The sequence below is a fragment of the Salinibacter sp. 10B genome (genome assembly GCF_002954405.1).
Taxonomy (GTDB): domain Bacteria; phylum Bacteroidota; class Rhodothermia; order Rhodothermales; family Salinibacteraceae; genus Salinibacter.
Map to the genome: position 1 here is coordinate 2,739,252 of NZ_MQWC01000004.1, position 57,671 is coordinate 2,796,922.

Annotated in this window: 43 protein-coding genes and 1 tRNA gene (2 of these 44 cut by a window edge); 28 read left to right on the forward strand and 16 right to left on the reverse strand. The window is 61.6% G+C overall.

Features of this window, described 5'->3' with window-relative positions; genetic code table 11:
- A protein-coding gene (gene rlmD, locus BSZ35_RS11260; protein ID WP_105012528.1) for a 23S rRNA (uracil(1939)-C(5))-methyltransferase RlmD crosses the window boundary here: on the reverse strand, positions 1–936 show its 5' portion. 471 nt of this gene lie to the left of the window's left edge; the window shows 936 of its 1,407 coding nt (coding positions 1–936); the start codon lies at positions 934–936; its stop codon lies off the left edge, out of view.
- 592 nt (positions 937–1,528) lie between these two features.
- On the opposite strand from rlmD, the gene BSZ35_RS11265 reads away from it, so the two are divergent.
- On the forward strand, positions 1,529–2,548 hold the full coding sequence (locus BSZ35_RS11265) for a LacI family DNA-binding transcriptional regulator (RefSeq protein WP_146110062.1): 1,020 nt from the start codon (positions 1,529–1,531) through the stop codon (positions 2,546–2,548).
- Positions 2,549–2,573: 25 nt separating this feature from the next.
- On the opposite strand, the gene BSZ35_RS11270 is transcribed toward BSZ35_RS11265, so the two are convergent.
- Genes BSZ35_RS11270 through BSZ35_RS11280 form a run of 3 tightly spaced genes read right to left on the reverse strand, consistent with a single transcriptional unit; the run spans position 2,574 to position 7,083 of the window.
- A complete protein-coding gene (locus BSZ35_RS11270) occupies positions 2,574–5,348 on the reverse strand; it encodes a TonB-dependent receptor (protein WP_105012530.1) in 2,775 nt (924 codons plus the stop codon).
- Between the two features lie 42 nt (positions 5,349–5,390).
- Positions 5,391–6,377 carry a FecR family protein gene (locus BSZ35_RS11275; RefSeq protein WP_258096193.1) on the reverse strand — a complete coding sequence of 329 codons (987 nt, stop codon included), beginning with the start codon at positions 6,375–6,377 and terminating at the stop codon, positions 5,391–5,393.
- 58 nt (positions 6,378–6,435) lie between these two features.
- Positions 6,436–7,083, reverse strand: coding sequence for an RNA polymerase sigma-70 factor (locus BSZ35_RS11280; protein WP_105012532.1), 648 nt, complete (start codon positions 7,081–7,083; stop codon positions 6,436–6,438).
- A gap of 365 nt (positions 7,084–7,448) precedes the next feature.
- On the opposite strand from BSZ35_RS11280, the gene BSZ35_RS11285 reads away from it, so the two are divergent.
- Positions 7,449–8,900: a TrkH family potassium uptake protein gene (locus BSZ35_RS11285; RefSeq protein WP_105012533.1), complete on the forward strand. Its 1,452-nt coding sequence runs from the start codon at positions 7,449–7,451 to the stop codon at positions 8,898–8,900.
- 283 nt (positions 8,901–9,183) lie between these two features.
- Positions 9,184–12,105, forward strand: coding sequence for an excinuclease ABC subunit UvrA (gene uvrA / locus BSZ35_RS11290; protein WP_105012534.1), 2,922 nt, complete (start codon positions 9,184–9,186; stop codon positions 12,103–12,105).
- 562 nt (positions 12,106–12,667) lie between these two features.
- On the opposite strand, the gene BSZ35_RS11295 is transcribed toward uvrA, so the two are convergent.
- On the reverse strand, positions 12,668–13,705 hold the full coding sequence (locus BSZ35_RS11295; protein ID WP_105013714.1) for an IS110 family transposase: 1,038 nt from the start codon (positions 13,703–13,705) through the stop codon (positions 12,668–12,670).
- Between the two features lie 300 nt (positions 13,706–14,005).
- Here BSZ35_RS11295 and BSZ35_RS11300 point away from each other — a divergent pair, with 300 nt between their 5' ends.
- Positions 14,006–16,399 carry a zinc-dependent metalloprotease gene (locus BSZ35_RS11300; protein WP_258096194.1) on the forward strand — a complete coding sequence of 798 codons (2,394 nt, stop codon included), beginning with the start codon at positions 14,006–14,008 and terminating at the stop codon, positions 16,397–16,399.
- 250 nt (positions 16,400–16,649) lie between these two features.
- On the opposite strand, the gene BSZ35_RS19570 is transcribed toward BSZ35_RS11300, so the two are convergent.
- From BSZ35_RS19570 to BSZ35_RS11315, 3 genes are all read right to left on the reverse strand, one after another.
- Positions 16,650–16,919: a Uma2 family endonuclease gene (locus tag BSZ35_RS19570; protein WP_105012535.1), complete on the reverse strand. Its 270-nt coding sequence runs from the start codon at positions 16,917–16,919 to the stop codon at positions 16,650–16,652.
- A gap of 139 nt (positions 16,920–17,058) precedes the next feature.
- Positions 17,059–19,593 carry a M14 family zinc carboxypeptidase gene (locus BSZ35_RS11310; protein WP_258096195.1) on the reverse strand — a complete coding sequence of 845 codons (2,535 nt, stop codon included), beginning with the start codon at positions 19,591–19,593 and terminating at the stop codon, positions 17,059–17,061.
- Positions 19,594–19,657: 64 nt separating this feature from the next.
- Positions 19,658–20,977, reverse strand: coding sequence for a hypothetical protein (locus tag BSZ35_RS11315; protein WP_105012537.1), 1,320 nt, complete (start codon positions 20,975–20,977; stop codon positions 19,658–19,660).
- A gap of 338 nt (positions 20,978–21,315) precedes the next feature.
- Between BSZ35_RS11315 and BSZ35_RS11320 the strand changes: the two genes are divergently transcribed.
- Positions 21,316–21,597 carry a polyhydroxyalkanoic acid system family protein gene (locus tag BSZ35_RS11320; RefSeq protein ID WP_258096196.1) on the forward strand — a complete coding sequence of 94 codons (282 nt, stop codon included), beginning with the start codon at positions 21,316–21,318 and terminating at the stop codon, positions 21,595–21,597.
- Between the two features lie 109 nt (positions 21,598–21,706).
- Positions 21,707–22,390 carry a hypothetical protein gene (locus tag BSZ35_RS11325; RefSeq protein WP_105012539.1) on the forward strand — a complete coding sequence of 228 codons (684 nt, stop codon included), beginning with the start codon at positions 21,707–21,709 and terminating at the stop codon, positions 22,388–22,390.
- Positions 22,391–22,546: 156 nt separating this feature from the next.
- Here the strand turns inward: BSZ35_RS11325 and BSZ35_RS11330 are convergent, their stop codons facing one another.
- Together BSZ35_RS11330 and BSZ35_RS11335 are read right to left on the reverse strand one after the other, a co-directional pair.
- Positions 22,547–24,061, reverse strand: coding sequence for a DUF5050 domain-containing protein (locus BSZ35_RS11330; RefSeq protein WP_105012540.1), 1,515 nt, complete (start codon positions 24,059–24,061; stop codon positions 22,547–22,549).
- A gap of 122 nt (positions 24,062–24,183) precedes the next feature.
- Positions 24,184–25,200, reverse strand: coding sequence for a sulfite exporter TauE/SafE family protein (locus BSZ35_RS11335; RefSeq protein WP_219846632.1), 1,017 nt, complete (start codon positions 25,198–25,200; stop codon positions 24,184–24,186).
- Between the two features lie 167 nt (positions 25,201–25,367).
- On the opposite strand from BSZ35_RS11335, the gene BSZ35_RS11340 reads away from it, so the two are divergent.
- From BSZ35_RS11340 to BSZ35_RS11350, 3 genes are all read left to right on the forward strand, one after another.
- On the forward strand, positions 25,368–25,565 hold the full coding sequence (locus BSZ35_RS11340; protein WP_105012542.1) for a hypothetical protein: 198 nt from the start codon (positions 25,368–25,370) through the stop codon (positions 25,563–25,565).
- Positions 25,566–25,723: 158 nt separating this feature from the next.
- On the forward strand, positions 25,724–25,909 hold the full coding sequence (locus tag BSZ35_RS11345; RefSeq protein ID WP_105012543.1) for a hypothetical protein: 186 nt from the start codon (positions 25,724–25,726) through the stop codon (positions 25,907–25,909).
- Positions 25,910–25,982: 73 nt separating this feature from the next.
- Positions 25,983–27,164 carry a cupin domain-containing protein gene (locus tag BSZ35_RS11350; protein WP_105012544.1) on the forward strand — a complete coding sequence of 394 codons (1,182 nt, stop codon included), beginning with the start codon at positions 25,983–25,985 and terminating at the stop codon, positions 27,162–27,164.
- A 294-nt stretch (positions 27,165–27,458) separates the two neighbouring features.
- On the opposite strand, the gene BSZ35_RS11355 is transcribed toward BSZ35_RS11350, so the two are convergent.
- Positions 27,459–29,486 carry a PKD domain-containing protein gene (locus BSZ35_RS11355; RefSeq protein ID WP_105012545.1) on the reverse strand — a complete coding sequence of 676 codons (2,028 nt, stop codon included), beginning with the start codon at positions 29,484–29,486 and terminating at the stop codon, positions 27,459–27,461.
- Between the two features lie 585 nt (positions 29,487–30,071).
- On the opposite strand from BSZ35_RS11355, the gene BSZ35_RS11360 reads away from it, so the two are divergent.
- The gene (locus BSZ35_RS11360) at positions 30,072–30,503 is read left to right on the forward strand and encodes an STAS/SEC14 domain-containing protein (protein WP_105012546.1); all 432 of its coding nucleotides are present in this window, start codon (positions 30,072–30,074) and stop codon (positions 30,501–30,503) included.
- 5 nt (positions 30,504–30,508) lie between these two features.
- On the forward strand, positions 30,509–30,748 hold the full coding sequence (locus tag BSZ35_RS11365; protein WP_105012547.1) for an Lrp/AsnC family transcriptional regulator: 240 nt from the start codon (positions 30,509–30,511) through the stop codon (positions 30,746–30,748).
- Between the two features lie 61 nt (positions 30,749–30,809).
- Here BSZ35_RS11365 and BSZ35_RS11370 read toward each other — a convergent pair.
- A tRNA-Thr gene (locus BSZ35_RS11370) sits at positions 30,810–30,885 on the reverse strand.
- 272 nt (positions 30,886–31,157) lie between these two features.
- Between BSZ35_RS11370 and BSZ35_RS11375 the strand changes: the two genes are divergently transcribed.
- The 9 genes from BSZ35_RS11375 to BSZ35_RS11415 all read left to right on the forward strand — a co-directional run bounded on the left by BSZ35_RS11375 (position 31,158) and on the right by BSZ35_RS11415 (position 40,966).
- A complete protein-coding gene (locus BSZ35_RS11375) occupies positions 31,158–31,913 on the forward strand; it encodes an ABC transporter ATP-binding protein (protein ID WP_105012548.1) in 756 nt (251 codons plus the stop codon).
- 32 nt (positions 31,914–31,945) lie between these two features.
- Complete coding sequence (locus BSZ35_RS11380; RefSeq protein WP_105012549.1) at positions 31,946–33,457, forward strand: glycine betaine ABC transporter substrate-binding protein; 1,512 nt, start codon at positions 31,946–31,948, stop codon at positions 33,455–33,457.
- Positions 33,458–33,740: 283 nt separating this feature from the next.
- Positions 33,741–34,280, forward strand: a complete 540-nt coding sequence (locus BSZ35_RS11385; RefSeq protein WP_105012550.1) for a plastocyanin/azurin family copper-binding protein — start codon at positions 33,741–33,743, stop codon at positions 34,278–34,280.
- A 186-nt stretch (positions 34,281–34,466) separates the two neighbouring features.
- Complete coding sequence (locus BSZ35_RS11390) at positions 34,467–34,967, forward strand: plastocyanin/azurin family copper-binding protein (protein ID WP_105012551.1); 501 nt, start codon at positions 34,467–34,469, stop codon at positions 34,965–34,967.
- Positions 34,968–35,021: 54 nt separating this feature from the next.
- On the forward strand, positions 35,022–36,872 hold the full coding sequence (gene nosZ / locus BSZ35_RS11395; protein ID WP_258096197.1) for a Sec-dependent nitrous-oxide reductase: 1,851 nt from the start codon (positions 35,022–35,024) through the stop codon (positions 36,870–36,872).
- A 92-nt stretch (positions 36,873–36,964) separates the two neighbouring features.
- Entirely contained in the window at positions 36,965–37,624 is a 660-nt protein-coding gene (locus tag BSZ35_RS11400) for a hypothetical protein (protein WP_105012553.1), read from the forward strand.
- A 227-nt stretch (positions 37,625–37,851) separates the two neighbouring features.
- Positions 37,852–39,249 (forward strand): NosD domain-containing protein, encoded by a 1,398-nt coding sequence (locus BSZ35_RS11405; protein ID WP_105012554.1) that lies wholly within the window; start codon positions 37,852–37,854, stop codon positions 39,247–39,249.
- An 82-nt stretch (positions 39,250–39,331) separates the two neighbouring features.
- Positions 39,332–40,054, forward strand: a complete 723-nt coding sequence (locus tag BSZ35_RS11410; RefSeq protein ID WP_105012555.1) for an ABC transporter ATP-binding protein — start codon at positions 39,332–39,334, stop codon at positions 40,052–40,054.
- A 117-nt stretch (positions 40,055–40,171) separates the two neighbouring features.
- Complete coding sequence (locus tag BSZ35_RS11415) at positions 40,172–40,966, forward strand: ABC transporter permease subunit (protein ID WP_105012556.1); 795 nt, start codon at positions 40,172–40,174, stop codon at positions 40,964–40,966.
- Positions 40,967–41,102: 136 nt separating this feature from the next.
- On the opposite strand, the gene BSZ35_RS11420 is transcribed toward BSZ35_RS11415, so the two are convergent.
- A complete protein-coding gene (locus tag BSZ35_RS11420) occupies positions 41,103–41,831 on the reverse strand; it encodes a Crp/Fnr family transcriptional regulator (protein ID WP_146110064.1) in 729 nt (242 codons plus the stop codon).
- 89 nt (positions 41,832–41,920) lie between these two features.
- On the opposite strand from BSZ35_RS11420, the gene BSZ35_RS11425 reads away from it, so the two are divergent.
- On the forward strand, positions 41,921–42,169 hold the full coding sequence (locus tag BSZ35_RS11425; protein ID WP_105012558.1) for a DUF2249 domain-containing protein: 249 nt from the start codon (positions 41,921–41,923) through the stop codon (positions 42,167–42,169).
- A gap of 48 nt (positions 42,170–42,217) precedes the next feature.
- On the opposite strand, the gene BSZ35_RS11430 is transcribed toward BSZ35_RS11425, so the two are convergent.
- Together BSZ35_RS11430 and rpe are read right to left on the reverse strand one after the other, a co-directional pair.
- Positions 42,218–43,150 (reverse strand): SDR family oxidoreductase, encoded by a 933-nt coding sequence (locus tag BSZ35_RS11430; protein ID WP_105012559.1) that lies wholly within the window; start codon positions 43,148–43,150, stop codon positions 42,218–42,220.
- A gap of 68 nt (positions 43,151–43,218) precedes the next feature.
- Positions 43,219–43,893 carry a ribulose-phosphate 3-epimerase gene (gene rpe, locus BSZ35_RS11435; protein WP_105013818.1) on the reverse strand — a complete coding sequence of 225 codons (675 nt, stop codon included), beginning with the start codon at positions 43,891–43,893 and terminating at the stop codon, positions 43,219–43,221.
- Positions 43,894–44,468: 575 nt separating this feature from the next.
- On the opposite strand from rpe, the gene BSZ35_RS11440 reads away from it, so the two are divergent.
- From BSZ35_RS11440 to BSZ35_RS11470, 7 genes are all read left to right on the forward strand, one after another.
- Positions 44,469–46,280, forward strand: a complete 1,812-nt coding sequence (locus BSZ35_RS11440; protein ID WP_181149311.1) for a PAS domain S-box protein — start codon at positions 44,469–44,471, stop codon at positions 46,278–46,280.
- 485 nt (positions 46,281–46,765) lie between these two features.
- A complete protein-coding gene (locus BSZ35_RS11445) occupies positions 46,766–47,452 on the forward strand; it encodes a hypothetical protein (RefSeq protein ID WP_105012561.1) in 687 nt (228 codons plus the stop codon).
- Positions 47,453–47,741: 289 nt separating this feature from the next.
- The gene (locus BSZ35_RS11450) at positions 47,742–49,118 is read left to right on the forward strand and encodes an efflux transporter outer membrane subunit (protein WP_105012562.1); all 1,377 of its coding nucleotides are present in this window, start codon (positions 47,742–47,744) and stop codon (positions 49,116–49,118) included.
- A gap of 174 nt (positions 49,119–49,292) precedes the next feature.
- Positions 49,293–50,483, forward strand: coding sequence for an efflux RND transporter periplasmic adaptor subunit (locus BSZ35_RS11455; protein ID WP_105012563.1), 1,191 nt, complete (start codon positions 49,293–49,295; stop codon positions 50,481–50,483).
- A 61-nt stretch (positions 50,484–50,544) separates the two neighbouring features.
- Entirely contained in the window at positions 50,545–53,655 is a 3,111-nt protein-coding gene (locus BSZ35_RS11460) for an efflux RND transporter permease subunit (RefSeq protein ID WP_105012564.1), read from the forward strand.
- A 114-nt stretch (positions 53,656–53,769) separates the two neighbouring features.
- Entirely contained in the window at positions 53,770–54,690 is a 921-nt protein-coding gene (locus tag BSZ35_RS11465; protein WP_105012565.1) for a bile acid:sodium symporter family protein, read from the forward strand.
- A gap of 54 nt (positions 54,691–54,744) precedes the next feature.
- On the forward strand, positions 54,745–55,821 hold the full coding sequence (locus BSZ35_RS11470; protein ID WP_105012566.1) for a 1-acyl-sn-glycerol-3-phosphate acyltransferase: 1,077 nt from the start codon (positions 54,745–54,747) through the stop codon (positions 55,819–55,821).
- A 1,085-nt stretch (positions 55,822–56,906) separates the two neighbouring features.
- Here the strand turns inward: BSZ35_RS11470 and BSZ35_RS11475 are convergent.
- Positions 56,907–57,671, reverse strand: partial view of a hypothetical protein gene (locus BSZ35_RS11475; protein ID WP_146110065.1) — the 3' portion only. Its footprint extends 288 nt past the window's final position; the window shows 765 of its 1,053 coding nt (coding positions 289–1,053); its start codon lies off the right edge, out of view; its stop codon occupies positions 56,907–56,909.

The following is a 57,671-nucleotide window of genomic DNA, read 5'->3' on the forward strand; positions in this document are numbered from 1 at the left end:
CGCCACCTCGTAGAGCTGCTCCGCCTGGAGCGTGTTCGTTTGGAAAAAGGCACTGGGACTGATCTCAAACCGGTAGTCGCCAATCTCGTCGTAGATGACGCCCGGGCCAAAGACGACCTGTTCTTCCCCTTCCGGATTTTGCGACTTGCCGGTGTGGTTGGTGTGGATGAAGGTCGTCACCTCGGAGAAGTCTCTCTGCAAAAACGCCGCAAATGCCGAGATCCGATCGTCCGGCGCTCCGTACGTCACGAGGTTGACCATGCAGTCGCCCGTCTGCTCGCCGGTGCGAAGGACGAGGTGGCGCAGAAAGCCCTCCTGGTTGCGGATGTCCCACGGTGCCCAGCCCTGCTCCTTCACGAAGGTGCGGATGCCGTTCACGAGCCGCACGCTGAGCTCCGAGTGCAGATGGCACTCCTGTAGGTCGAGCACTTTGAAGAAGTTGCCAGGCACGTGAAGCCCCAGAGCAAAGTCGGTATCGAACTCTTTGCCCGTGTCGATCTCGTCGCGCGTAAGCCACCGGTCCGCGCTGAAGTCGAAGTCCATCTTGTTTCGGTAGAAGAACCGCTTCGGGGATCCGATCGTCGGGCGTACCTCCACGTCCGAGAAATCGGTCTGCTGCTCGAACGCTTCCCGGACGCTTTGCCGCTTCATGTCCAGCTGAGCCTCGTAGCGAACGTGTTGCCACTTGCAGCCGCCACACTCGTCGGCATAGCGACAGCGGGGCTCGGTGCGCAGGTCGCTGGGGGTCAGAAGGGTGTCGAGCTTGGCCTCCGCGTAGCTCGACTTCGGGTTGTGCACGTAGGCTCTCACGCGGTCACCCGGAACGGCCCCCTCCACGAAAATCACGTAGCCGTCCATACGGGCAAGGGATTTTCCCTTGTCGGCAAATTTTTCAATGTCGAGGTCAATCAGCTCACCTCGGGTAACAGGGGGCATGAGAGGCGTTCGTCAATGATGAGGGGCAGAACGTCCAGTAGAGGAGGTCCGGGGCCGACCGTCGGCCAGATGGGGGGCAGCAAAAGGAAGGACCCCGGAGGGAAAATACGGAATACGGCCGCTGCTGTTGTCTGCGGAGGACCAGGCTCTTGCTGGCGGCACCCCGCGTTCGCACCGACGATCCGGAATGGACTTTGATAATGTAAGGCCTGTACACAGAAGATGGGGCCGGATGAGGAGAAGAATCGTCGCGACCGTCGGTCCTGAGAGAAAACGGTAGGCGGTTGTCGGTGGGAAGATGAGGATCGCCGGGGGAATCCATGGGAATTCTTGTTCTCTTCTGGTAACATTTGTCTACCCGACTGTTTGTTTGTAGTACCCCTTCGACCGCGCACTGTGCACTTGAAGGCGTCAGCCAGAATGGAACGTCTGCCGCGAGATGCGTCTCGTGACAATTTCGTTCCGACATTCCCGCAGCAACGTACAGAATCATCCTCGGTATCCGGTATAGAAAGCGGCCAACCACTCCGTCTGGTCCGCTTCGGTTGAGTACGACCGGTTGTGCGACCCTCATTGACTCGCCCCCGTGTTCATGGTCACACTTAAGGACGTTGCTCGTGAAGCGGACGTGTCGATTTCAACCGTGTCGCGAGCCCTCAACAATTCCGAAAAAGTCCACCCCCAAACCAAGCAGCGTGTGCGAGAAGTAGCCGACGAGTTGGGCTACAAGCCGAGTCGAGTGGCCCGGCGCCTGCGGTTGGAAGAGGGGAAGGCCAGTCTTCTCGGGCTCGTGATTCCCGACATTCAGAACCCATTTTTTGCCGATGTCACGCGGGGGGTAGAGGACGTGGCCCAGGCCCACGACTACGGTCTCCTTCTCAGCAACTCCGATGAGGACCCGGAGAAGCAGCGCTTTGTGCTCGACATTCTCCAGACGGAGGAGGTTGATGGGGTCATTGTGCCGCCGGTTTGTGACGAGGACACGGCGATTGCGCAATTGCTGGAGACCAATATCGCGGTGGTGTGCGTCGATCGCCGGATGCAGAATGCACGCGTGGACACGATTCTCTCCGACAACCGAAAAGGGGCCTACGAGGCCGTGTCCCACCTCCTTGAACTCGGGCACAGGCGTATCGGCTTTATCGGGGGTATTCCGCGGATCTCGACCCTTACCGAGCGGCGACAGGGCTATGAGCAGGCCCTCTCCGATCACGGCCAGGCGGTCGATCCTGCGCTGATAAAAGAGACGGAGACCCGCCGAGAGCGGGGGAAGCTTTTGACCGAGGAACTATTGGCGTTGGCGGATCCGCCGACGGCCCTGTTTACGGGCAACAACCTCACCACACTCGAAGTCTTGTCTACGTTGCACGAGCGCGGTGTGGCGGTGCCGGAGGAGATGGCCGTGGTTGGGTACGACGACGTGCCGTGGCCGATGGCGCTGAATCCTCCGCCCACGGTCGTCGATCAGCCCGGGTATGAGATGGGACGCCGGGCCGCAGAGATCTTGTTGGAGCGCCTCCAGAATCCAGGTCGTTCGCCGACGACGGTCACCCTCCAGCCGCGTCTCATCGTTCGTCAGTCGTGCGGGGCCGGCGTGAAATCACCAGTCTAACGTTTTTTCCGGGCCGGCGGCTGTGTCAGTAGTGGAGGCCGAGGCGAACGAGGACGCGGCGGCCGGGAAGCGTCCGGGCGGTCGGGGCCGGGCGCGACGGAGTGATGCTCTGGTCGAAGGCATTCCGGCGATCGAAGACGTTGACGAGGCGCACCTGTGCCGTCAGGTGGACGTCCCCCATCGTGGTGTTGCCGTCGAGCCCCAGGTCGAGGCGCGAGTACGGAGACAGCGTCTGCCGGCCAGGATGAGAGAGGGCGTAGTTGCTGAGCACTTTGTTCTTGCCGGCAAGGGTGAGGTAATCGTAGTAGGCGCCTCGGAAGGCCCACGAGCGTCCCCAGATGCCGTGCCAGTGCGCCCGGGCGGTAAGACCGCCCGCCAGCGCCACGTCGAGCCCAGTGGTGATCCGGACCGGTTGCTCCCAGGGGGCAGGGACGTAGCGCCCGTCGAACCGATCGGGGTATCGGCGTTCGGCTCCACTCCATTCGATACTCGCACGGCCGGACACCCGCTCCCCGTCCCGCTGGAGATGGAGGGCCACACCGTACGCTCGGCCGCGCCCCGCCGCGACGAAGTCCGACTGTGTGTCGAATGAGCGCTGCGGGGGGGCGGTCGGCTGGGGCGATTGTACGAGCCCGGCGTAGTCGACCTCCAGCGTGCGCGGTTGCCACTTGTAGTACGTTTCGAGGCGAGTCGACCACGTGGCCGTGGGGGTCAGGAGTATGCTGCCGGTGGTGTGGTACGCCCGCGGAGGAGCGAGGGAGGCATCGAGGGGGAGCCAGAACTGGACGGACGGTACCACGGAGGTGGGGCCGGCGCTGCTAATCTCCGATTGGAGCACGTACTGCCGGTACAGCCCGCCCGCGACCCGTACGGCGAGTCCCCCTAGTGGCGTTGACGACTGGTCGTAGCGCAGGGAGAGCCGTGGCTCGGCGTACACGGAGGCTCGACTGCGAAGGTAGGTGAGGCGCGTGCCCACCGTGCCCGTAAGGTTGAGGCCGGGGGACACTTCCGCTTCTGCGTAGCTGCCGACCTGCCAGTCGCTCGATTCGTGCTCCAGAATGCCGAGGAACGGATTTCGGACGCGAAACTGGCCGTGCAGAAACTGCGGGGTTACGCCGACCCGAAGATGTGTGCGTGGGGACAGGCTCACGTCAACGTCAGCGTGCCCGCCCCACTCGCCGATTTGGTTCCCCTCGCCGGAGTGCGACGCCACGACGCGTTCGGACGGGGGAGAGAGAGCAGGGGAAGAGGCGTGCTGCAGCAGAGAGTCTTGACGGAAGCCGAAGAACGTATCGGAATCATGCCAGCTGCCCCGGAGCTGTATCGCCCCCGTCACCCGGCTACCGGCGAGCCACTCGTAACGGCCCTGCACGGCCGTGTTGGACCAGTTGTATCGGTCTTGTGAGAGCAGGAGGCGAGAGCCGTCACGCGTCGAGAGGAGACTCGCCACGTCGGTACCCAAGCGGGTGCGGCCCCGGTACCCCGATACGGCGATCTGCTGAAACGGGGTCAACTCCTGCCGCACCGCCGCGTGCACGTCCGAAAACTGCACGTGGGCCCTTCGGGTTTGCGTTGGATCGGCGTCTTTTGCTCCCACCGTGCCCATCCACGACGAGGCGAGAGCGCGGTCGAGCGTGGTACGGGTGTCGAGGAGAGAGTGCAGGGACGGGGCGCGGTAGGCATCCCACACGCTCGTTCGGACGGCCCCCATTGCCTGTCCTGTGGACGAAGAGGACGTCAGCCATTCAAGGTCAGCACGAGCATGTATACTGAGCGGGTCTATCTGTGCGGCGCCGTACTGGGCGTCCGAGCGCGAGAGGTCGTGCGTTGCGTCCATCACGCCAGCCGTGTAGCTTCCGTGTGCCGCTCCGAATCCCGCCTTGTGCACCGTGAGGCGTTCCAGCGCCTGAGGGCTGAAGGCACTGAGAAGGCCGCCCAGGCTCACCGGCTCGCGTACGGGCACCCCGTCAAGGCGCATCACGTGTTCGCCGCTGCTCCCGCCCTGCACGTTTACCTCGGCAAGCGGGCGATTCAGCGAGACTCCGATCCGTCGGCTTGCACTCCGCAACACGTCGGGCGTCCCGCGCCCGGACATCTGCTCAAGGGCGTCCGACGAGAGCGTGGTGCGCCCCAGCGACGCGGAGGGCAGTCGCTGCTGCAGCCCGTCTACCACGATCGGGGCCGTATCCACGACCCGGCGGCGGAGGGCCACGCGAATGGTATCGCGTCCGTTGGGGGGGACCCGAACGCTGTCGAGGGCCGAGCGGTAGCCCACGTACGTGACGACGAGGCGGTGCATTCCGGCAAGTACCGGCGCAACTGTGAACTGGCCGGCCGAATTGGTGGCTGTCCCCGTGCCGGCGTCGGCCAGCAGGACATTGGCGTTGGGGAGTGGCTCGCCTGTGGCAGCGTCTACCACCCGTCCGGCAATGCGTCCTGTCGAGGGCGAGGCCTCGGGCGAGGCGACAAGTAGATAGCTGCCGCTTGCTGTTCGGAGAAACTCCACGCCGGTTCCGTCCAGAATGCAGGACAGCAGTCCCTCAGCTGTTGCGCTACGGGCCCGACAGTAGACGGTCTTTCCCTCCACGAGCGTCGTGGAGTACGCGAGGTCAACGCTCGTGCGTGTCACAAGCGCCTGGAGGGCCTCATTGAGCGGGACGTTGCGCAGGGCCAGAGTGTAACGGTCGGTCTCGGTAGAATCGGGGACCTGAGCCTGAGCGGGGGCGGGGCCGAAGAGCAGAAGGCCGACCAGAAGCCACGACCAGACCGGAGGACGGAATCGGAGGGACGGCGTACACATGGCGGAAGGCCAAGTCGGCAAGGAAGGGCGGGGCCCGGACAATCATTTTGAGTCTCGTACGAGCTCGTAGCCTCGACTCGTTTTCCGGTATGAGAGGTCCTGGATCAGACAAATGTCGCGCAGTACGTTCGTTAAACGAGCATCGCGAGCGTAATGGAGCGTCATTGTATCGGTTGCGGCAGGAGGCACGGAAAGAGTCAGCGAAGAGCCGAATCGCCGCTCCAGTTCCCGAAGCACGTCCGGAAGGGGGGCCTCGGCCATTGCGAATCCGCCCTGTCGCCAGGCCTGTACGTACTTGAGATCGATCGGCCGGGGCGCGACCGGGGCGTTCTTCCCGCGTACGCGACTCATTTCACCGGGGGCATCCAGCACCACGGCTCCTGTTCCGGACGATGCATCCGTTCCGGTTACCTGCACGCGCCCCGTTTGCACCGTGACAGTTGTTTCCGACGTCTGTCGGCCCGGCTGGGTATGAACATTGAAGGTCGTGCCCAGCACCTCGATCTGGGCATTGGCGGTATGTACCCGGAACGGACGATTGCGAGCCACGATCGAGAAGAACGCCTCTCCGTTGAGGGTGACGCGCCGGGGCGGCGCGTCGCCCAGAATGGACGAGAGGCGGCGGGGATACGTGAGCGTCGTTGCGCCGTTTAGCTCAACGGTCGAGCCGTCCGGGAGGCCCACGGTCGTTTGCTCTCCGGGCGTTGTCGTTACGGTCACCGGTTGGCTCCACCACCATCCCCCAATTCCCACGAGCATAAGGACAAGAAGCGTGGCCGTGAGGGGATGCGTCCAGCGCCGTTTCGCGTGCTGGGCGGCCGGGGGCCGGTCCGGGGCCCGGCGCGTCTCGGCCTCGGTGGCAGAGGAGAGGTCGAGTCGGTCGGCCAGCCGGTCCCACTCCTCATCCACATCGAACGACGCCGCACGCTCGTCGTCGGATTTCTGAAGAAGGGACCAGATTCGCTCGTAGTCGGAGGCATTGTCTCCGTCGGTGAGTTCGTCGAAGTCGGAAGGCAGTGAAGGAGGCATATTCATCTCGCGGGCCGTGGGCGCAGGGCGAAGCGGCAGGGGGAACAGAGGGGAACGGTCAGGACGAACGGAGGTCGGGACGGTGATTGTAAAGGCGGCGGCGAAGACGCTTCATTGCACGCACGAGATGGTTGTTCACGGTTTTCGGGGAAATGTCCATCACCGCGGCAATTTCGTCGTGGCTAAGATTGTTTTGCCGACGCAGCAAGAGGGCCTCCCGCTGCCGTTTCGGGAGCTCGGCCACCCATTCGTCGAGCAAGTCCTGGAGCAGGCGGGCGTCGAGGGTGCGGTCCGGGGACGGGGGCGAGGCGTCGGGATGAAGCCGTTTCAGCTCTGCCTGGTTGTCGCGACGCACCTCCTCTGAGCGCTGTTGGTTGTATACGCGGTGGCGCGCCATCTGGAAGACGTACGCTCGAAGCGAGCCGATTGTGTTCAGACGGTCGCGAATGGACCACAGTTTGGCGAACGTGTCCTGCGTAAGGTCGTGGGCGAGTGCCTCGTCGTTCACCATGCCGCAGATGAAGCGGAAGACGGGCTCGGACAGCTGTCGAAAGAGGTGCTCGAAGGCGGTCTCGTCCCCATGGGCGAGCCGTTCCTGCAGGCCCTCGATGGACGGGGGATTCGAGGGCGCGGCCTCCGAGGAGGAGGGAGAAGGTCCGGACGCCGCGTCGACAGAGGTCGAATCGGGCAGGGAAGGGTCGTCCATCGGTCGGGGGCCGGCCAAGGGGGAAAAGAGCGGACGGGCAGGAACGAAGGGACGTCTGAGCAGGGTTCATCATGCGACGGGATCGTACACGAGACGATCACCTCTTTCGAGGGAAAGAACCATTTCATTACAACTGCGATGGCAAAAAGTAGACACGGAGTCGGAGGCGAACACCCAGTTTGAGAAAGGGAGATCCTGTGAAGGGTTTGAGAAGTTCTGGGGCCGGGTCCGCTTTTCGACAGAAGCCGGGGAGGGGCAGGGCAACAGGGGAACTGTGCTCACTGCGAAGCGCAAAACGGGAGGGATCACGAAGGGCGCAGGCGTACGTATGAGAAAGGCGATTTTCGAAGCCGTTCTCATACCGCATGTCTCTCCCGTCCTCGTCTCAGCCGTCCACGCGCTCAGTGGCCCCGTGGCGTCAAGATCCGCAGCACGACGGATCGCTCTGGAGTACATTCTGGCGAGCTCTCTCGCCCTCTCAACTCTTTGTCGGGTCCTTTCTGCTTATGATCGCGGCGGGAACCGTTGGGTTCAAGGTGCTGCCGGGGCTCTATACAGGGCCGCCCCTGAACTGGCTCGACGCGCTTTTTACCGCAACGAGCGCCATCTGCGTGACGGGACTCATTGTGGTGGATACGGCGACCTACTTCACCACCTGGGGACAGGCGTACGTCCTGCTCCTCATTCAGCTCGGCGGGCTCGGCATCATTGCATTCACGTCGCTCATTATCGTGGTGCTGGGACGACGCATGTCGCTTCGGCAGGAGACCTTGACGAGTGGGGCGGCGGGGATCGTGGAAGAGATTGACTATCGCGAACTGACGTGGGCCATTTTCCGATTCACGGTCCTCGCAGAGCTTCTCGGGGCGGTGCTGCTTTACGTTTGCTGGGGGCCGCAACTGGGGTGGACTGGCGCCGTGTGGCCATCGGTCTTTCATTCCATCAGCGCGTTTTGCAACGCGGGGTTCTCCACGTTCTCGACCTCGCTGATGGGCTTTCAGTCCAACCTACCGCTGCTGATGGTGGTGATGGCGCTCATTGTGGTGGGCGGGCTGGGCTTTCTCACGCTGGAGGAGCTCTACGTGTGGCGCCGTGTGTATCGAGAGAAGGAGCGTTTCCGGCTGTCAGTGCACTCGCAGCTCGTGCTTGGGACAACCGTCCTCCTCATCGTGGGCGGGTGGGTTGCATTCACGGCATTCGAGTGGGACAGTACGCTGGCGGGCATGTCGTGGGGAGAGCGCCTCGTGAACGGGCTCTTTGCGAGCATAACGCCCCGCACGGCGGGGTTCAACTCGATCGACTACGCGCAGATGGAGACGGAAACGAGTGTTCTGACGCTCATCTACATGATGATCGGCGGCTCGCCCGGCTCCACGGCCGGAGGGGTGAAAACCACCACGTTCGCCATTCTCGGACTTCTGGCGTGGTCGCGACTCCACGGCAAGCCCACGACGAGCATTTCCGGCCGCACCCTCCCTGAAAGCACGGTGCAGAAGGCCATGAGCCTGTTCATCGTGGCGATTAGCATCGTCGCGCTTGGCATTTTCGTTTTCAGTACCACGGAAATTCCGCACACGATGCCAGCCGCCGATGCTCCATTCCTCTCCTACGTTTTCGAGGCTGTGAGCGCCTTCAACACCGTGGGGTTATCAATGGGCGCAACCGGGGCGTTGACGGAGGCTGGGCGCATCACGACCATCCTGCTCATGTTCATCGGGCGCGTGGGGACGCTCACGTTCGTCGCGGCGATGGCACGCGAGCCCAAACGCATTGCCGGGGGCTTTCGGTATGCGCACGAGGACGTAGCGATTGGCTAAAATTCTTTCTCCCTGGCCTTGTGCTTTCTGTCAGCAGCTATAACCCGGGACGCATCCCTGTTCGGGTGAGAAATGTTGAAGGTAGGAAGGTTGCTGATGATTTCTCCTACACTTTGCTCCGATGCTCATTTTCGAAACAGAAGAGATCTCCATCGTTACGCAGTCCTCATTTTCCAGCGGGTCGGGCAAGCATCAAAGCCATGCTCTGAACGTAACAGGTACTCTCTCCTAGGTAAAACGCGCCCGGACGCCCACACTCCCAGACGCCCACACACTGGACGAGATGCCCACCGCCGAATCCCTTCCTACGCAGGACCCCGTCATCGCCAACGCGTCGGTCACCGCCCGCGAGTCGGCGCAGGACCACATCGTGATCCGCGGGGCGCGGCAGCACAACCTGAAGGACGTGGACCTCGACCTGCCGCGCAACGAGCTCATCGTCTTCACCGGCCCGTCCGGCTCCGGCAAATCGAGCCTCTGCTTCGACACCATCTACGCCGAGGGCCAGCGCCGCTACGTGGAGAGCCTGAGCGCCTACGCGCGGCAATTTCTGGAGCGGATGGACAAGCCGGAGGCCGACCTCATCACCGGCCTCGCCCCGGCCATCGCCATCGAGCAGAAAACGTCGGGCAACAATCCGCGCTCGACCGTTGCCACGCAGACGGAGATCTACGACCACCTGCGCCTCCTCTTCGCCCGCATCGGCACCACGTACTCGCCGGTGAGCGGAAAGCCCGTGAGCAAAGACACGCCGCACGGCGTGGCCCACGCGCTGGAGGACGAGATGGAGGATGGCAGCCGGTTCTACCTCTGCGCGCCCATCCCCGAGCATTCGGACATGGCCCTGCGCGACGAGCTCCGCAGCCTCCGCGAACGCGGCTTCTACCGGATCCTCCTGCTTCCCACCGAACGGCAGGCGGAGAAGGGCGAAACGCCGGAGACGATCGACCTCAACCAGCAGGACCCCAGCAGCGTCAACAGCTACGGGCGCGACCGGCTGCTCGTCCTCATCGACCGGCTGAAGGTGAAGGCAGGCGACGAAGACACGCGCTCCCGCATCGCCGAGTCTGTGGAGCAGGCGTTCGACGAGGGCGACGGCCGGTGCACGATTGTGCCCGCCCTGCGCGGTCGCGACGAACCGCCCGAAGACGGCGTCCCGACGTACGAGTTTAGCGCCCACTTTGAGCGGGACGGCATGCGGTTCAAGGAGCCGACGCCGCAGCTCTTCAGCTTCAACAGCCCGGTGGGCGCCTGTCCCACGTGCCAAGGCTTCGGGCGCGTGGCCGGGCTCGACGAGGATCTCATCATCCCTAACAAGGAGCTCTCGATCCGGGAGGGTGCTCTCGCGCCGTACCGCGGCGACAAGTGGAGCAAGCACTTCAAGGACCTGATCGCTGTGGCGGCGGACGTGGGCCTTAACATCGACTGCCCGTACCGCGAGCTGGAGGACTGGGAGAAAGAGCTCGTGTGGGAGGGCGAAGGCGACTACATCGGCCTTGAAGGTTTCTTCCGGTTCCTGGAGGAGAACTCCTACAAGCGGCACTACCGCATCTTCCGTGCCCGCTTCCGCGGCTACTCCGAATGCCCGGACTGCGAGGGCCACCGCCTGCGCGACGATGCCCTCTACGTGAAGGTGGGCGGCGACTCGGTTGAGAAGAAGCACATCGGCGAGGTCTGTGCGATGACGACGCGGGAGGCGCGCGACTACTTCGAAAACCTGGAGCTGACGGAGTACGAGCAGGAAGTGGCCGGGCGCGTGATGGAGGAACTCCGCAAGCGCAGCCGCTACTTGGTAGACGTGGGGCTCGACTACCTGACGCTCGACCGCCTCGCACAGACCCTCAGTGGCGGCGAGACGCAACGCATCAACCTGTCGACCTCGCTCGGCTCTTCGCTCGTTGGGTCCCTCTACGTGCTCGACGAGCCCACCGTGGGCCTGCACCCGCGCGACAACGAGCGCCTCATCGACATCCTCCAGCGCCTGCGCGACCTCGGCAACACGGTGCTCGTGGTGGAGCACGACCCGGTGACGATGGAGGCGGCCGATCAGATCGTAGACCTCGGCCCGCGCTCTGGCGCGTTCGGCGGCGAGGTCGTCTTTCAGGGCACGTACGAGGAGGTTCTAGAGGACGAGGACTCCCTCACGGGGCAGTACCTGAGCGGCCGGAAGAAAATCGACGTGCCCGACGAACGCCGTCCGGTGGACGAGGACGACGTGATTAGAATCGAGAATGCCCGGCAGCACAACCTCAAGAACGTCGACGTGACGATCCCACTGGGAATGATTACCTGCGTGACGGGCGTCAGCGGGTCCGGCAAGTCGACCCTCACCAACCAGACGCTCTTCGAGGGCCTGCACCGGCTCAAGGGCGGCAGCGGCGACGGCAAGGTGGGGGCGCACGACGCCATTCGCGGACACGAAAATGTGGATGCTGTGGAGATGGTGGACCAGTCGTCCATCGGGCGATCCCCGCGCTCCAACCCGGCGACCTATACCAACGCGTTCGACGGGATTCGCCGCCTCTTTGCCAAGACGCGGCAGGCCAACGTGCACGGCTACGACAAGGGGTTCTTTAGCTTCAACACCACGGGCGGGCGCTGCGAGGAGTGCGAGGGACAGGGTGTGGTGAAGGTGGAGATGCAATTCTTGGCCGACCTCTATCTGGAGTGCGAGGCCTGCAACGGGCGGCGCTACAAGAAGGAGGCCCTCGACGTGACGTATAACGGCAAGAACATCGCCGACGTGCTGGACATGACCGTTGACGAGGCCGCCGAGTTCTTCGAGGGAGAGCGCGCGGTCACCAACAAGCTGGAAACGCTGCAGGAGATCGGGCTCGGGTACCTCACGCTCGGCCAGCCGTCGACCACCCTTAGCGGCGGAGAGGCCCAGCGCATCAAGCTGGCCAGCCACCTCAACAGCCGCTCCTCGGACCGCACGCTCTACATCTTCGACGAGCCGACGACGGGCCTGCATTTCGACGACATCAAGCAGCTTCTTAATGCCTTCGAGCAGCTGGTCGACGACGGCCACTCGGTGATTATCATCGAGCACAATCTCGACGTGATCAAATACGCCGACCACGTGATCGACCTGGGGCCGGAAGGGGGCGATGCCGGCGGGGAGATCGTGGTGACGGGCACGCCCGAAGAGGTGGCGGCCTGCGAAGACAGTCACACGGGGCGATTCCTGCAGGACGTACTGTAAGCCTCCACGACGACCGTGTTCTTGTCTCCTCGTTCCCAGAGACGACCTCGGCCCACGTGCTGTAACAGCCCGGCGTGCGCATCCGTCTTGATGGCGGACCCCGTCGTTCTCCTGGTCCACAGGGGCGCGAACGGCAGGAACCGCACTCACCAGCAGTGCTTCCAAGGAACAAGGGCATTCCCTTCGCTTCCTCCTCTCAGAATCGCCGCTAGTGGTCAGTCAGGCTGAGACTGCCGGGTGCCGAATAGAACACGCGGTGTTGCATACGGCATTTTCTGGGTACAATCCACTGGCCATCATTCGACCCGAAATGGAAACGGGGCGCACCACTAGTCGGGCGACGACGATCGTTCTCCGGCGGCGGTTCCCCCTCTGATTCGTTCTACTGCACCAATGATGTTCACCATGCGATCCCGTACGTTTCTCTGGCTGCTCCCCCTCCTGTTGATTCTCGGCTGTACCAGCTCGGCACAAATGGCCGATACGTCGGCCGGCGCGAAGAAGGCGGAAGACGCTGGCGAGGACCAAGCCAACTTCGAAAAAGATGCTGTGTTGCTAAACGTCAAGTTCCAGGGTGAAGCGACGGGTCGAACGAGGACTGGTTCTTCAGCACGCCGTAGCAAATGTGGAGGAGCTTCCGCATCGCAGCACCGATGATCACCATCTTTTCTTTCCCCCGCTCGGCGAGCCGGTCTCCGAGCGCTTCGACGGCGGCGTTGCACCGAAGGGCTGCAATTGCTGGGAAGTACAGTGCTCTTCGGAGCCGAGAACTCCCAACTTTTGAAAGCCGAGGTTTTCGATGAACCGAGCTGCCCGATTCGTGATGCGAGGGCGTCAGGCCGGCATATGCAGCCGCCTGGCGGGCGCACTCAAAGCGCTCGTGATCCCCGAGCTCCGCAAGCACGAGCGCAGCGGTTGTCGATCCAACCCCCGGGATCGTTTCCAGCAAGTCTCGGTTGCGGGCGAGGGTATCGGTGCTCTCGACGTGCTCGTCGATCTGATCTTCAAGCCGGTCGATCTGCTCGTTTATGCTTTCGAGCACCGACTCAAGCGAGCCGGTAACCGTCGGGTTTTCCGACTGGCGGATCTGGTTTTTCAGACGGTCGTGCTCTTTTTTGAGTTGCTCAAGACCGCGGGTCATCTCCTTCAAGCTTTTTTGCTCCGAAGGTGTTGGTTCCCATAGACTTGGTTCCTCACGCTGGCAAAAGCGCGCGAGGAGACGAGCGTCCACCTTGTCGGTTTTCGACCGGTTGAGCTGGCTCTCAGCGTAGGCGCTTGTGCGTAGTGGGTTGACGATCGAGACGGTCAACCCGCGCTCGTACAAAAAGCGTGCAGCCGGGCGCTGGTAGTCGCCGGAGGCTTCGAGGCAGACGTGAATCTGCTCCGGACTTTCCTCCAGCCGGACATCGGCCTGTGTCTCGATCCAGCTGAGGAACTCATCGAATCCGTCTTTGGTGTTCGACACAGTTTTGGAAGCAAAGACGTCCTCCTCAGATCCAATCAGGGCGATTTCAAGGGACGCCTTGCTCACGTCAATGCCCACGTGATGTGCCGTCGGAGGAACGGAATCAGACGAACTCGAACGATCAGGAGCGGTCATTGCGAGATCCAGACTAATGAATGCAGGCTCGACGATGAGAGCATCGCAGGCGCTCAGATGCTGTTCGGATTCGAACGCAATGAAGAGAGGGCAGGGACTGCTCTTTTTCTCGGGCTCATGGGAAAATTCCCAGGCCGGAACCATCGCACAGGTGGCCCTGCCCTCCAGCTCCGAGCGTCCTCGGAGCAAGTTATAAACCATCAATTTCAAACTACACCAAACATATTAGCCATCGCGAAAAGCGATTCGCTCGGCGGCCTGTTCACCGTGTACCGAGACACGACGAACGGCGCCTTGAAAATGGCGCTCGACACGAGCCAGATCGGTGAGGAGTACATCTACTTTACGCACACGGTCGACGGCGTGCTGGAGGCTGGCACGTTCCGGGGCGCCTACCGCGACAACGCCGTCTTCAAGGTGCGGCGGCACTACGACAAGATCGAGTTCGTGGAGGTGAACACCAACTTCCACTTCAACGACGAAAGCGCTCTCGCCCGCGCTTCGGACGCCAACATCAGCCCCTCGGTCCTGCACGTCGAGAAGATCGTCGCGACGGACTCTACGACGGGACGGATCCTGATTGAGGCCGACGATCTGTTCCTGACCGAGTCGCTCACGCAGGTGAAGCCCTCGCCCTCCCCCAACGATTCGCCGACCTCCTTCAGCCTCGGCAACCAGAGCAAGGAGAAGTCGAAGGTGCAGGCGGTTCACAACTATCCGAAGAATACGGACGTGGTGGTCGACTACGTCTTCGAAAACCCGCGCCCGGTCAACTCCGGCTCCGACGCCGTCACCGATGCCCGCAACGTGACGATCACGCTGCGGCACAGCCTCATCGAGGTGCCGGAGAATGACTTCGAGCCCCGGTTTTCCGATCCGCGCGTGGGCTACTTTACCCAGCAGAAGGATGATCTGACCTCTACCAGTGCGACACCCTACCACGACCTCATCAACCGCTGGCACCTGAAAAAGAAGAACCCGGACGCCGAACTCTCCGAGCCAGTGGAGCCGATCACGTGGTGGATCGAGAACACGACCCCCGAGCGCATTCGGCCCATCATTCGCGAGGCGGTGCTGCAATGGAATGAGGCCTTCCGGGAGGCTGGTTTCGAGAACGCCATTCAGGTGAAGGTGCAGCCGGACACCGCCTCCTGGGACGCAGGGGACATCCGCTACAACGTACTGCGCTGGACCTCCTCTCCCAATCCCCCCTTCGGCGGCTACGGCCCCAGCTTCGTCAACCCCCACACCGGCCAGATTCTGGGGGCGGACGTGATGCTCGAATACGTCTTTCTCACCAACCGCGTCTCCTACAACAAGCTGTTTGAGGCGGCTGGGCTCCCGCTGCAGTCGGCCGATCACGGGTTCCAAAATCTGCCGAAGCACGCCTGCACGCTGCCCTCCTTCCTCCACATGAATACAATGTTCGGCCGCACGGTGCTGGAGCCGACCGCCGGAGCCGACGCCGACAACGCGCAGAACGGCCCGTCAGACCTTGACGGTGAGATCACTCCCCTGATGGAGGAGTCGATCTACTACCTGGCGCTCCACGAGGTCGGGCACACGCTGGGCCTTCAGCACAACATGAAGTCCTCCCAGCTGCACTCCGCCGACGAGGTACACGACGCGTCCGTAACCCGCGAGGAGGGACTCACGGGTTCGGTTATGGACTATCCCGCCATCAACGTGGCACCTCCGGGCACGGACCAGGGGCAGTACTACACCACCACGCCGGGCCCCTACGACGTGTGGGCCATCAAGTACGGCTATACGCCCGGCATTGGCGAGGCGGAACTGAATGACATTCTTTCGCGCTCGACCGAGCCCGAGCTGGCTTTCGGCAATGACGCCGACGACATGCGGGCCCCCGGGAAGGCCATCGATCCGGAGGTCATGATCGGCGACATGTCGAACGAGGCACTCGACTACGCGGAGGGTCGCATGCAGCTCGTGGCCGATCTCATGGACGACCTGCTCCAGAAGTATGAGGACCCGGGACAGTCGTACGAAGAGCTGCGCGACGCCTTTCTCGTCGCCACCGGCCAGCACGCCCAGATGGCGGCGGTGGCCTCCCGCTACGTGGGCGGCGTCTACGTCGACCGCGCGTTCGTCGGGCAGGAGGGCGCTACGGAGCCGTACCGGCCCGTCTCCCTCGACCGGCAGAAGCGGGCGCTCGACCTTCTGGGCGAGCACCTCTTCGCGCCGGACGCCTTTGCGATGATTCCGGATGAGCTCTACCGGCACCTGCAGCCGCAGCGACGGGGCTTCAACTTCTTCGGCGAGTCGGAGGACCCGAAGATCCACGCCCGCGTGCTCGGCATTCAGGAACGCGTACTGGCCCACCTCCTGCACCCGAACGTGCTGGAGCGAATGACCGACACGCGACTCTACGGCAACGAGTACACGCTGGCCGCTTACATGGAGGATCTGACCAATGACGTCTTCGCGGCCGATGCCGACGGCAACGTGAACACGTTTCGCCAGAACCTCCAGGTCGCGTACGTCGAGGCGCTGGCCACGGTCGTGGGCGACGCGGGTGACGAACAGTACGACCACCTCGCACAGTCCGCTGCCCTGCAAAGCCTCCAGCAGATTGAGAACATGATCGACGGAAAGAGCGGCGTGAACGCCGAGACGCAGGCACACACTGATCACGTGCTCCACCTCATTGAAACGGCTACCAGCACCGAGTAACCCCGAATCCGCTTGCGGGGGGCGGCACATACTACTGGAACGAGAAGGCCTCAGGTCGAAAGCAACCTGGGGCCTTTTCTGTGTTGCTCCCAGCCTGAAGAGCACCTACGGAAGAATGTCGTCAACCGGTACTCCTTCCATCTCGGGCAACGTGGGAACCGTGAGGGAATCCCCACGACGGTGCCGGCTTCGGTCGGCATAGCCATCCTCTTCGGGGCGACGGAAAACGTCCACGAACTCATTCGGCAGGTCAACGAACCAGTAGTCGCCGATTCCGAGGCATCTCCGGATCATAGAGAACGACATCCGGCTCCGGCGCACTGTAGTCGTCCAGTTGAATCGGATTCTGCACGTGGATGCGGGCCAGCGTCCCTTCTGGTTTGTAGAGCCGACGCGCGAAGAGCTTTTCCAGGTCATTGACGGTGGGGCCGGGCGGAGGGCCAATTGGAGGCATACCGATCAGGCGACCGTCGAGAAGTTCGCCCCGGTCGTCTTCGCCGAGAATGCCCGCAGTTCCCAAAAAATGGCCACCGCTCCCTACCGCAGTTTCTCACAACGCCGGAGGAGAGACGCCCGAAAACAAATACGCAATACGAAATACGGAACGTCGAAGACAGGCATTCTCGTCTCAACCCCCGAACGCAGCCCAAAGAGGAATCTCACCCATTTCCTACGAAAAACACCGCATTGCTAAAGAGCACGTGTCCGCCGTACCAGAAGCCTCGAAAGAGCGGATTGTCGACGAAGTAGACCACGTGCCCGTCGCCCAGTCGCTGCGTGCCGAAGATGGTGGTGTTTTCGATTCGTTGCTCCGCCTCGTGCCCCATAAAGCCGCTCACTGGGGCACTCTCTTGGAGCGCACCCACCGTCCATCCGTCATCCAGGTACGCAAAGGCGTCGCTATTCCGCTTGAGTGTGAAGTACGGAGACGATAGCCCGAAGCCCAGCGGGTGAGACGTGTCGAGTTGCACGCGATGAATACTGCCGGGAGTGGAGCGAGACAGGGCGACCTGCGACTGGGTCCCGTACTGCTGAAGGTCGCCTCCCGTCGTGGTCGTGTCGGATTCGCTTGTCTCCTCTTTGTGCGTAAGGTGATATCCGGACTGATCTGCCAGCGCCTCGTTTGCGTTTCCGAAAGCAAGGAGACGCCCTCCCTCGCGGACCCACTGGGTAAGCATTTGTCCCCGTCCGTCGGTAAGCCACGCGCCATAGCGCCCATCCGGAAGCACGAGCACGTCCACGCCGTCAAGCATCGAGGCCTTGAAATCATCTGCCGGCAGTAGCGTGGCCGGGTACTCAATCTGTTGATCGAAGAAATGCCACACCTCGCCCACACTGCTGCTGGATAGGGGCGGCCCGGAGAGGACCGCCACGTTCGGCCCGTCGATAAACCCAACCGTTCCAGAGCCGAGGTCGGGGCCCTGGTCGGTAAAGCCCGTCTGGAGGGCGTGGAGGGGTTGTCCGTGATTCTGCGCAATCCGCTGAACGCGGGCGTCGAAATTGTCGAGCCGGTTGGTGTTGCCGCTGCGGGTGATGACCAGTGTGCCGGGGGCGTAGGAACGGTCGTTGATGGTGAACGATTTCGTCGCAAACCGGAGATGAACGTCATGCTGGAGCAAGGCTCCGGCAAAGCGCGCGTCGGCCCGGCTGCGCCACGGGGTCACGTAGGCGTACGGCTGGTTCGTGTTGCCGGTCAGCGACGGCTGGGTGGGCGGCGTTGACGCAGTGTCCACTTCCACGCGGTTGGGGAGGGCGTGGGCCTCCACTCCGTAGGCGTAGGGCAGCCCCCAGGCCGTGATGTCGTACGTGAGCGAGTCGGGGATCGTCGTGGTGGGCTCAAAAAGGACCTTGACGAGCCGACTTTTGGGCTGGGCGGCCTGCACGATGAGGTCGCCCGACTGAATCTGGACGTTCTCTGTTGTGCCGCTCTGATAGTCGCGTCCTTCTGCCGTTTCCCTCTCCGTTGCGTAGCCGTACCGGATGCGCTGCCGGTCGAGGTGCGTGGCGAGGGCCGACAGGCGGTCGCCTTGTGCTTCGCGGTGTACGACGTACGTTTGGTACGCGCCCGGTGGATTGTCCTGAGCCGATTCGTAGTAGTCGGCAAATTCTTGAACCACCCGTTCATGGTGCTCGGCCGTCACCTCCACCGTCGAGAGAGCACTCGTGTGATGGTGTTGAATGCGCTCGGCCAGCGTCAGTGTATCGCCCTCACTCGTGACAATGGCTCGTCCGGCACGGCCCCCGCCGCCCTGCTCGTACGTCATGCCGATGGCCCCGTTGAAGAGCGGCCACGTGTCGCCGTAGCCGGGGTAGAGGAGGTCGAACACCTCCTGTGTGAAGTAGAGCCAGCCGTTTCGGTCGAAGTAGGAGGCATTGTTGCGCCCCACTGTAAACTGAAACTCGCGCTGCCAGTCCGTTAGGTTCTCGTGGTAGGGCGTTGTGCCGGGGGCAAAGTAGTACGGGTCGTCGGCGCCCATCTCGTGGTAGTCGACGTGCACGTTCGGCATCCAGCGGTGGTACGCGCCCAGGCGCTGCTGCGTCTCTTTCTGTACCGCCCACGCCCAGTCGCGATTTAGATCGAAGTAGTAGTGGTTGGATCGGCCCGGGGCCCACGGCGTGTGGTGCTCGCGGGCGTCCGGGTCGGGATTGGCTGTCGCGCCCACCGTTTCGCGAAACCACTGCACGTAGCGGGTACGACCGTCGGGGTTGAGGGCCGGGTCGAGGAGGACGACCGTATTTTTCAGCCACTCCTGCGTGCGGGTGTTGGCGGTATCGGCCAAGGCATGGAGCGTTTTGAGGGCTGCCTCGCTGGAGACGGACTCGTCGCCATGGACGTTGTAGCTGAGCCACACGACCGCCGCGTCGGCCTGCGGGGTGCCCTCCGCCAGGCCGGCCCGTTGTCGGTTCGAACGGCGCAGGGTGCCGAGCCGGTCGTGGTTGTCGGGCGTCGTAATCGTGGCCAGGAGTAGGGGGCGCCCTTCGACGCTCGTCCCGTACTGCTGCACAGTGACGGCGGGAGAGCGAGCCGCGACGTGCCGTACGTAGTCCACGACGCGGTGGTGCGGCGTGAACTGCTGTCCGAGTTCGTAGCCCAGGTACGTGGCCGGTGGTTGTAGCTGGTCCGACGGTTGGGCCGGGGCGGGCAGCACGAGCAGGAGCGCGAGACTAGCGACACTCAGCAGGAGGCGATGCACGAAACGGAGGGGGTGGATTAGAAGGTAGAGGATCGTTGACAAAACGGGACGGCGGTCCCGGGGACTACCAGTAGATTGTGAGTCGTCCGTATCCATTATCAAATCGACTGGGAGAGTCGGGGATTCCGGGGGGCAGGTCGTCCTTGTCGAGGTCGTATCCCACGCCCACGAGCACGCTCCCGCCCGGCCATCGGTAGCCGAGGAGGGGGGTTAGGCGATAGTTGCTCGGCTGGACGCTGAAATACTCTCCCGTCCACTGCCGCGTCAGGTATTTGCTCTCTTCTTTGTCGAGCGTTCGGGCGTAGGCCGTGTATTTCAGGCCGGCCTGCACGCCGCGGTCGGGGGCGTAGCGGAGTCGGGCCTGGAGGGTTTGTCGATCTTCCCAGTAGTCCAGCGGCCCGTCCAGGGGAGACAGAGAAAAGTCATCCCCCGTTTGCCGATCGGTGTACCGCTCGATGGTGTAGCGGATGTCTCCCGCCCAGTTCCGCCATGCTCCCACGGCGAAGGCCCCGTATTGCTGCAGGCGCTGCTCAGAATGGTACTGGCTGGTCACGGCGCTTCGGGTGCCGTTCCGTTTGAGCGTGGATTGGTCGCGACGGTAGAAGAGACCGGCGGTGCCGTACGTCCCGGTGTACGAGGCCATCAGGCTGGCGTAGTGGGCGCCCTCGGTGTCTTTGTACTGGAACGAAGAGGAAGTCTGCGAGGTGAACGTAGCCGTGACGCTCGGGCGCCACCCGGCGTAGACCTCCACCCGCACGGGGTAGCGAGTCGGGGTCGCAGCCTGGATCTGAGCCACGAGCGGAGGCGTCTCGTAAATCCGAAGGATGTCGCGGTCTTTGGGGCTCACCCCGAGGGTGCTGTAGATGAAGTTATTGTACGCATTGGAGAGCGTAAGGTCCACCTGGGCCCGTCCCCATTGTGGGGCCTGTACGCGATAAAACCCCGTGACGTCAAAGTCCGGCTTGTACCGAGAGAACGTGTGTCGAAGGCCGGCCTGATGCCGATCGTTGAACACGTAGTGGTAGCTCATTTCAAGAAACGACCGCTGGGCGCGTCCATCTTCCTGCAGACGGGCATCGAACGAAAATCGGTGCCGGTCGCCCAGCACGATCGTTTCCTTCACGTCCGTTACGAAGGCCCACTCGGTCCGGTCGGTACTCCCGACGCGCGACCGGAGCCCGCGGCGAGTGCGGGACCACGTGTAGGCCTCGGCCATGGGGAAGCGGTACGACAGCAGGTCAAGCGCGTACTCCCGGTCCATTTGCGGCGTCAGGTGCCGAAAGACGCCGCGGTCGTAGTGCACGGTGGTGTCGGCCGCCCGCGGTCCCCGATTGTGAAAGCGGTCCAGCAGAAGGTGGCGCCGGAATGAGGCCCAGTCGGCCATGGACACGTGCGTCGTGGAGGCCGAGGCGGGGGCGGCAGTGGTGTCGGATACAGCGGGAGACTGAGCCCTCAATGGGAGTACACTCCCGCACAAAAGAAGGACCCACACGGCGAGTGCCCGTACGGTCATGGTGGAGGAGAGACTGGGAAAAGGAAGCCTGGCGGCACGAAATGACGCGTCAACGTACGAGGACGGGAGAGAAGGCGCAAGATGCATCTTCCGAATCCCGTTCGAAGTTCTACGCGATCCCTCGATGGGACGCGTCTTCCGTGCAACGTCCCTCCGCTGCGTCGGTAATGAGGGACGCGCTCCGCTTGTTTTCAATCCAATCTCTCCAGATGCCCGATATCGAACTGACGCGATCTCATTCCCTTGGTCTCGACGATGGACGCGAGGCCGTCGAACGTGTGGCCGAAGACCTTGAAACTGACCTCGGCGTGCGCTACGAGTGGGACAACAACACGCTCCTCTTCGGTGGTCAGGGAGCCGAGGGGGAGATTGAGGTCGAACCCGACACGATTCAGATCCTCATCAACCTCAGCGGGTTCCTCAAGCCTATGAAGGGACGGCTCAAGGAAGAGGCCGAGCAGTATCTTGATCGGTATCTGGATGAAAGGTAGAGCGGGGATTGACGGCGGTCGTGTCCGGGGTCCGGCGAGTCTTTTCGTATCAAGGGCTGAGGGATGGCCCCTTTATTCTCGCTGAATCTCGTGCAAACGCCTCTCTGCCATGAAACGGTTCGCTTTTCATCGACTTCTCCTCGCTGCCGTTCTACCCGTCCTCTTCCTCGCGGCCTGTGACTCCAGCGGGTCGAACGAGAAACCGGACGACCACGAATTTCAATTCAACATCACCCCTCCCACTGCTCAGTCAATGCAGAAGGTGACTACGGGAGCGGCTGAAGACACGATGTTGAACGGCTACTCCTTTTATCATAACCCGCCGGCGAGCCAATCCTACGGCGACCGCAACGTCTTCCTCCTTCACATGAATGAAAATTCGACCCTCGAAGAGCGGCGGAATCAAGAGGGACTTTTCGGCTTTGCCAAGTCGATTGGCGGACGTCCTGGAACGGGGGATCATCCGATCACTGAAGCCTCGAGCGAGGCCTACCAGGACGGCGAGGCCTTTATCTTCAAGCTGTACTACGACTATGGATCGATTCTGGACGGCGACCTTGGAGGGGTGGCGTATTACTCCGTGATTGACGGGACCATCACGTTTGAGCCGCGGAGTGCGCCCTATGTCGCCGGATCGGTCGATGCCGTAGCCGAGGTCATCCGATACGTCGATCCGGACTCAACGATCGGGTACGAGATCGTCCGCGACACAACGACGATCTCCGGTAAGTTCCAGGCAAAGGACTCGGAAACCATCGTGACCGTCCCAACGGGATCTCCAACAGCACACTAGTGGTGCGTTCCCGCCAGGTTGGGCAAGAACGCTGGGCTGTGGACTATGCTCAGGCTGCTGAATGCCGTATGCAACACCGCGTATTCAATTCAGCACCCGTCCCCTCATCTTAACTGACCACTCGCGGCGTTTCCATTTTCCCGGTGGGGGGCATTCTCACTCCATTCCGGTGTTGCTCACAAAGGCGATTTGCTCCCCGTCCGGTGACCATGACGGTACGTTGATGGTGCCCTGCCCGCCGTACACGTAGGCAATCACCTCCGGCTCGCCCCCGTCCGTGGGCATCCGGCGCAGGTACACCTGCTTGTAGAAGGGATGATCGCCGGGCGGGACGCTGGGGCGGTACGAGAGAAAGACGATCGATTCGCCGTCCGGCGACACGTGGGGAAACCAGTTGTTGAAGCGATCGTCGGTGAGCTGTTCCTGCTCACTCCCGTCGGGCGCCATCCGCCAGATCTCCATGCTGCCGGTGCGGACGGAGTTGAAGTAGATGTGCTCGCCATCCGGTGTATACTCGGACCCATCGTCCAGCCCCTCTGCCGTAGTCAGGCGTACCTCCTCGCCGCCGTCCACCGGAATCTTGTAGATGTCGTATTCGCCGTTGCGGGCTCCGGTGTAGGTGAGCCAGTTCCCGTCGGGCGACCAGCCGTGCAGGTACGACGGCCCGTTCGGGGTCACCTGCGTCGGCGTGCCACCTTCAATGGGCACGGTGTAGATGATGGAGTTGCCGTCGTGCGACTCCGGATGATGGCTGATGCCGAGCTGCTCTCCGTCGAAGGAAATGACGTGGTCGTTGTTATTGGCATCCGCAAAGCCGGTGTCGATCTCTTTCGGCGTCCGTGTGTCGAGGTCAAAGCGGTAGAGCAGCCCGTCGCTGTTGTAGATGAGCGATTCGCCATCCGGCGTCCAGTTGGGCGCCTGCAACGAGCGGGGCTCCTCGTGCACCACGGTGCGGTGACCGCTTTCCACGTCCATCGTTTCCACCCGACTGCCGAGGTACTCGTCGTACTGCGAGAGGGTGTCCGACGCTGGTGTTACGATGCGTACGTTCCGGAACGTGGCCGTCTCGGGGCTTCCTTCCGCGGGAGAATGCACGAAGAGGCCGACGTACACGCTGTCGCCCAGGGCAACGTCCGACACTTCAGTTCGGGTGAATGGGTTGCCCGCCCGCGCCACCGCCATCGTATAGGTGCTGTCGTCGCGGGCGAGTTGAATGACGTTCGCCCCAGTCACGGACGATTGGATCTCGTGGGTGCTGTCCCCGGCAGCGCGCCGATACTGGAGGGCCGCCTGCCCGTTGCCGGGGACGGAAGCCCTCACGTGCGCCGCGTCGGGGGAGAGGTCTGAACGGATGACCCAGCCCATCCGTCGGTTCTCGTCTGCCCCTTCGGCCGTGAATGCCCCGCGTGCCCGGAGGAGCACGTCGCCACGGACCCGGCGCCACGCAAGATGGACGCCATTCTCCTGCGTTTGTCCGCTCGTCATGCGGTAGGTTTGACTATCGGCCTCGTACTGCGTCGCTCCGGCCGCCTCGACGACGCCTACGTCGGTCTGCCCTTCGAAGGCCCCGAGGTTGGGGGAGGCCGGGTCGGATGAAGGAGAGTCGCAGGAGGCAAGGAAGAGGAAGGGTACACAGAAGGGGAGGAGCAGCCTGGACGGGACGGTGTTCATCGGAAAATGGGGCCTGGAGAAGGAATCGAGAGACGTGCGTACGTGCGCTGGGGGACTCTCCATAATAAAACATCGCAGCCCCGATTCAAATGAATTCAACACGCCCGCCGACGCGTCCGTCGTCACGACGCCGGGGACGTCGGTCCCCATCGCGTCAGCTGAAAGAAGAGCAGGATGCCGACCCCGAAGATTCCCGCGGAGAAGAGGAGGAGCGGAACGGTCGGCTGGATGATCCAAAGTGCGCTTACGAATTGGACGACAATCACCACGTAGAGTAGCGTGGCAATGTAGAGTCGCGGCACTCGGTTCACCACGTAGGCACCAAGGGGCGCGCCGAAGACAACGACCGGAATGCTCACCCACCAAAAGCGATACGCTTCGAGCTGCATGTCCTGCAGCACGAGCGCGTGCAGGAAAAACCCGAGGACCGCATTGAACGCCATGAGCACCACCGAGGTGGGCGTGGCCACCTTTTCCGAGAGGCGGTACTTGAGCGTCACGAAGGCGAAGGAGCAAATGTCGATTCCATTGCCGAAGATGGAGCTGAGGATCCCCCCGATGAGACCAATTCCAAGAAGCTCCGTCTGCTGCACGCCGGTGAGGGCCGGAAGGGTACGGATGGCGCCCTCGTCGCGAATGTGGTTGATCACGAAGAGGGCCAGGCCGTAGCTCAGGAAAAACGACACGAACATCATCTTCGCGTAGGCCGGCGGCACGTACGGTGCAATGAAGTAGGTGCCGCCCACGATGCCGGGCACACTTCCCAGCGCGACCAGCCACAAGTAGGTCGTCTCTACCGGAATGCGTCGTGCCCAGATGTAGAGCGCGGCCGCGGTCATCCCAACGCTCTGAATGGCCAGACTGAAGTTGCGGGCCACGGCGGGAGCAATGTCGAAGACGAGCGTCATCACCGGGTAGGCGACCGCTCCCCCACCCTCGGAGCTTACGCCCGCGACGAACGATCCCGCTATCATCGTTATGGTCATGAAGCCGTGGGTGCGGAAGAGGCCCCACAGCTCCTGTGTGGTCATGTAAGTGCCCCAGACCAGGAGCGTTGCGGCAATGGGGCCTATCACTCCGACCAGATAGCGGCGAGACCATCGGTCGCGTAGCACAGAGGTCGACGGAATCACAGGCATCCGGGAGTGATGACGGCAAAAACTAGTCGGGGTTAACAGCCTGCGTCTTCCTCTGTTCGAGTGCAGATCCAACATCTCCGACAAATCTGGCCCCGCAGGGAGAACCCGTTCTTGCCCCCATCGTTGACGAAGCGTCGTCATATGTTGCAACCTACCCGTCCTCTGTTGTGTCCAAATTTTGGAAAACGGTGCTCCTTACAGCCGCCGCCACGGGCGCCGCGGCGGTCCTTCTTCGTCAGTTAGACCTCGAATCGGCCCGCGATGAGTTGCGCAGGTCGGAGCCGGAATTCCCGGGACTCGACCCCGAGGACATGCAGGAGGAAGACGTGGCGATGCTGCTGAACGAGCTCGCCTCCCAGCTCTGATGCCGTCACGGTCGTTTGCGCTGTGCTTTCCGGAGAGGGGACAGCCCCATTCTTTGCCCCTACTTTTTTTTACGGTCTGACCGGGCACAAGTCGGGGGGAGCAACAGCGCCTCCGTCGCTCCACGACGATCTCAATCCACAGTTGCCCTGTTTTCTCGATGGCTTCCGTTCGCGAATGTCCGTCCTGTGCCCTTGAATTTGAGGACACCGGGGATGTAGAGACGTGTCCGTATTGCGGGTACGAGTTTCCCCAGCGACGCGACAGTGTGCGCTGGGTCGCGTGGCTCCTCGTTCTGCTTCTCCTCTGGCCCGCCATCAAAGGACTCATGTACCTTTTCGGGTAGGGCGTGGATCGTGAAGCGTGAGCGTGTCCTCACGCCGCCCTCCTCACCATTTCTCACGCATCGTATTCGATCTATGGAAACAGAGACGCCCACCTCCACCCTCCTCGGCGACCGCTCGCCTGCCGACTTCTTGAACGACTACTGGCAGAAGCGGCCGCTCGTCGTCCGCGACGCACTGCCCGACTTTCAATCGCCGCTCTCGCCCAATGAACTGGCGGGACTGGCCTGCGAGGACGGGGTCGAAAGCCGCCTGATCCTGAAAGAAGGGGGCGAGTATCCGTGGGAGCTACGGCACGGCCCATTCATGACGGACGACTTCCTCGATCTGCCGGAGACGCACTGGACCGTGCTCGTACAGGAGGTGGATCGGCTCATCCCCGAGGTGGGGGCCCTGCTCGATCATTTCCGCTTCCTGCCGGACTGGCGGATCGACGACGTCATGGTGAGCTACGCCCCGACCGACGGCACGGTCGGGCCCCACATCGACAATTACGACGTCTTTCTGCTGCAGGGCCTCGGCCATCGTCGCTGGCAGATTGGGACCGAACCGGTGGCGACGGAGGAGATTGTGCCGGACCTCGACGTGCGCATCCTCGCCGACTTCGAGCCGGACGAGGAGTTTGTGCTCGGGCCGGGCGACATGCTCTATCTGCCGCCTCGCGTGGCCCATCACGGCATTGCCGAGGATGACGAGTGCATGACCTACTCGGTCGGTTTTCGTGCGCCCCGACACCAAGACCTCGTGGGCGCCTTTTTGCAGCACGCAATGGAGCAGCTCGATCCGGACGCCCGCTACAGTGACCCCGACCTCTCACCGGTGGAGAATGCGGGCGCAATTCCTGAACAGACGCGTACCAAGGTGTACGACCTGCTGCGCGGCCTCGTGGACGACGATGCTGCCATCGATCGATGGCTCGGGCAGTACCTCACGCGCCCGGATCGGGACCGGCAGGCCGTCCCGCCGCAAACGCCGGTGTCCGCTTCTGCCCTCGTTGAGGCTCTGAAACAGGGGATCGATCTGCGACGCGGCCCCGTCTCGCATCTCGCCTACGTGGAATATGAGGACACGGCCCTCCTCTTCGTCAACGGAGAGGCGCGTCGCCTCGACTCCGACCTCGCATACGCCGCGCCCATCATCACCGGCCGCGAGGTCGTTCCGGCCGATCGTCTGACGCCGTACCTTGACGACGACGCGTTCGTGGACCTCCTCGTGTCGCTAGTGAATGAAGGCATCCTGGAACAAGCAGCGCTCTAACTGCACCCTCTTTGCGAGGCCCTGATCGTTGCAAGGCGAAGGGGCCAGACCCCGTCGTGGTTCGGGTACAAGGCCTGCTACTGGTAATCTTGCAGGTAGAACTACAAGAGGGACGCGCTGCAGCACCGGACGTTCGTGCTCTGATAAGGCCTGAATTCTCCTCGTGGCGCCGTACGGATTGAAGAGCCCCTCCCGAGTGATGCTGAAGGAGGGGGCACTACTCCACCGTCCAATAAAAAAAGCCCCGGCTCGACGTTGAGCCGGGGCTTTTGTATGTCGGAGGGGAGGCCACGATTAGTAGTTCGTCCCTCCGTCGGCATTCCCTTGATACGTGTTATTGCTCTCCGACACAGCGCTCGCCCCGTCGTCGGCGTAGACGCCGTAGGCTGCACTGTTTTTGATGAGCGAATTTTCAAGGGTGATCCGGGCATTCGTGCGGACCTGGATGTTGGCTGCATCGCCGATGAAGGTATAGAGCTCACCCCCGCCGCCGTGCTCAACCTTCACATACGACAGCTCGTTCGTCATATTGGAGGAGTTGAATCCAATGCCGCTCCAGAACCCGGCCTGCTTCGTCGTTCCGGTGAAGACGATACTATCTGCCTTTGCGCCCTGGGCCTTGAAGGCCGTTGCGTTGCCGGTCACGTTCAGTCCGCTATCCTGCTCGAATTCGAAGACGGTACCAGCCTCGACGGTAACGTCGCTCCCGTCCTTAATCGGGCGTACGCCGGAAATGCGATACGGCACCCCAATCGGGGCCACCGTCAGGGTCTGGTTGGAGATGCTTCCATTGTAGACCCGGACGTACGAGCCGTAGGTCGTGCCGATGTCCATTGCGCCGATGTTGCGGGCGCGGACGTTCATCGAAGAGGTGCCGTTGTTCTCGAAGGTGTTGTTGGAGAAGCCGGTAAACTCGACGCCTTCGTCGGCCTGAACGCCGTAGGCGTCGTTGTTGCGAAAGGTGGAGTTGGAGATTGACACCTTGCTTTCGTTCTGCAGCTGTAGTGCTGCCGCCGACCCGATGAAGGTGTAGAGCTCCCCGCCACCCGCATATTCGATCGTCAGGCCCGACAGCTCGTTGTTGGTGTTGGTAGAGTTGATGCCGACACCGTTCCAGAAGCCGGCCTGCTTCGTGGTGCCCGTGAAGGTGACGTTGTTTGAAGACGTCCCCTTTACTTTGAAGGCCGTTGCGTTGCCGGTCACGTTCAGTCCGCTATCCTGCTCGAATTCGAAGACGGTACCGGCCTTGACGGTGACGTCGCTCCCGTCCTTAATCGGGCGTACGCCGGAAATGCGATACGGCACCCCAATCGGGGCCACCGTCAGGGTCTGGTTGGAGATGCTTCCGTTGTAGACCCGGACGTACGAGCCGTAGGTCGTGCCGGTGTCCATTGCGCCGATGTTGCGGGCGCGGACGTTCATCGAAGAGGTGCCGTTGTTCTCGAAGGTGTTGTTGGAGAAGCCGGTAAACTCGACGCCTTCGTCGGCCTGAACGCCGTAGGCGTCGTTGTTGCGAAAGGTGGAGTTGGAGATTGACACCTTGCTTTCGTTCTGCAGCTGTAGTGCTGCCGCCGACCCGATGAAGGTGTAGAGCTCCCCGCCACCCGCATATTCGATCGTCAGGCCCGACAGCTCGTTGTTGATGTTGGCGGAGTTGATGCCGACACCGTTCCAGAAGCCGGCCTGCTTCGTGGTGCCCGTAAAGGTAATGCCGTTGGACGCCGTGCCGTTTGCAACGATGGCGGATCCATCTCCACAAATTTTGAGTCCGGTTCCGGATTCAAACTCGACCTGTACGCCGTCCTCGATCGTGAGCGTCGAGCTATTCTCCACACAGATCGTGCTCGTGACCGTGTATGACGTATCCGGCGTGAACGTCCGACTTGTGGTGATATTCGAGCTAAGGGCGACCGCTTTCACGGCCTCGGCGGTCACTGTCACGTTATCGGTGCTCGACTCAGTGCCGTCCGACACCTCGACGCTTGCAACGTAGTCGCCCGCGACATCGGGGGTGAACGTCGGTTGTTCGGCGGAGGCATCGGAGAGGGACGCAGTGCTTCCATCGGGCGTGTTCAGCGACCAGGAATACGAAAGGTCATCCCCGTCCGGATCCTCTGAGGAGGACGCATCGAGCGTGACCTCTGTGCCGGTGTTAACTGTTGTATTGTTAGCGTCGGCAACGGCCGAGGGGACCTCGTTGCTTTCTCCGTCCCCTGGATTTTCTTCTCCCGAGGGGCCAGCGGAATCGCAGCCCACGAACAAGAGGGCCGTCGTGAGCCCGATGGCTAGGAGGATAAAGGGCGAAAATTGGGATCGATACATAAGCTGAATGTCGAATGGTGAAAGATCGGTCGGAAGAGGGAGGACGTAGAAACGAACGGTCCAAGACCTCAAATCAGAGGGGGCCCTTGCGGGGGCAAGTCGCTGTCCTCCGCTCTCCAAAACCGTGCCGGACTCACATCGTATCGGCCGGGCGAAAAAACTGCGTCACCGAACGGAAGTGGACTTTTTCTCCCCCTCTCCGTCTGGTAATGCGTAAGAATGGGGGATAATCGGACACGGGCGAGAAGGGGTGTCGAGAATATAAAGCAAAGAAGAAACGGCCAGTCGTCCCGTTGAGGGAGAAGTCCCGGTATTCATACTCCTTAATTAAAGGGTGGATTTACCCAATCGGCCCTGTCGACTTTTCAGAGCCGTTTTTGTGGAGCGGGGAAAGAAAGACGCTCCCACAGTCGCCCCTCGTTCAGGAACGGCCTCCATTGCCAGGCGCCGACGGTCCAACTCCGATACGGGTTTTTTGCGAATGTACTCGAACAGACCGTCTCAGCCCCCGTAATCGGAACGGGATGTCAAATTCGAGTTGGCGTTCCGCCCTCTGCAAACTGATCTTCCAGATCCCATCTGCCCATGCACGAGCTTCTCGACCTCCCGGATTCAAATATCATTGGTTTCCACCTCAGCGATACGCTGACGGAAGACGACTACGACAATTTCGTCTCGGAGCTAAAAAGCGAGTTGGAAGCGCACACGACGACGCGCGTCTTTCTGGAGATTGAGTCTGTGGATGGCTGGGAGCCGGAGGAGCAGTGGGAAGAGTTGGCGCTCGACATTCGCCAGGTGCAGGACCTCGACAAGGTGGCTATTGTCGGGGACGACATCTGGGAACCGCTGATGGATAAGGTTGAGCTCCTGTTCCCGATGTCGCAGATTCAGTCCTACGACAGCGAGGATCGAGAAGAGGCGCTAGCGTGGATTCGGGGAGACATGGACGTGCCGGGCATCGGGCCGGGAAGCGTGCCGGATCCGCAGGCGGGCGCACAGGACGAAGATGAGGAGTAGTCCCCATGGATGCTTCCGACCTCTCCGACCTTGAGGCAACGGTCCTTCAGGCGGTGCACGCCGAGGGCAGTGCCGATCTCTACGACCTTGCCCGCATTGTGGGCACGGGGCCGCGGTCCGTGCAAGACGCTGTGCAACGTTTGTCGGATGAGCGACTGGTGATTGTCGCGGAGCGGGGCATGGAGGTGCATTGTACTCCGGCTGGGACCGACCTTGCACACACGTTGAAGGTGCGGGGACGGTAGTCCTGGAGGGACGCGATAAAAATAGAAAAGCGTCCTGCCGGTCTCGGCAGGACGCTTCTATTGGAGCCAACGACCGGACTCGAACCGGTGACCTGTCCCTTACGAGGGGACTGCTCTACCAACTGAGCTACGTTGGCTGCTTCGGGCAGAGAATGCTCCGTTTTTCCGAAAAGTGTTCACGGCTGGAATTGGGGCAAAGATCCCACCCATTTGTGCTTTCACGGCCGATTAACGAGACGGCCAAGCGAGAATACATCGGGGCGGTTGGCACTCTACAGGGCAACCCCTATCCCACATCACGCGGAAAAGACACCGGCAGCAAGTAGGGCGGCGACCGACGGGGCCGTAATCGAATAGACGCCGGGCTGGTCAGATTTCGAACTGCTTACACTCGTTCCAGCCGCCCCACATGATTCGACTCGACGCGGTCACCAAGCGATATGGCGACGAAACCGCCGTACGCGACGTCTCCTTATTCATTTCCGCGGAGCAGACCACTGTGCTGATTGGGCCGTCTGGAAGCGGCAAGTCGACCCTGCTGCGTCTCATGATCGGTCTCACACGACCGGAGGCCGGAACGGTGACGATACAGGGGATCCCCCTCACGGACGCCAATGTGCTGTCCCTGCGGCGCCGGATGGGGTATGTCATTCAAGAAGGGGGACTTTTTCCTCACCTCACCGGCTGGGACAATGTGGCCCTCATGGCCCAGCACCTTGGTTGGGAACGCGACCGCATCGACGCCCGGATTGAGGAGCTGACCGAGCTCGTGCAGCTCGCCCCCGATCGTCTCGCCCAGTACCCGAGCGAACTCTCCGGGGGACAGCGCCAGCGCGTGAGTTTAATGCGGGCCCTCATGCTCGATCCGGATGTGCTCCTGCTCGACGAGCCCCTCGGCGCCCTCGACCCGATGATCCGCTCCGACCTGCAGGACGATCTCCGCGCCATTTTTCGGCGGCTTGGCAAGACGGTCATCTTTGTCACACACGACATCGGAGAGGCGGGCTTCTTTGGGGACCATGTGGTGCTTCTTCAGGACGGCGCCATCGAACAGCAGGGGAAAATGTCGGCACTCGTTCGCGACCCGGCCTCCCCGTTCGTCACCGACTTCATCCAGGCCCAGCGCGCACCACTTGAGAATCTGAGCGACGAAGGTCAAGGATAGAGGAGCGAACCTCCAAAAGCCCCGAGTCCCCCATGAACGTGCGTGCAGTCCACCAGTCTCGATTCCCCATCCTCCTCCTGCTGGCGGCACTGCTTGCGGCCCCGGCACGCGGACAGGCTCCGGACTCCGCCCTAACCGTCGGCTCCAAAAAGTTTACGGAGAATGTGCTCCTGGGCTGGATGGGTACGCATCTCCTTCGCGCCGACGGCCTGTCGGCCACGCACCGTGAGGAGTTGGGCGGATCTCGATTTCTCTGGGAGGCCCTCGTGCGGGGCGACATTGATGCTTATCCCGAGTACACCGGCACACTGCGGCAGGAAATCCTCGCCAACCGGGCCATTCCGTCCTCGCCCGACAGCCTTCGGGCCGTTCTGGCCTCGTACGGGGTGGGCATGACCGCCCCCATCGGCTTCAACAACACCTACGCGCTTGGCATGCGCGCAGACCACGCCGATTCCCTCGGCATCAAAACGATCGGCGATCTGCGCCAGCACCCGGACTTGCGTCTCGGCTTCTCGAACGAGTTTATGGATCGAGGCGACGGGTGGCCCTCGCTAAAACGTGCCTACGACCTGCCGCAGACGGCGCGAGGAGTGGATCACGATCTCGCATACCGGGGGCTTGCCAATGGGCAGCTGGACGTAATCGATCTCTATTCGACCGACGCTGAGATTGAGCGGTACGACCTGCGCGTACTGGCAGATACGAAAGAGCACTTTCCCGCCTACGAGGCTATTTTTCTTTACCGTCGCGATCTCCAGACCCGCGCACCGACGGCCCTCTCGGCCTTGAAGCGGCTCGAAGGCCAGATTCCGGCCGATACGATGCAGGCCCTGAACGCGCGCTCCAAGATCGACCAGGAGGACGAAGGCAAAGTGGCAGCCGACTTCGTCAATCAGACGTTTGGGCTATCCACCGTCGCCGATACCGAGACGAGGATCGAGCGGCTGCGTCGGTATACCGTGGACCACCTCGTCCTCGTCGGATTCTCATTGGGGCTCGCCATTGTGTGTGGCATCCCGTTGGGCATTGTGGCCGCGAAGCGACGACTTCTCGGGCCCGGGATTCTTCTGGTTGTGGGCGTGATTTATACAGTTCCGGCCCTGGCCCTGCTGGCAATCATGGTGCCCCCCCTCGGGTTGGGACGCGTGCCAGCCGTGACGGCCCTGTTTCTTTACAGTCTCCTGCCCATCGTATGGACGACGTACACCGGGCTGAAGGACCTCTCGCCCCCTTTGCTGGAGTCGGCGGAAGCACTGGGGCTCTCGGCGGGGGCCAGGCTGTGGCGGGTGGAGATTCCACTGGCGGCGCGCTCTATTCTTGCCGGCATCAAGATCGCCACCGTGATTAACATCGGCGCAGCCACGCTCGGCGCCCTCATCGGGGCGGGGGGCTACGGGCAGCCCATTCTCACTGGCATCCGGCGCGCCAACCTGGGGCTCATCCTGGAAGGCACCGTGCCGGCGGGCGTGCTTACCATCCTCGCGCTGGCCCTGTTCGAGGCCCTGGAGCGTGGACTTCTGCCGCGGTCGATGCGGTCGTAGCCTCTGCGCATGCGGGATGAGGATTTGGGGACAAGACCGCGTCGATGAGCCCTCGTACGGAATCCCTTCTTTTGTGCTCAACTCTCCGAATCAGAGCAAATCGATCTCGGGTTTCTCTATTCTGGTATTTCGGACCAGAAACTCTTCTTTTATGAAGGGATAACGAAAGCGGCGATAATCGGGGGTGAACCCCGGTCCGGATTGATCTAGGTCAAAGACAGCGCGGGTGTTGGCGAATAGGTTAGCAAACGCATCACACTGACAACCACACCCCTGACTCGTCATGCGCTCCCGACTTCTTTCGCTTCCTGTTCTCGTACTCCTCGCCGTGGGCCTCGTTGGCTGCGGTGGGAGTTCCGACTCGTCGTCCTCGGCGTCGTCGACGCAGTCGAGTACCACCGGCACGACGCAGTCCGCTGCGTCCGGCGATGTGGACCAGACGATTACGCTGCAGCCGAAGGGCAATCAGATGAAGTTTAAACAGACGGAGTTTACCGTTGCACCAGGGCAGACGATCAAGCTCGTGTTTGAGAATACGGCCACCAGCCCCTCGATGCAGCACAATGTGCTCGTCATCAACTCGACGAAGGACGAGGTCTTTCGCCGTGTGGGCGAGGCGGGCATGAGCGCTGGCTCAGCGAACGATTACGTGCCGGAGGACGACGCAATTATCGCGCACACCCCGATTGCGCCGCCGGGCGAAACGGTGTCCGTGACCTTCACGGTTCCGGAGCAGGCCGGTGACTACGGCTATCTCTGCACGTTCCCGGGCCACTGGGCCACGATGCAGGGCACCATGCACGTGAAGAAGTCGGCAGCGTAGCCGACAGGCATCGGTCCGCTGTGGGGGCGCGCTCTACCTAATGGGCAGGATTTCCCCACGCTGCGCGGCATCCCCGACCGGGAGGGCGCGTGGAGTATTTGCGGACGAGTACGAACCAGAATGAGCGGGTTCTTCCATTGTAGAAATTCCTCTCATTCAAGAAATGTCGACAACCCCTTAGTCCCCATGCGCCATCTATTCACCATCACACTTATCACGTTCGCCCTCGTCCTGACCGGCTGCGGCTCCTCCGAGTCGTCCGACGCCACGTCGTCGAGTTCGACCACTGTGGATCGGACGGTCACTCTGCACCCGAAGAAGAATCTGCTGAAATACAAGGAGACGGAGTTTACCGTGGCCCCCGGCGAGACGATCAAGCTGGTCTTTGAGAATACCGCCACGAGTCCGTCGATGCTCCACAATGTCGTGGTTCTCAACACCGAGCCGAAGAAGGAGGTGCTGTGGCGGGTCGGCGAAGCGGGCGTTGCTGCCGGAGAAGACCAGGAGTACGTTCCCGACGACGAGGCCGTGTTGACCGCCACGCCCATGGCTGATCCGGGCGAGACGGTATCGGTGACATTTACGGTCCCGGAAGAACCGGGCGCATACGGGTATCTCTGCACCTTTCCCGGTCATTACGTTTCAATGTACGGCACCATGCACGTGCGGACCGACCCCTCGACCTAACAGTCCCTCAGAGGACGGTCACTCACTCTCTTTCCACAACAGATGTACATCGCTATGCAACATGTAAAGTTATTATTTCTCGCTGTTCTCACCCTGGGTCTTGTGGGATGTGGAAGCGGTTCGTCTTCCTCCAACTCGAACGATGGAGCGCCTGCGTCCTACGTCCCGCCTGGAGAGAAGGACGACTACTATCTCTTTTATTCCGGCGGCCACTCCGGGCAGGTCTTCGTGGCTGGCATGCCGTCGCTTCGTGAGATCCAGACCGTTCCGGTGTTCACGCCCTCGCCGGGGCACGGCTACGGCTTCAGTAAGAAGTCAAAGGAAATGATGGGCGAGTACCGGTGGGGCGACGTGCACCACCCCGGCCTCTCGAAGACCGACGGCACGTACGACGGCCGCTGGCTCTTCGTGAACGACAACGCCAACAACCGGGTGGCCCGCATTAGCCTTCGCGATTTCCGGACGAAGCAGATCCTGGGTCCCATTCCAAACTCCATGGGGAACCACGGGTCCTCGTTCGTGACGCCCAACACCGAATATCTGCTTGTGGCGACTCGCTTCTCCGTTCCACTGCCGAAGGGAAGTCACGCCCCGGTGGAGACGTACCAGGAGAACTTCAACGGCATCGTGAGCGGTGTGGACATTGACCAGGAGACCGGGGAAATGAGCGTAGGGTGGCAGGTGAAGACGCCACCGTTCAACTGGGACCTTGGCTCCACTGGTAAGGGCCCAAGCGACGGATGGGCGTTCTGGACCTCCTACAACACGGAGATGGCCCACGACTCTTTGGAGATCAATGCCAGCCAGCGTGACCGCGACTTCGCCGCGTTCGTGAACTGGGAGCGCGCCGAGGAGGTCGTGCAGAACCAGGACGTGAACACCCGCAACGGCGTCCCGCTCATCGACCCTGCGGAGCACGAGGGCGTCATGTACTTCGTCCCGGTGAGCAAGTCGCCTCACGGCATCGACGCGTCCCCGTCGGGCCGCTGGATCGTGGCGTCGGGTAAGCTGCAGCCGACGACCACCGTGTTCGACTTTGAGCAGGTGAAGACGGCCATTGAGAATGAAGACTTCCAGGGCGAATTCCGTGGCGTGCCCGTGCTGAACTACGACAGCATCGTCGAAGGGGAGGTGCCGGTCGGGCAGGGACCGCTCCACACCCAGTATGACGGAGAGGGCAACGCGTATACCTCGCTCTTCATCGAGTCGGCTGTGGCGAAGTGGTCGCTGCCGCCGTGGGACGAGGAGACGAAGCAGGACATGAGCCAGGCCGTGACGGACAAGATCAACGTCCACTACAACATCGGCCACCTCGTGATCCCGGGCAGTGATACGAAGGAGCCGTACGGCGATTGGCTCGTGGCGATGAATAAGCTCAAGAAGGATCGTGGCCTGTCGGTCGGGCCCGAAATGCCGGAGACGAGCCAGCTCATCGACATCTCGGGCGAAGAGATGGAGATGATCGAAGAGGACTACACGGCGCCCGAGCCGCACTTTGCGCAGGCCGTACCGGCGGACGTGATCGATCCGATCGAGGTCTATAAGCAGGAAAACAACGATCATCCCGAGGCGCGATGGGAGCCGGAAAACACGGGTGTGACGCGCAACGGCGATCAGGTGACCGTCCACATGATCTCGAAGCGCAGCCAGTACTACCCGGACAAGGTTGAAGTGGAGCAGGGCGATGAGGTCACGTTCCACCTGACGAACATCGAGCAGGTGTCGGACATGATTCATGGCTTCGGCATCGCTGAACACAACATGAACGGCGTGGTCGCTCCCGGCGAGACGAAGACGTTCACGATCACGGCCGATAAGGCAGGCGTTTATCCGTTCTACTGCACCAACTTCTGCTCGGCCCTTCACCAGGAGATGCAGGGATACCTGGAGGTCAAACCGCAGTAAGTGTGTAAGGATGGACGTGTGGATGTATGGAGGGGGCGGTGCCCTCCACATCCACGCCTCCATATGTCCAACCATTCACACCTTCAAGCATTATGCTCGACTTTCTCAACCGCATTCCGGATCTGCTTGACCGACGCGTGCCCGACAGCGGACGGCTTTTGCTCGTTGCGGGTGCCGTTATGCTTGCAGTTTCCATCTTTCTGCCGCTGTGGCAGATTCACCTCGTGGCGCCGCAGTATCAGGAAGGGCTTGATCTCTACATCCACAGCCACAAGCTGGAAGCAGGCAACGAAGGCCAGGATCTGACCGAGATCAACAATCTGAACCATTACATTGGGATGGCACCGATCGAGGAGGAAGACTTTGCGGAGATGACCTTTATCCCGTTTCTCCTCGGCGCCTTTTCACTGCTGGCCCTTCGGGCCGCGTTCTTTGGCACTGTGAAATCGGTGGTCGACACCCTGGTGCTGTTCGTGTACTTTGGGGCGTTTTCGATGTGGCGGTTCTATTACCAGCTGTACACCTATGCTCACAATCTAGACCCGAGGGCGCCGATGGACATCGAGCCATTCACGCCGATTCTGATCGGGTGGAAGAAAATCGCAAATTTCACGCAGTACAGCTTTCCGCGGGAGGGATCGGCCCTGCTGCTTCTGACTGTTCTGTGTTTTGCCGGAGCCATCTGGATGGCCGTCCGTCAAGACCACGCTGCCTACGAAGAAGAGTCGGAGCCCGAATCGGCCACGGCCTAAGAGACTGTTTTGGGTTTTGAGCGGGTTGAGAGTCGACGAGATATTTCGCAGGGAGTGGAGGGCCGTCCGTTGCTCAACAGGCGCCCCCGTTGGATCGCGACGATATGCAGTCGTTGGGCTCTGCCTGAACTGCCATCGTGTGAAATCAAAACAGTCTCTAAGCGCTCCCCACTGAACATGTCGTTGGACGTTTCCCGCTGAAACGTTCAACGCGCCAACACAAAACGATGAGACTCTTTCTGGCACTTACGTTCGGATTCCTCCTCGGGATCGGCCCCGTGCTTGCTCAACCGTCGCTGCAAGATCGAATCGACGCGGCGGCCCCCGGCGACACGATTATTGTGGATGGGGGCGTGCACACCGGTCCGTTCGCGATTGAGACGCCGCTCGTGCTTATGGGGCAAAACCGGCCGCACCTGCAGGGGCAGGACTCGACGCACGTGGTTACGATCACCGCGAGCGACGTGACGATTCAGGGCGTCCGGATCACCGATTCAGGCAAGCAGCTCGGCCAGGACCACGCGGGCATTATGGTGAAGGGACATCGGGCCACGATCCGCGACAATCATTTGGCGGACGTGCTCCACGGCATCTACGTGAAGGGAAAAGATCGTGCCGTGATTACCGAAAATCGGATCGAAGGGCCGCCGACCATTCCGCGACGGCTCACACCCGAGGAGGCCCGGTCGTATTCCGACTGTTCGGTCTCGCCAGAGGGAGGGACCTGCGAAGTCCCGCTCGCGTCCCCCCAGCGGGGCAACGGCATTCACCTGTGGAATTCTGTTCACAGCACCATTACGCACAACACGGTTCACCACACGCGCGACGGCACGTACTTCTCGCACTCCGACCACACCTACGCCGCGCACAACCGCATTCACGACGTCCGCTACGGGCTGCACTTCATGTACTCGGACGACAACGCGTTCGAGCACAATACCTTCGTCGACAACGCCTCGGGGTCGGCGCTCATGTACTCCGACGGCATTGACGTACGGCACAATGTCTTCCGTAACAACCGCTCGCAGCGCGGCTACGGACTTCTGTTGCAGACGATGACGAACGGGCGCTTCGTGGACAACCGCCTGGTTCAAAACGGTACGGGCATTTATCTCGAAAACAGCACGCGCAATGTCTTTCGGAAAAACGTGGTGGCCGCAAATTATCGCGGCCTGCGAATGACAGGGAGCTCGATGGAAAACCGATTCGGGCGGAATCTCATTCGCGGCAATCTGCACACGGCCGCCGTAGCCGGCATGAGTGAAACGAACGAGTGGGAGATTGATAATGTCGGCAACTATTGGGGTCCTCGCGGCCTGCTGGACTTGAATTCCGACGGGATCAGCGAAGTCCCCTATCGTACGGTGGATCTGCTTGGGGGACGGCGCGAGGAGTTTGCCTACGTCGACCTGCTGGCCGGGAGTCCCGGCCTCACGTTGCTGGAGGAGGCCCTGCGCCGCGTTTCGTCGCTCGACATTCCCAGTATTGTCGACGAACGTCCCCTCGTGCGACCGCCGGTTCGTCTGTCGGGGGCAGCAGAAAGCACGCGCGCCGTCGGGCTCGCGTTCGTACTCGCAGTCGGCCTCATTGTATTGTGGAGGTATAGCGTTATTCAGCATCGTTAGGGGGAATCAGGCTTAGAGTACAGAATCGGGACCGGCGTCCGATGTCGTTGTCATCAACTCGTTCGAATAACGCTATATCATCATGATTGAGGGCACGAATTTGCACAAGTCCTTTGGCGAGCACACCGTCCTGCACGACGCATCGTTTTCGGTCGAGGGAGGGACGATTGCCGCTCTCATCGGCTCGAATGGGTCAGGCAAGACGACGACGCTGCACGTCCTGGCGGGGCTAGTGACGCCGGATGCCGGGAGCGCGTCGGTGAATGGCGTCGACGTGACGACGGCCCCCACGGCTGCGCAGGAGCATCTTGCATTTTTGCCGCAGGACGTCCGCTTTCACGACGCACTCACGCCGCGACAGGTGCTTCGCTTTTACGCTGGCCTCCGCTCTGGACAGGACGAGCCCAGCTCGTCAGGCAGAGGGGCCCCCTCCAGACGAAGCGCCGAGCGCCTCGAGGCATTGTTGGAGCAGGTGGCCCTTACCGACGCGGCCGACAAGCCGACGGGCGACCTGTCCGGCGGCATGCGACAACGGTTGGGGATTGCCGTGATGGAGTTGGCCGACGCCCCGGTGTTGCTGCTCGACGAACCGGCCCTGAGTCTCGACCCCGAGTGGCGGACCTTCCTCATGAGCCGCCTCCGCGCCCACGCCGACGACGGGGCCGCGGTGCTCTTGGCCACTCACCTGCTTGACGTGTGGACGCCCCTCGTGGATCGCGTGCTCCGCTGCGAGAATGGGCAAATCCGAGAAGAGACCGCCCCGTCTTCTGTTCCCGAAGACGTACCAACAGCGTCTCCCTCGTGAGCAGTATTGCGTAGTGCGTATTGCGTATCGGTCAGGTCGAAGGCCACGAAATACGCAATACGAAATACGCAATACGAAATACAAACCGATCTTCGATTCTCGATTCCTGAAGTCGTAATGCCTCGATCCCAACTGCCAGCCTCAGTCTACCGGTCGGTTCTTCGCCGCGAGGTCACAACCACGTTCCACAACCGGTTCGTGCAGATTTTTGCTGTTATCGTGATTGGGGGCAGCATTGCCGTGGGGGCCCTCAGTGGGCGGCCGTCTGCTCTTCCGTTCGGTCTCCTGCTCCTGTTCCTCTACGTGGTGCCCCTCTTCGGTCTGCTCATTGGCGTCAGCTCAGCCCACGAGGAGCGCGACGAACGAGCGTTTCTCTGGAGCCAGCCGGTGCCGCGATCGGTCTACGTGCTGGGCAAAACGGCAACGCTGGTAGGGGCACTGGTCCTCGTGTTGCTCGCGGCCCTCGGGGCAGCGGCAGTGGAAGGGGCGCCCCTCGGGGCCTTAGCGTTGCTGTGGGGACTTGGGGGGGCGCTCGTGCTGGTGAGCGTAAGTGCGGGCCTGACGGTGGGGCAGTATACGACCGGACGGGCCCGCGGACTCATGATGGCCCTTACGATTTGGTTTGGGGCGTTTGCCCTCTATGACGCCGTGGCCCTGGTCCTCTCTGGGGTCGATGCTGTACAAAACCTTCCGGCCTTCTGGGTCGGCCTTCTGCTGCTGAATCCGGTTGATGCGGTGCGCCTTACCGGCCTCTTTGGGCTCGAAAATGTGCCGTTCTCGGCGCCGGGCGAGGCGGCCTGGATGGCCGACCTGCTGGCGTGGCTTCCGGCGTGGACGGCGGTGCTTACGATCGCCTGGACGGGGGGGCTGCTCCTGCTCGCATGCCGCCGCCTCCGGCGGATGGATCTATAATTTCAGCAGGGCGAACGTCTACGGGGGCATGACATCGTTCACAAGTCACAAGACCCTATACGTATGGCTCATGACCCACGATTTCTCCATTTTGGTTTTCCAGCACGCTTGGATCGGCCCCCGTCAACGGGAAGCGTCAGTCTTCATGACTGAGCTGCCGCAGTCCCTGCACGTCCGTGAGGGCGATTTTCGACGACTCACTTCGGATGAGGTCCTTCTCTTCGAGTGACCGCAGCGCTCGGGAAAGCGTTTCGGGGACTGTTCCCAGTTCGGCGGCCAGCACGGACTTCGGAATGTCGAGGTTGAGGGTAGGCGGCGTGTCGGGATCGTCGGGGACCGTGGGCACCTGCTCTACAAGATGACGCGCCAAGCGCTCCTGTACGTCCTGCAGCGACACGGCGTCGAGCTGGCGCACAGCCTTGCGCAGGCGCTTGGCCATCTGGGCGAGCATGTGCAGCGCCGTGCGCGAGTTCGACTCGATAAACGACAGGAAGGCGTCGGCAGGAAAGAACAGGAGGGTACTGTCGGTCAGCGTTTCGGCCGTGGCCGGATAGGTGGGGTTCGGCTGCTGCTCAAACAGGGGCACCTCGGCAAACGACTCCCCGGGTCGCATGACATGCAGCACCAACATCCGTCCCTCCGGGCTGAGCCGATAGATGTGGACGGTACCGTCCAACACCAAATAAAATCCCTGATGCGGATCGCCATGCTGAAACACAATCGTGCCCGACGCTACCGTTTGCACGCACCCCAACTCGATGAGGGTTGCCCGATCCTCCGCAGAGACGCCCCCAAAGAAATCGTGGTCGGCCATCGCGGCCTCGATCTGGTCGCGGGAAAGGGCCATACGCGGAGAAGTAGACAAAAGAGTAAGCCCATTTCGTCCTCGATAGTATGAAATGTTGACCGCTTCCACAACCGTTTCTCCCAACTCGCATCCGGATCCTTCAGGATATGTCCGCCTCTGCCCCCAATGCCCTCGACGTTCGGCCCCTGGAACCACCGCGCAAGTCCACGACGGTGCTCGCCACGTTCGACCGGCTCGATCGGGGGGAGTCCTTCATTCTCGTAGACGACCAGGACCCGATGTCGATGCGCTCGTCCCTGGAGGAGAAGCATCCGGGAGAGGCCCAGTGGAGGTATCTCCGAGACGGGCCGTACGTGTGGCACGTCCGCATTCGTCGACGGGCTGCCGGCCAGTAGGACGCGAGGGAGTAGGCCGGGTCTTGGCCGGGGGCGGGGCGGGAGCCGTTACGGAGATCCGGGGCCGCGCTCCTCGGGCTCGACCGAGCTCTCAAGGCCAGTCATCTTCAAGCTCAAGCGCCAAAGGCGGGCGGCCGCCTTCTCGTCGTAGGCCTCCGGGGACGGATTGATCGCCTCCATTTCCTTGAAGTATTGTCCCGTCACCCCCTCCAACTCGCGGGAAGCGGCAAGATAGAGCACGCTTTCGGCGCCTTCCTCGGGCGTTTTGTAGAGCCAGGTGAAAAGCCGAGCCAGACGGGAGAGCCAATCCGAGCCTTGCCACAGATTGGTGGCCACCACTCCCGGATGCACACAGTTGGCCGTGACTCCAGTGTCGCGCAGGCGCCGGGCCAGCTCGTGCGTAAACAGGATGTTGGCGAGCTTCGACTGGCCGTAGGCCTGCACCATCCCGTAGCTGTTTTCCGCATTCAGGTCGTCGAAGTCGATGCTGGTGCCCCGATGGGCTTCGGAGCTCACCGTGACGACACGGGCCTCGCCGACTCGGCCGGCCGCTTCCTTGAGCAGCGGCAACACAAGATGGGTGAGCAAAAACGGCGCGAGGTGGTTCACCGCAAAGGTCGTCTCGATGTCGTCGGGCGTCTCTTCACGAGAGCCGAGCAACACTCCAGCATTGTTGATGAGGACGTCGACACGATCATAGTCCGCCCGCAGCGATTCCCCGAGGCGATACACCTCGTCCTGCACGCCGAGGTTGGCGATGCGCAGGTCGGTCGCGTTCGCCTGGCTGGGCTGTGCGTTTTGGGCCACGGCCTGAATTTCGGCCTGAGCGTCGCGGCCGCGCTCTTCATTGCGGCAGACCATGACCACGTGTGCGCCGAGCCGCACAAGTCCCTTGGCGGTCTCTTTGCCGATGCCGGAATTGGCACCGGTCACGACGCAAACGGTGTCGTGCAGATCCTTCAGGTCCAGTTGAGCCACCATAGACGCCGGAGGTCAGTGAAAAGGCGCGGCCAACCGCGGCCGCCCGAACGGGCAGACGACTGTCGACGTTACACCTTCAAGGTAAGTGCGCTCCGAAAGGCCTCGACGTTTTCGGCGACGGATTGGTCCCCTCCGTAGATGGCACTGCCGGCCACCAGCACGTCGGCGCCCGCCCGCAGGAGGTCCATGGCGTTGCCGGGGTGGACCCCTCCATCCACCTGGAGGTGGGCATTGGAGCCGAGGGCGTTGAGTTGTCGGCGCAGGTGTTGGATTTTGCCCTTGGACTGCGGAATAAACGACTGCCCGCCGAAGCCGGGATTTACGGACATGACGAGCACAAGATCAGCCAGGGGGAGAATGCTTTCGAGGTGGCCGGGCGGCGTGGCGGGATTGAGGGCGACCCCAAACTCGCACCCAGCGTCCCAAACCTGCTGGGCAACGCGATGGAGGTGTGGGCACGTTTCTACGTGCACGGTGAGAAGGTCGGCCCCCGCCTCCGCGAAGGCGTCCACGTAGTCCTGTGGCTCCTCGATCATGAGATGCACGTCGACCCGGGCATCGTGCTCTCGAGCGACCGGTGCGAGGGCGCGAACCACGTCGGGGCCGAACGTGATGTTGGGGACGAAGTGGCCGTCCATCACGTCGAGGTGAAGCCATTCGGGGCCGGCCTCTAGGGCTTCGCGGGCACAAGCGGCGTACCGGCCGGGATCGGCGGCGAGGATAGACGGAGCGAGGATGGGCATGGTTGAGGGCACGGGCATGAGACCGAAGGGGGCGGCGACGGAAGGTGCGTAGATTCAAGGTAACAGACGACTGGGATGAACCAAAAGGCCCCAGTCAATATTTCGGTGAAAGGCTGGAAGCGCCGAACGACCGCGTTGGCAGAGGAGGCTTCTTGCCCAAACTTCTCGCATGATTTTGGTATGCAAGTTCTCCATCGGCCGACAGCCCAGTAGCCCTTCGGGAATATTCTCTCATGAACTGGTTCGCTTCTCTCTTTTCGTTTGGACAAACGAGCGAAGCCGTCTCGTCTAGTGCGGAGCCTCCAAGGACAGATCGTATACGGTCGAGGGAAGGGGCGAGGACCTCGTTGGGAGAGCTGTCGTGGGAGGCAGTGTGGCAGCTGTTTCTTGCACCGGCCTCGTACGAAGAAAAGGATCGATTCCGAGAGGGCCTCCTCGACGTTGCGTGTTTGGGATTGCGCTGGGGAGGAATCGTTGGAGTGGGGGGCGTTCTTGCTTACGGAGTCGTGAACCTTTTCGTCTTACGGTATACAGTTTCTTGGTCCTACGGTGCCCTTGGCGTTAGTGGGAGCGATATGTTCATTCCTACCCTGCTCCTCGTTGCTGCTGCCTACGGAGGATTGATTGTCCTTGCGATCCGTCGGTGTACGCTTCCCACTGCCCGCCTGGCCATGGGGAGCGTCGTGCTACTCAGCGTAGGCCTCGTGGCATACGACGGCGCCCGCACAGGAGGGCGAATTACCGACTACGTCGGGTTGATCTACCTTATTGGGGTGGCGGCGGTCCCCTATCGACCGTGGCAGGTGCTGGGGCTCGGCCTCGGCCTGTCGGTCGTGATCGGCGGGATCGGAATTCCAAATCCCGTGGTCGGCACCATCGGCAATGGGCTTTCCGCCATCTACTCCCAACTCACGTTCGTCGGAATTACAGCGGTGCTCCTCACCGGGATAAGTGCAGTTCTGTATCTCCGTCACTGGGAGCGGATTCGTTCCCAGGAAGCGCTGGCAGAGAGTCGGCAGCGCTTTCGAGGCGTATTTGAGGAGGCCGGGCTCGGCATTGCGCTCACGACGGAAACCGGAACGGTGATTGAGGCGAATCCAGCCCTCGAATCGATGTTTGGGGTAGAGGATGGGGGGCTCGATGGATGCCACTACGCCGAGCTTTCGCATCCGGACGACCTGGAACAGGAACGCGCTCTGTACAAAGCGCTCCGTCGGGGCGAAACCGACCAGTATCAGCTCGAAAAGCGCTATATCCGCGATGACGACTCCGTCTTTTGGGCGCATCTGACCGTGTCCCTCCGACGGGGCCCGAACGGGCCGCAGATTATCGGCCTTATCAAAGATATTGACGCCGAGAAAAAGCGGAAGGAACGACTCCGACTCTTCCGGAAGGCGCTGGAGCAGGCTCACGAGGCCGTGGTCATTTCAGAGCACGAAGCTACTGCGGGCGTCGGGGCGCCTATTCTTTATGCCAATCCGGCGTTTACGGACATGACCGGATATGAGCCCGAAGAGGTCATTGGGGAATCGCCTCACCTTCTTCGGGGGCCGGATACGGAGCCCTGGGTACTCCAGCAGCTGCGGCGTCGAATAAGGCAGGGACGGAATTTTGAAGGAGAGGCCATCAACTACCGAAAAGACGGCACTCCGTTCGTCAACCGATGGAGCTCGGCGCCGGTGCGAGATGAGAACGGCGACATCACGCACTGGGTGTCCGTTCAACGAGACGTGACCAGCAAGCGACGGATGGACCATCGGCTCCTCGAAGTGCAGGATGAGGAGCGCCGTCGCATCGACGAGGAGATTCATTCGGAAATGGGCGGACTCCTGGCCACCCTGCAATTCGCGGTGAGCCGTGCTCGCATGGCGACCAGTGGATCCCCTGCTGAACCGCTCGACCGTATCGTGGAACTGGTGGACGATCTTTCAAACATTACCCGGAGCATTTCCCGGCGTCTCTACCCCGGGGAGCTCGACGATCATGGGCTGATGGGGGCATTGTCGTCACTGGTGCGCCTTCTGGACGAGCAATACGGTCTCACCGTAGAGATGGAGAGTGCCCTCGATGCGGACGAACGCTTTCCATCCCTCGTTGAAGTCACTGCGTATCGGGTGGTGCACGAGGCTTTGATCAATGTTGTGCAACATGCCCAGACCGACACGGCGTACGTCCACCTTTGTGCACATGCGCAAGAGCTTCATCTCCGCATCATCGACAACGGGCAGGGATTCAATCCGGGCCGGCAGAGAGAAGCCACGTATGGACTGGCGGGAATGCGCGAACGAGTGGGGCGGCTCAACGGCGAACTGGAGATTGATGCCGAGCCTGGAGAAGGAACCCAAATCGCAGTCACTCTTCCTCTCACGGTCCTTCCCGACACGTGAGGTGGTCTCCGCGTTCGGTCCGACACGCTTCCAGCAGCGGGAATAACCATCCTCGGCATCTGGTATAAGTTTTATCGTCTCGTTCTGTCTTCAGCGCCCAGCGAACATGTGGTTTCGGGACGCGTGTCGGTAATTGGGGCATCCTTACTTCGTGTTTTCGTCCAATTGTGCAGCCACCACATTCTGGGACGGGACGTTAGAATTGTCGAGTATGTGTGTCTACAGTATGCGTCTTCTCCGGTGCGTCCATCTGTGCCGAGTTGTGTGAGACGGATTTCTTGTCTCAATGCTGCATGGATGGGAGCTTCCATCGAGCGAAAGGGCCGCACCAGACACGAAACCGGAGCCTTTTTTCGGAACGAGGACGCCCATTGAGAAGTGTCGTTGAGACGCTGATCCCGGGGTCGGTGGTTTCCAACATTCTGATCCCGAGCACTTCTCCTCCGTTGCTCACGGTTTTTTTGCTCCAATGCCTCGGTCCCCACATGTCTTCGGACGATTCTCTTTCTCCTCCGAAACCGCTGCCCTGGTCCGATCACGCCCTGGAGCATCTGTGCGAGACGCTCCAAGCCACCGCTCAGAGCTACGGGTTTTCGCCGCGCCGCACTGATCGGTACGAGGCCTGGATTCTGGCCTTCTTGTCCTGGAGTGGCGAACGGGTCTCCTCCGACGCCGCTGCGCCCACTGTCGATCCGAGCGACATTGGGGCATTTCGGAACGCCCTTCGCACTCGGACCGACACCACGACGGGAGAGATCTACGAGGCCATGGATGCCCTTTCGTTTTTGTTTGGGGCCGTCGCTCGGGCAGACGAGTCGCTCACGATCCTGCCCGACGGTGTTGCCTTCGAGCCCGAAGAGCCGTCGCGGACGTCCCACAAGGCCGACGCGTCGTCCGACGGCCTTCGCACCCTTCAGGTCGGATGGCATCAAGAGTCGACCGCCGCTGTTTCAGAAGCAACGTCCGATTCGGCGCCCCGCCCGTTGGAAACGCCACCAGACAACCGTGCGGCCGATTCCCGGGCCGACGATCAAGCGTCGTCTTCCTCCGCGTCTACCGCCGAGACGTATCTGCAGGAATACCAGATGCAACTTGAGGCCCTTCACGTGTCCGATTCGGACGCCGATGCAGATGCGGACTCGGAATCTCGACGTGAAGAGGGAGCGTCATAGACGCATTCTGAGATGAATCTCACGCCACCGCCACGGATTGCTACGGAGTCGAGGCCGACCGCTTTCCCTATCAAGCGACATCCCTTTACTTGGAGAGTCCATTGAGGACCGGTCCCTGCCGATCGATTGTACGCTCGTTCCGGACTCCGATTTCCCTACCGAGTATGTGTGGCACTGAGCGTGGAGGGCAGGTTCTCATGGGCGGACGGGGGCGAGACGGATCGTTCCAACGCGCTCCTGCATCGCGATACGGTGTCCTTTTTTCTTTCGCGGATCGGAAGACGCACAAATGATTCCAGGCCCGTCCCGCATTGTACTTGTCTTGCTCTTTAGCCTGGCCATCACGGGCCTTCTGGGATGTGCGGGGGCGCCCGAGACGACCACGCCGGTGGAGGCCCCTGCAGACTTTTCGAGGTCCGGAGCCCAGAGCGTGCCGGATCGGTGGTGGACGACCTTCGAGAATGAGTCGCTCAACGCTCTGGTCGACAGTGCCACGGCGTCAAACTTTTCCTTGCGTACCGCGTGGGAGCGGGTGCAGGCGGCCCGGGCGGTGGTCGACCGCGAGTCGGGCGCCCTGTTTCCGGACCTGCAGGCTCAGGGACAGGTGCAGGCAACCCGGTCGGAGTCCGACATCGAAGACGGAGAGGAGTTTAGCGCCGGCCTCAGTTCGGCGTACGAATTGGACCTGTGGGGGCGCATTCGGTCGCGGGTACAGGCAGAGCAGCTGCGGGCCCAGGCCACGGCGGCAGATTATCAGGCCGCGGCCCTGTCGCTCTCCGCCGAGGTGGTCCAGACCTGGGTGCAGCTTGCGGAGGCACGGAGCCAGCGTCGGCTTGTGCAACAGCAGATCGAGACGAACACGACGGTTCTCAATCTGCTGGAGAACCGTTTCGAGACCGGGCAGATTCGGAGCGTCGATGTCCTACGCCAGCGCCAGTTGCTCGAGTCGACGCGCGAGCAGCGAGCGGTCGTCGAGTCGCGAGCGGAGGTGTTGGAGCACCGGCTGGCCGTACTGCTAGGACGTTCTCCGCAGGAGGGAGTGGAAGCAGTGCCCGACAGTTTGCCTTCTCTGCCTCCCCTTCCGGAAACGGGCGTGCCGACCGATCTAGTACGCCGACGTCCAGACGTGCGAAGTGCCTTCCGGCGCGTGCAGGCTGCGGACCGGGATCTTGCGGCCGCCATCAGCGACCAGTATCCGCGACTCACCCTTTCGGCCTCGGCCTCCACTGCCGCCGAAAGTGCACAGGACCTGTTTCAGACGTGGGCATACTCGTTCGCGGGCAACCTGCTTGCCCCGATCTTTCGGGGAGGAGAGCTGCGAGCGGAGGTGGACCGCACGACCGCAGTGAAGCAGCAGCGGCTCTATGAGTACGGACAGACGATCCTCACGGCGTTTCGAGAGGTGGAAGACGCCCTTATCCAAGAGCAAAAACAGCGGGAGCAGATCCGACGCATCGAGCAGCAGATCCAGCTGGCCCAGCAGTCCTACGAGCAGCTTCGGGTTCAGTACCTCAATGGCACTGGCGACTACCTTGATGTGCTTACGGCCCTCGACGAGGTGCAGCAGTTGCGCCGGGACCGCCTGTCCGCTCGGCTGACGCTCGTGCAGGATCGTATTGCGCTCTATCGGGCGCTGGCAGGGGGATTCGACACGGAGCGTGAGTAAATCCCTGAATGGACCTTGGACTCATGACGAGCCAATTTCCCTCAGTCCGAAAGCAAGCGCCTTCGACACGCAACGTTTAACGTTTGTACGTTGCAAGATAACCGGAGTCGCAGGCATGGCATTGGCTCCTGGCGTCAACACTCTGAGCGAGAAATAGACCAACGCTTTCACGGCATGAACTGGAAACGGACCCTTCTCCTCTGCCTCGGGATTCTGGGGGTGGGGGGCATCATTACGACACTGATCTTTGTTACCGAGCCCGCCGCGCAGCGTACGGGAGCGACACGGGAGACCGCTATGCTTGTGGATGTAACGACGGTGGAGCGCGATACGGTGCGGCCAACGGTAGAAGCAATGGGCACGGTGCGCCCGGCCCAGGACGTCGTGATGAGACCGCAAGTAGGAGGCAAGATTATTCGCCGATCGCCCTCCTTCACGCCCGGCGGCTACGTGGAAGAAGGGGATACCCTGCTTCAGATTGACCCATCGGACTATCGGAATACCCTTCAGCAGCGGCGGAGCGACCTGCGCCAGGCGGAGGCGGACCTCACCCTGGAGATGGGACGCCAGGACGTGGCCCAGCAGGACTACCAGCAGCTGGGCGACACGCTGAGTGGAGCGAACAAGGATCTCGTCCTCCGACGGCCTCAGCTCAACTCGGCGCGCTCGCAGGTGGAGTCGGCCGAGGCCGCCGTGCAGCAGGCCCGACTGAACCTCCAGCGCACGACCATAACCGCCCCGTTCGACGCCCACATCGTGAGCCGCAATGTGAACGTGGGCTCGCAGGTGGGGCCGGGCGACGAGCTGGGGCGCCTCGTGGGACTGGACACCTATTGGGTGGAGGCGACCGTGCCGGTATCGAAGCTCCGCTGGCTCACGGTGCCGGGCGATGGGGAGTCGGGATCGCCCGTTCGCATCCGCAACCGCACGGCGTGGGAGGAAGGGGCCGTTCGCACGGGCGAAATGTTTCGGGTCGTGGGGGCGCTCGAAGATCAGACGCGTATGGCGCGGGTCCTGGTGGAGGTGCCGGACCCGCACGCCTACGAGTCAGAGAATGCTGACGGGCCGCGTCTCATGATCGGGTCGTACGTGGAGACGCAGATGCAGGCCGAGACGTTGGAGAATGTGGTGCGTCTAAACCGCGATTACGTGCGCGAAAACGAAACGGTGTGGGTCATGGAGGACAACGCCCTTCAGATCCGAGACGTGCGTATTGTCTTCCGCGACGCACAGTATGCCTATATCGAAAGCGGCCTCAACGACCAGGATCAGGTCGTGACCACCAACCTGAGCACGGTGCGCGACGGCGCCCCGCTCCGCCTGGAGGGCTCCGAGGAGCAGCCGGTGCCCGAGCCCGCTCAGTAGTAAAGCCGTCCCGGCGGGACGGCTCGACTCATGCTTTCCTTTGCGAGATCCTCCCAGTCCCATGAGTAGTGCTCCCAGCGACACGTCCGACGCGGACCGCGAGTGGAGCGGTCCTATCGCCTACATGGCGCAGAACTCCATCGCCGCTAATCTGCTGATGGTGATCCTGCTTGCCGGCGGTCTCTTCACGGCGTACACCATGCAGAAGGAGGTTTTTCCGCAGTACCAGCTGGACGTGGTGCAGGTGAGTGTGGTGTATCCGGGCGCAGCCCCGGCAGAGGTAGAGCAGGGCATCCTGCGGCCTGTAGAGGAGGCCATCCGGGGCGTAGAGGGCATCAAGGAAGTGACCTCCACCGCCGACGAGGGGCGCGGCGAGGTCTCGATCGAGCTGGTGGCCGGCACCGATCGCATGAAGGCCTTTCAGGACATCAACCAGGCCGTCAATCGGATCCGCACGTTTCCCGACGACATCGAGGAGCCGGAGGTGCAGCTTCAGTCGAACCAGCGGGAGGTGATGGCGATCGGGCTGTACGGCGATACCGACGTCTGGACGCTCCGCAAACAGGCGGAGAACGTGCGCGACCGTCTGCTGAGCAACGACGAAATCACGCAGGTCGAGATCGGGAACGTACCGGACTACATGACGCACGTCGAGATCCCGCGGAACCGGCTGCGGGAGTACGACCTTACGCTGGGCGAGGTGGCCAATCTCATCGCGCAGTCGAGCGAGGACATTCCGGCGGGGGCGGTGGAGACCAACGCGGGGGAGATTCTGCTTCGTATGAAGGAGCGGAAGCAGTGGGCCGACGAGTACGGCAATATCGAGTTGATTCCGTCCGAGACGGGGAGCAGCGTACGGCTTGCGGACCTTGCCACCATCACCGACGGCTTCGAGGAAACGGGCTTCCACGGAAAGTTCAACCGCCAGAACACCGTCGACCTTCAGATCTACCGGATTGGCGACCAGTCGCCCCTCGACATCGCGACCGCCGTCAAGAGCGTGTTGGAAGAAGCCGAGACGGCCTTTCCGCCCGGGGTGAAGTACCGCATCGATAGCAACGCGGCGGCCGATTATCAGCAGCGCCTATCTCTGCTGGTCGAGAATGGAATCATCGCCATCATCATCGTCCTCCTCATCCTGGCGCTTTTTCTGGAGTACCGGCTCGCGTTCTGGGTGATGATGGGCATGGCGATCTCGTTCATCGGGGCGTTCCTCTTTCTGCCGATGGCGGGCATCAGCATCAACATGATTTCGATGTTCGGCTTCCTGGTGGTGTTGGGCATCGTGGTGGATGATGCCATCGTCGTGGGGGAGAATGTCTACGAGTACCGGCAGCAGGGCATGGGGAAGCTGCAGGCCGCCATCCAGGGGGCGCGCGACATGGGCAAGCCGGTCACCTTCGCGATCATAACGAACATCATCGCGTTCCTGCCCCTGCTCTTCATCCCCGGCACCACCGGAAAGTACTGGTGGCCCCTCCCCGCCGTGGTCATCGTGGTGCTCGCCGTCTCGCTGCTGGAGGCCCTCTTCATCCTGCCGGCCCACCTGGCCCACACGTCGGAGGGAAATCGGTTCGTCATTACCGCAAAGATTGAGCGCTGGCAGCAGGCCTTTGCGCGCCGCTTTAATCACTTCGTGGACACGTACTACCGTCCGTTCCTGGAGCTCTGCCTCCAATTTCGCTACGTGACGATCAGCACGGCGGTAACCCTGTTGCTGGTGGTGGCCGGGTACGGCTACAGCGGCCACATGGGGATGATTCTGATGCCGGAGGTAGCTGCCGACGAGATTGAGACTGGAGTGTCGTTGCCTGTGGGCACCACGCCCGACCAGGCCGGGGCAGTGGCCCGAGACATCGCCGACGCGACCCACAAAATGTTCGAGGAGAACAACCTCGACCGCGTAGCCGAGGGCATCAAGGCCAACGTGCGGGGCCAAAGCTTCATCGACGTGGAGATTGTGATGAAGCCGCCCACCGAGCGCGACATGACCGCGCAGGAGGTCATCGAGATCTGGCGCGACAACATCGGCGACATTAAAGGCGTGGATCAAATGACGTTCGAGGCCGAGCGGGGCCCCGCCGGGTACCTGCCCGACATCAGCGTTGACCTCAGCCACTCGAACATCGACGTGCTGGAGGAGGCGAGCGAGATGTTCGTACAGCGAATGGAGTCGTACGCAGCTACTCGCGACGTGAATGACAACTACAACCGCGGCAAGACGCAATTCGACTTCACGTTGCTGCCGGAGGGACGCCGACTCGGCCTCACGCCCGAGATGGTGGGCCAGCAGGTGCGCAACGCATTCTACGGCGCCCTCGCCATGCGACAGCTGCGGGGCACGAACGAGATCGAGGTACGCGTGAAACTGCCCTATCCCCAGCGCAAGGACCTGTATCACCTGCAGGACTTCGTCATCCAGGCGCCGAACGGTACGGAGGTGCCGCTGATGGACGTGGTGGAAGTAGAGGAAGGGGAGGCCTTCACCACCATTAACCGGCGGGACGGGCGACGCGTCGTGTCGGTGAGCATGGACGCCCAGCCCTCGAACGCTGTCGGGCGCGTGCTGGAGTCCATTCAACAGGAGGAATTGCCGAAGCTGCAAGACCGCTTTCCGGGGCTCACGTGGAGCTTCGAGGGGAGCCAGGCCGAGATGCGGGAATCGACACAGGCCCTCTGGGGAGGATTTGCCCTCGCGATGTTCGTCATTTACGCCTTGTTGGCCATTGCCTTCAGTAGCTATCTGCAGCCGATCATCGTGATGGGCGCCATTCCGTTCGGCATTGTGGGGGCCGTCATTGGCCACATCGTGCTGGGCTATGACCTGTCGCTCGTCAGCCTGATGGGCGTGATTGCCCTCTCCGGCGTGGTTCTCAACGACTCGCTCATCATGATTGACTACGCCAACAAGAAACGGGACGACCATTCTGTCTTCGACGCCATCCACGAAGCAGGATTGCGGCGCTTCCGGCCCATCATTCTCACCACTCTCACGACGTTCGGTGGCCTGACGCCGATTATCTTCGAAACGTCGAACCAGGCCACGCAGCTCATCCCGATGGCTATCTCGCTCGGGTTTGGGATCGTCTTTGCCACCTCCATCATCCTGGTGCTCGTGCCCTGTCTCTACCTGATTCTGGAGGATCTGGTATCGGCAGTGCGAAGCGGATGACGGGGACGTACGTCGGGGCGGTCATATTTTGAAGGAGAATTGATTCTGCCTCCGGGCCCTCATCCGTAGGTTGGGCGTCGCTGTGAAGAGAGGCTATAGCAAAGCGTCCCCTTTATGCCCGAAATCGACGCCGTACAGCTCAACTTCAGTGCCCAGAACCTCCTGCTGCTCAACGTCAGCCTGGGGTTCATCATGTTCGGCGTCGCGCTGAATTTGACGACGGAGGACTTTGCGCGGCTCGTCCGTAACCCTAAACCCGCGCTGGTGGGGGTGGCCTCCCAGTTTTTGCTCCTTCCGGTCCTCACGTTTGGGCTGGTGTGGGTCCTGCGTCCTACCCCGAGCATTGCCCTGGGCATGATCCTGGTTGCCGCCTGTCCGGGGGGTAACATCTCCAACTTCATGTCCATGAACGCGCAGGGCAACACCGCCCTCTCCGTTACGCTCACGGCCGTCTCTACGGTGCTCGCCATCGTTTTGACTCCGATCAACCTGTCGTTCTGGGGCGGGCTCTACCCCCCGGCGGCGTCGATTCTCACGACGGTCGACGTGTCGTTCTGGCGTGTCTTCAAGACGGTGACGCTCATTCTAGGCTTCCCGATCGTGCTGGGCATGTCCGTCCGCCACGTTGCCGAAGATCTGGCGAAGCGCCTCTGCCAGGGAATGCAGGCGCTCTCCATCGCGATTTTCGTCATTATCGTGATTTTTGCGCTCCGGGCCAACTTTGACTATCTCATCGGGTATCTCGGGGTCGTCTTCGACCTGGTGCTGCTCCACAATGCACTGGCCCTGGCCGCTGGGTACCAGCTGGCGTACTGGGCCCATCTGCCGGTCCCGGACCGGCAGACCCTCGCGCTGGAAACGGGCATCCAAAACTCAGGGCTCGGGCTGATCCTCATCTTCAATTTCTTCGACGGGCTCGGAGGGATGGCGGTGGTGGCCGGCTGGTGGGGCGTATGGCACATTCTGTCTGGACTCGGGCTCTCGTTCTATTGGCGCTCGCAAAAATCCCCCTTCTTTGCGCCACAATGGACGTGAGCCCATCACCTGCTCGTTCGTCCTCGTTCTTGTATCGCAGAGCAACAGTCCATCGTGAAATCCCTCGTGTATCGCATCATTGGGCACCTGGTCCGCTGGACGAGCTGGTGGACCTTTAGTCGAGTAGAGGTTCGGGGAATGGACCGCGTGCCGTGGAAGCAGCCCTGTGTTGTGTCGCCCAATCATCAGAATGCCTTTCTCGATGCACTGCTGGTGGGGGCGTTTGCGCCGGTGAAGATGACCTATCTGACCCGGGCGAGCGTGTTTGGGTCGGTGTTTGATTGGCTCTTCGACGCTTTGCAGATGGTGCCCATCTACCGACGGCGGGACGGCTTTGGGAAATTGTCTCGCAATGAACAGATCTTTGCCGAGCAGCGCGAGAAGCTTCGCGCTGGGGAGTCCCTGCTGATGTTCTCAGAGGCCGAGCACGCTCTTACCTATCACCTGCGCCCCCTGAGCAAGGGCAGCTCCCGCTTCGCGCTGGAAACGCAGGAGGCCATCGAGCGAGACGTTCAGGTCGTCCCCGTAGGCATCAACTATTACCACCACGAGCAGCTGGGCTTCAAGGTGTCCGTTGTGGTCGGCGACCCGCTTCCGGCGCGCGACTATGTGGAGGAATATCGGGCACACGAGGCCAAAGGCATCAACGCCCTGCGCACGGATCTCGCCGATGCGATGAAAGACTGTATGCTGATCCCCGAGAAGACAGACGATTACGAGACGCGGGTTGACCGCATCAATCGGAAAAACGAGGATCTACCGTTTCCTGAGATGAAGCAGGCCCTCCAGACGCCCGAAGAACTTGAGGAAAAAGGCCCGTACCGCTCGGGGATGGAGACGCTGGCGTGGGCGATCAGTCCCTTGAATATTGGGCCCCTGTGGCTTGAGCGATTTCTGATGCAGCGGATCGACGATCCTGTATTCGTGCTTTCCCTCAAGTTTGCCGTTGGGATGTTTGCGTGTCCCCTCTGGTGGCTGGGCCTCTTTGTAATGGGAACGGTCATTGCTGGTCCAGTGACGGGAGCAGGGGTTACAGGCTTGGCTGTGCTCACGATGGCGCTCCGGATTCTCCTTCTCCGGTACGCGAACCCGCCGCACGAACTCAACAAAGGGGAAACGCTTCGGTCGTGACTCCCGATCCGCTTCTTGCCTCCCATGCACTCTACAACGTCCTTTGGTTTTCCATCGTCACAGAAGTGATCGGCGCACCGATCCAATCATGCACGTTCCCCCATTGCGGTGGCTACGACGCTGCACGGTTGTGTACCAAGGTTCTCGGTCATCTTATCCCACAACCATGGAAACTCTGCCAAGTGCTTGTTAGGGACTAAACCTTACTTCACATTGATTTTATCGACCAAAGTTGGGAGGATACCTTCGATGATGACAAACCGGGCCTCCATGTCTCTTTAAAACCATCGTAATCGTACAGGGCTTACGAAAATTCTTAACAGAAGGTCATCCCGCACCCCGATGCGGGATCTCAAGCGGACTTTCAACTGATTTCCGGAGAGATTCCGGATCAGGCACACTAGTGTGCCAGTCCGGAATGACGTGCCGGTTTTGCGTAAGTCCTGTCGTACTTAGAACGGCTTGTGCTATAGTGTAAGATATGTGCGCTCCCGGAAAGTAAGATCCTGCCAAGAAAAACAGCAACCTCGTCGCTCCAGACTTGATCTGGAGCCCATCCATCCGATAGTCAAAGCCTGACCGTACTTTGGATAGGCTCCAAGTCGAGCTTGGAGCGACGGTGGTGTCCCTTTCTGGCGATTGAAGGCAGGTACACATATCATCGACATATAGCACAACGCATACTTAGATCTCTTTCTTCTCCGGTCTGCCGGCGCACCCGGTCGCTAAAGCCGATCGGCCAGTCCCCGACGTGCCCCCCAACGTCGGGGCCTCCGCTGTCTCTCCACCGGGCAATTGCACTGCCTCCCGTGGCGCCCACGATCACTTCTGCTGGTCCAACCACTCGGCAATGTCCGCCTCCGCTCCGGGAAAGCTCATTCTCTTCCCCTGTGGCACCGCGCAGTACCGGAATTCACCACCCGTCTTCATGTAGTGAACAGCGCACTTGATCGACCGCTGACGGTCCATCCTGGATTGATCCACCGTGGCGTCAACCATCAGCGTGCCATAGCTCGGGAGGTATCCGACGGCAATCTCCAGCTGCAGGCCGGGAGTCCTCTGCGCTCTTCCTTCGCCTCCTCGCCCTACCGAACCACCTTCAACTCCCCATCGAGCTCTGCTACGTACACCTTGATGCGACGAAGAAGCCCCTCTGCTCCTTCCCGACGTAGTCCCCATACCCGTCCCTCAGACCATTTACGTAATCGGACCTCTTCCCGGGAAAATTGCAGCTCCTTCTCTGCTCCCTCCAAAACGAGCTTTTCCCGGTACATCGACACGAACTCCTCCAGTGACTCTCCGTCTCGTTTGCCCCGACGGTAGGCATATTCAATAGAGGGACGAAATTCTTCAACCAGCCCCGAGGTGTCCTTCCGGGCCATCAAGTCCCGAAGCCGCATCGCGTAGTCTTTGAGCCGCGAGGTATCCGAAGGCGTCCCCTCGATCACCGGCGCCTCCTCAAACACCCGGCTGAAGTCCGGGCCCGCCTCGGTGTCGAACGTCGTGCTCACTGACAACCGATTGCGTGCGGTCCACTGTCGCATCGAATCTAGAGCCCCCCCGTCTCGCGCCGTAACCGCCGAACTGCTATCTGGGTTCTCCTTTAGCCACTGCTTCTCCCACTCAAGGTACCCCTTCCACTGCTTCCGGGCTCGCTCGCTCCAGGCCCGGTAGGCACTGTCGACCTCCACCTCGGTGATCTCCACGTCCGCAATCGGCTTGTCCTCACACTGCACCTCCGCACTCATATCAACGGTCCCAATGCGTAGACTCTTCCCTGAACGGGTCAGGAACGGCATCACCTCCACTGTGATCTCATTTCCTTTTCCGACCAGGGCTGTGTTGAGGTC

What these genes read in the sequence shown, in the direction of transcription:
- BSZ35_RS11265 (WP_146110062.1), top strand. Translation starts at nt 1,529, where the DNA reads ATGGTCACACTTAAGGACGTTGCTCGTGAAGCGGACGTGTCGATTTCA.
- BSZ35_RS11270 (WP_105012530.1), bottom strand. Translation starts at nt 5,348, where the DNA reads ATGTGTACGCCGTCCCTCCGATTCCGTCCTCCGGTCTGGTCGTGGCTT.
- BSZ35_RS11275 (WP_258096193.1), bottom strand. Translation starts at nt 6,377, where the DNA reads ATGCCTCCTTCACTGCCTTCCGACTTCGACGAACTCACCGACGGAGAC.
- BSZ35_RS11280 (WP_105012532.1), bottom strand. Translation starts at nt 7,083, where the DNA reads ATGGACGACCCTTCCCTGCCCGATTCGACCTCTGTCGACGCGGCGTCC.
- BSZ35_RS11285 (WP_105012533.1), top strand. Translation starts at nt 7,449, where the DNA reads ATGTCTCTCCCGTCCTCGTCTCAGCCGTCCACGCGCTCAGTGGCCCCG.
- uvrA (WP_105012534.1), top strand. Translation starts at nt 9,184, where the DNA reads ATGCCCACCGCCGAATCCCTTCCTACGCAGGACCCCGTCATCGCCAAC.
- BSZ35_RS11295 (WP_105013714.1), bottom strand. Translation starts at nt 13,705, where the DNA reads ATGACCGCTCCTGATCGTTCGAGTTCGTCTGATTCCGTTCCTCCGACG.
- BSZ35_RS11300 (WP_258096194.1), top strand. Translation starts at nt 14,006, where the DNA reads ATGGCGCTCGACACGAGCCAGATCGGTGAGGAGTACATCTACTTTACG.
- BSZ35_RS11315 (WP_105012537.1), bottom strand. Translation starts at nt 20,977, where the DNA reads ATGGCCGACTGGGCCTCATTCCGGCGCCACCTTCTGCTGGACCGCTTT.
- BSZ35_RS11320 (WP_258096196.1), top strand. Translation starts at nt 21,316, where the DNA reads ATGCCCGATATCGAACTGACGCGATCTCATTCCCTTGGTCTCGACGAT.
- BSZ35_RS11325 (WP_105012539.1), top strand. Translation starts at nt 21,707, where the DNA reads ATGAAACGGTTCGCTTTTCATCGACTTCTCCTCGCTGCCGTTCTACCC.
- BSZ35_RS11330 (WP_105012540.1), bottom strand. Translation starts at nt 24,061, where the DNA reads ATGAACACCGTCCCGTCCAGGCTGCTCCTCCCCTTCTGTGTACCCTTC.
- BSZ35_RS11335 (WP_219846632.1), bottom strand. Translation starts at nt 25,200, where the DNA reads ATGCCTGTGATTCCGTCGACCTCTGTGCTACGCGACCGATGGTCTCGC.
- BSZ35_RS11345 (WP_105012543.1), top strand. Translation starts at nt 25,724, where the DNA reads ATGGCTTCCGTTCGCGAATGTCCGTCCTGTGCCCTTGAATTTGAGGAC.
- BSZ35_RS11350 (WP_105012544.1), top strand. Translation starts at nt 25,983, where the DNA reads ATGGAAACAGAGACGCCCACCTCCACCCTCCTCGGCGACCGCTCGCCT.
- BSZ35_RS11355 (WP_105012545.1), bottom strand. Translation starts at nt 29,486, where the DNA reads ATGTATCGATCCCAATTTTCGCCCTTTATCCTCCTAGCCATCGGGCTC.
- BSZ35_RS11360 (WP_105012546.1), top strand. Translation starts at nt 30,072, where the DNA reads ATGCACGAGCTTCTCGACCTCCCGGATTCAAATATCATTGGTTTCCAC.
- BSZ35_RS11365 (WP_105012547.1), top strand. Translation starts at nt 30,509, where the DNA reads ATGGATGCTTCCGACCTCTCCGACCTTGAGGCAACGGTCCTTCAGGCG.
- BSZ35_RS11375 (WP_105012548.1), top strand. Translation starts at nt 31,158, where the DNA reads ATGATTCGACTCGACGCGGTCACCAAGCGATATGGCGACGAAACCGCC.
- BSZ35_RS11380 (WP_105012549.1), top strand. Translation starts at nt 31,946, where the DNA reads ATGAACGTGCGTGCAGTCCACCAGTCTCGATTCCCCATCCTCCTCCTG.
- BSZ35_RS11385 (WP_105012550.1), top strand. Translation starts at nt 33,741, where the DNA reads ATGCGCTCCCGACTTCTTTCGCTTCCTGTTCTCGTACTCCTCGCCGTG.
- BSZ35_RS11390 (WP_105012551.1), top strand. Translation starts at nt 34,467, where the DNA reads ATGCGCCATCTATTCACCATCACACTTATCACGTTCGCCCTCGTCCTG.
- nosZ (WP_258096197.1), top strand. Translation starts at nt 35,022, where the DNA reads ATGCAACATGTAAAGTTATTATTTCTCGCTGTTCTCACCCTGGGTCTT.
- BSZ35_RS11400 (WP_105012553.1), top strand. Translation starts at nt 36,965, where the DNA reads ATGCTCGACTTTCTCAACCGCATTCCGGATCTGCTTGACCGACGCGTG.
- BSZ35_RS11405 (WP_105012554.1), top strand. Translation starts at nt 37,852, where the DNA reads ATGAGACTCTTTCTGGCACTTACGTTCGGATTCCTCCTCGGGATCGGC.
- BSZ35_RS11410 (WP_105012555.1), top strand. Translation starts at nt 39,332, where the DNA reads ATGATTGAGGGCACGAATTTGCACAAGTCCTTTGGCGAGCACACCGTC.
- BSZ35_RS11415 (WP_105012556.1), top strand. Translation starts at nt 40,172, where the DNA reads ATGCCTCGATCCCAACTGCCAGCCTCAGTCTACCGGTCGGTTCTTCGC.
- BSZ35_RS11425 (WP_105012558.1), top strand. Translation starts at nt 41,921, where the DNA reads ATGTCCGCCTCTGCCCCCAATGCCCTCGACGTTCGGCCCCTGGAACCA.
- BSZ35_RS11430 (WP_105012559.1), bottom strand. Translation starts at nt 43,150, where the DNA reads ATGGTGGCTCAACTGGACCTGAAGGATCTGCACGACACCGTTTGCGTC.
- rpe (WP_105013818.1), bottom strand. Translation starts at nt 43,893, where the DNA reads ATGCCCATCCTCGCTCCGTCTATCCTCGCCGCCGATCCCGGCCGGTAC.
- BSZ35_RS11440 (WP_181149311.1), top strand. Translation starts at nt 44,469, where the DNA reads ATGTTCATTCCTACCCTGCTCCTCGTTGCTGCTGCCTACGGAGGATTG.
- BSZ35_RS11445 (WP_105012561.1), top strand. Translation starts at nt 46,766, where the DNA reads ATGTCTTCGGACGATTCTCTTTCTCCTCCGAAACCGCTGCCCTGGTCC.
- BSZ35_RS11450 (WP_105012562.1), top strand. Translation starts at nt 47,742, where the DNA reads ATGATTCCAGGCCCGTCCCGCATTGTACTTGTCTTGCTCTTTAGCCTG.
- BSZ35_RS11455 (WP_105012563.1), top strand. Translation starts at nt 49,293, where the DNA reads ATGAACTGGAAACGGACCCTTCTCCTCTGCCTCGGGATTCTGGGGGTG.
- BSZ35_RS11460 (WP_105012564.1), top strand. Translation starts at nt 50,545, where the DNA reads ATGAGTAGTGCTCCCAGCGACACGTCCGACGCGGACCGCGAGTGGAGC.
- BSZ35_RS11465 (WP_105012565.1), top strand. Translation starts at nt 53,770, where the DNA reads ATGCCCGAAATCGACGCCGTACAGCTCAACTTCAGTGCCCAGAACCTC.